Consider the following 57,636-nt stretch of genomic DNA (forward strand, 5'->3'; position numbering starts at 1 on the left):
TCCAAAGTCGTTTTGAGGTACTTCAAAGTCGTTTTGAGGTACTCCAAAGTCGTTTCGAGGTACTTCAAAGTCGTTTCGAGGTACTTCAAAGTCGTTTTGAGGTATTAGATGATGAGTTTTCTTGCCTTAACCCGATTTACGGCGAAGGCGATCGCGCACAAAAGTATCATAAATATAATTCAACTATTTAATCCAGTCAGAACTCAAATTCCAACTTATGATCCTAAGTTGGGAAAATACTCAAGGTTAGTGACGCTGCTCACAACCACGAGAAAATAATACTTTTTGCCCCCCATTACACGTAATGGCTCAAAGGTGTAGTCAATCCCCTTAACCCGGCAATAAGCGTGAATGCTACTCATACCCCAGGTACGATTACAGCCAGTGATAGTTGGCTATGGTATCTTATCTAACAATGCCCCAAGTATGGTGAGAGAATATACCTGAGTCAATGTTCACTATAGGATAACAGTTTGTGGAGATGTAGAAGTGCAAAAAAAGAATCTTGCTCTCCTGATCGAAAGGGTTAACTTACGGACTGCTTTAGTCTCCCTCATTCTCTTTTTTAGCGGTTTCCTGTTAATGCTTTGGGCTGCAAATGATGCTCTTTGGGTTGGGAAAGCAACCTGGAAGAATCTTACTGAGTCTATGGGATCATTATTATTTGGTACTGGTCTTGTTACAGTAGCATGGGATCTATTTGGTAAACGAGCGTTTGCGGAGGAACTGTTATCAAAAGCATCAATTTCTCATGAACTTATAAAAGCTGGTATAGTTCAAGTCACGCCATCATTTCAAAGTCGAGATATTGACTGGGATGAACTATTCAAAAAGGCAGTCAAGGTAGATTTACTATTTGCTGGTTCATCTACATGGCGTAATCAACACTTTAGCCATCTAGAAAATTTTCTTGACAAAAAAGATGCTAGGCTTCGTGTCTTATTGCCCGATCCTCAAAATCCTTATGTAATTACTGAGATCGCTCACCGAACAGATAAGAAAAAGGATGTAGCAGAAGCAGGAATCAACAAAGCTATTGATTTCTTCTGCAATCTATCAAGCAGACATCCGAATGCACAAATTCAAATCTGGTTGATGAAACAAGCTCCTTTGTTCTCTGTCTTTCGATTTGATAATAGAGCGGTAGTAGCCCTATATACTCATCGTCGAAGGCTAATTGGAGTCCCTACAGTTGTATGTGTTGAGGAAGGCGAATTATTTCAATACGTTATAGATGAAATTGAGGAATTGGTAGCACAAGGTAATCTGTCACGAGAGCTCAATATTTGAGGAGGCAACGAAATAACCTGAAAAGCTTTATATGGGGTGTAACATTTCATGATAAAAAAGATATATCTCGTCTTCTGAACTACTCAACATACCTTCTGTTTGGACATGAACTGCCTGCCACTTAGTGTTCTATGTTATGAACACACCATGGGAGATTCGCTCTTACCATACTTGGAACTGAAAATACATCCTATTCTGAAACTACCCTACGTCCACGAGGTGAAAGTAATTGGCAAATATGATCGCTCTCAAGGTATATCACCTCAAGAGAAATCTGGAAAATTATTCAATTTTAAGCGACCAACAGTGGTTTTAAACGATGAAATTGCAGAGGTAAGATGCTTTCCTGGATGGGATTACGTATTCCATTTTTCAAATGTCATCGCATGCTATTTCAAGAATATTGGTCGAGACGTTCATGTAGTGTATAGTCTGCCAACAGTACAAGAGTGCTGGAATGTGTTGAGAAATTCTTCCCTCCAAGAATTGCCATGTACGGAAGTTGTTATTTTAGGTTACGTGGAGGGTTTGGATTTTTTATCAGAGGATAAAAAATGGCAAGGAGATGGTGATTTCCTTTGGAAGATATGTAAGTTTGGTTCCTGCCAAACTTTATTACTAGGATGTAAGCATACTTACTGGGGAGAAATTGCTGGACGTATTGTTATGCTCCTAGCAGAGCGTGGTGTTAAAACTGTTATTTACTCAGGAAAGTTAGGCTCTCTTGATATGAAGCATACTCCAAATAGCTACCTGGCAACAGGTGGAAGCAGCTATATGCCTGGAGGAGAACTTATCAGTTGGGAGAATGCATTTGATTGCCTAGATGACCCAATTGTACAAAAAGGGTTACACACGACAATTGCTTCAGTTTTACAGGAAACAGTTATATGGCATGAACAACAACCTGTTGAAACTAAATTTGTTGATCCTGAAATTGGGCACATGGCTTTTGCTGCCTCTGTAATGAATATCAAATTTTCATACTTACATATAATCTCAGATAACTTATCAGCTAAATACAGTTTTGATCTTTCAAACGAAAGGAATGAAAAAGTTCTAGAGGATCGGCGAAATCTTTATAGGATAATTGGAGCAGCATTATCCGTTATCTTGGCTCAATGCCAATAATGGGTTATGAAGACATAAATAATCTTGAAACGTTACGTCATAATGTGATGTTTACGCTTGCAGTCAGAAAATATAATACAAACTTACTGTACAATATTTCAGATTTTTAGGTGTATTTATAAATTACGAATATTCAAGGAGTAAAGAAGGTCATGCTAGTTCTACGAAAGGACTATAAGGAAATACGGTTCAGTTAAGGGTTATTGGTGTAGGTACTTGGTCTTTGAAGACGCGATAAATCACGTCTCTACATGAGGGTTTTGGGCTTATCTGAACCGTATTGGCCAATGACAATCAAAAAAAGCAATGAAAAGGATCTGACCTTCATATTTGCTAGGCTGACTGCAACAAACAAATAAATACAAGCCGTCAATTCTCCTTGAGACTGATAGCGATCGCACAAACGCACTAAAATTTAAGAAACCATCATGATGGGTACTGACATGGTATCGATTCCAATTACTTTGGAACAACTCATTACGGCGGTACAACAGTTACAGCCAGACGAACGAGCAAAAGTTGCTAGAGCCTTGATTCAAATAGATTTACGTTCAGATTTGACGGCTTTAATTCAAGAACTTTATACCGAACACCCCGTGAATGAGATTACAGACGACGAAATCAGGGCTGAAATTAAAAGACCGGAGGGGATCTAAGTCTTTCCCCTCCACCCCTTTTGCCCTATGCTCAATTAATTCAACGGTTCCATAATGGCTCTTAAACCTTTATTAGAGAGTGTTTTGAGCATTTCTTTAGCGTTATATTCACTGCTAAATACTCCTGCTTGCATAACTCTTTGACCATCCCAAACTGTGAGAAACGCACCAGGAGCAAGCGATCGCACTAAATCTCGATCCCGATCGGTTGCAAGTGGCACTACTACGCGATAACGTACACCAAATTGTGTTGCAGAGTTACCACCATAGGGAATACTTGCAGAACTTGTTTGCAGATTGCGAGTATTAACAATGGGGATATTGGGATTGGGAAGTGGTAAAAGTTCTGAAGCACCAGGAGCAGCAGTTTCTAGTATTGGTAATGGCTGTTGTGTTTGATTCCTCATACTTGAAACTGGTGGCTGTGCAACTGAATTGGATGGGGACTCAGGGGCAGTAAACTCAATGGTATTAGGATCGATCCGCACGTAATTTAACTGTGGTGTATCAGGTGGCTGGGCGTTAATTGGTATTTGTCTACCTGACAAGCTGCTAGGAGTAGGAAATCCGGCGACGCTAGAAGTCGGTGGTTGTTTGGATATAGGCAAGGAAGGCGGTACATTATTGGCTGGCATTAATGGCAGCAGTTGACTGTTTAATTGCCCAGAAACAGGATTATTTGCTGAAATACTGTTGCTGGTTTGCCCATTAGTAGTTTCAGGGATTTCGGGAGCTGAGAAGGTAATTTCCCCACTTGGTGGTATTTCTCGTAACACATTGTTGGGAGCGGGTTGAGAATTTTGGGTTGCTAGTGCTGTTGTACCGTTAATATCTACCTTACCAGTGATGCGATCGCTTACAAGGTTGTTACCAGCAGCAGAAATCATTTGTTTAGCAGCGCTGGCGTTAATGTCGTGGCGGGCATTATTTTGAAATGTATTACCCCCAGGTTCGGATGCACTACCCAAATCTGGCATTGCTTGAGCGATCGCAACTAAACCATCTTCTTTATTATCTTGAATAGAATTATTCCGCAAAATCGGGCGGGCATTTGCTTGTACGATAATTCCCGATCTATTGTTTTGAATTTGATTACCTATGACTATAGGAGCAGCATTTTGAGCAATATTAATCCCAAAACCTGTTTGGTGAAAGATATTTTCCTTCACTTGCGGACTAGAGTTACCAGCAATTGTGATGCCATTGGCTCCATTGCGATCGAAGTAATTCTTACTAATGGTAGGTGCGGCATTACCACTGACGGAAATTCCATCTTGAGTATTGCCAGTAAATGTATTTTCTGCGACTACCGGATTGCTAGATTCAATCCATAAACCGTAACCACGAGGATTAGAGTTCGTCACTGTTACCCCTGTGAGCAAGGCTTGGTTTGCCCCGACAATTGTGACATTTTGACCGCCAAAGCTCCGACTTAGGTAATCACCGCCTCCCTGAATGATAATCTCCTTACCTTGATTGCTGGGGTTGCCTTGAATTGAAATACCCGGTTTCAATATTAAGGGAAATTCCTCTCCTGTCTCGGCGCTATAAGTGCCAGTAGAGAGCATAATTACAGTATTGGCGTTAGCTAATCGCAATGCATAGGTAATAGTTTTTACAGGAGCGGATTCGCTGCCATTGCTTGCCTTGTCATCTCCAACACCAGGATTGACAAATAGCACATTAGCTTGAGAAGGTGTTTTCTGATTCAGAGGTGCTGAATTTGGTGTCGATGGAATCTGAGCGATACCTTCTCTACGAGAGGCTTTGCCAACGGCGAGCTGCGCTAACGCACTATCCTGGCTGATACCCAGAAACGCTATACTTGCCGCCCCCATCCCTAGAATAAAAGATAATACTGAAAAGCTAAAAAATAAAAGCCTTGCTGATTTCAGAAACTTTAGTTTTGCAAACAAAACATCTACTCTACGGTACTCAGTAAACATACGAGGAAGAATCATATTTAACACCACTCCTTATAAGTAATCATAAATTCTTATACTCCCTAGAGAGTATTATGTCGATAATATTACTCATATATTGACCGAGTGGCGATATTTAATACATAGTAATAAATGATATTAGACATCTCCAGAAATTAATTGTGCGTTGCCCAAAATAATTTGTGGGCAAAATTCATAAATTGTGCCTATATCATTTATCTAATAGATATAAAAGTGAAATTAAATATGTGTTATCCAAAATCCTTGTAAAGACGTAACATCATGTTACCCACCCCACAAGAATTAATTGGATATTTTTTTATTTGGAAGTCCTTAAGAAGCTACGGTGTACATACATCTCTAAAAATCTTACCCACCCAATATTTCTGTTCAAGTGAAAGTCCCAGACTGAGCAAATATCCCGCCCGGAACTTTAGTTCCGGGCTGATAGCTAAAGTCCTCTAAAAGAGGACTAAACTAAATGTCTTGTTTAGTCCTCTTTTAGAGGACTTTGGTTATGAGACTCGGAATTGATTCCGAGGCGGGATAGATACACCGTTATGAGACTCGGAATTGATTCCGAGGCGGGATAGATACACCGTTATAAGACTCGGAATTTATTCCGAGGCGGGATAGAGACACCGTTATAAGACTCGGAATTTATTCCGAGGCGGGATAGATACACTACACCAACACTTGTGTGTACACCGTAGCCTTAAAAAGAGGGGAAAAGAAACTCTAAAAGCCCCCCTCCTTTTTAGGGGGAGTTGGGGGATCTCCAAGACTCAGGTGTCTTTAAGAAAGGTTTGAAAACACGCCCTAGTCTCTACATAGTTTCCACTAATATAAAACTCTTATTTTATTTTTGACCAAAACTCAGTACACCTTTATTCCTTATTCCCAGTCCCCAGTCCCTTACTTCTACGAGTGATTCAGGAATCAAATCGGATTGCTATATATCTATATGTAGATTTTCTGGTGTATTCCCTTTTGCCAGTCTTTTGTAAGCTCGTTGTCTATCGTAAAACACTTGACTAAGCTCAGTGCGAAACTGTAGCCTCAAACTACCCTTATCACTGTCTATAGGAACATGGGATAATTTACCGTAACCCTCACTACTACGTTATTTTGCGTAGATTCCGCAAAAATTAGTAAAAAAAAGCAATCTTATTTAACTTATGGTTACTAGGACTTATGATAATTCACACTTCGATGAAAGCACTAATGGGGTTGTTGTAATGGTCGAGCCATACAGCCAAAAAGAGCAAACACAGCAAGTTGTTTACCGCATTTTAGATGCCAATTTAGACCGCGCTCGTGAGGGTTTGCGAATTATCGAAGAATGGTGTCGATTTGGTTTGAATAATGCCCAGTTGGCTCTTGAATGCAAACGGCTGCGACAAGAGGTAGCCAAGTGGCATACCCCAGAATTACGGGCGGCGCGAGATACACCAGGCGATCTTGGGACTGAGTTAACCCATCCTCAAGAAGAACAACGAGCTAGTATAAAATCGGTTTTGCAAGCTAACTTTTGCCGGATAGAAGAAGCATTACGGGTGTTGGAAGAATACAGCAAGCTTTACCAACCAACTATGGCTAAAGCTTGTAAGCAGATGCGCTATCAGGTTTATACCCTAGAAAGTAGTTTAATGGGTCATCAGCGCCATCAATTGTTGTGGCGATCGCGTTTGTATCTTGTGACTTCCCCTAGTGAAAATTTGTTGAACACTGTCGAAGCTGCACTCAAAGGCGGATTAACGCTATTACAATACCGCGATAAAACCGCCGATGATTCTTTGCGTCTAGAACAAGCGAGAAAATTACGGCGGTTATGCCACATCTACGGTGCTTTGTTTATTGTTAACGATCGCGTGGATGTAGCTTTAGCCGTCGATGCCGATGGGGTGCATCTGGGACAACAAGATATGCCTATTTCCATTGCTCGGCAATTACTGGGTTCGCAACGTCTAATCGGTCTGTCTACCACAAATAAAGAAGAAATGCAAGCAGCAATTGCTGAAAGTGTAGATTATATTGGCGTCGGGCCAGTTTATGAAACTCCCACGAAAGTAGGTAAAGCAGCAACAGGGCTAGAATATGTCAGCTATGCAGCCAAAAATTGCTCAATTCCCTGGTTTGCGATTGGGGGAATAGATGCCAATAATATCAATGATGCGATCGATGCTGGAGCCGAACGTGTAGCGGTAGTGCGATCGCTCATGCAAGCCGAACAGCCTACCCTAGTAACGCAATATTTGCTCTCTCAACTCAATCGCATTAAACCAGAAATTTAAAGAGTCATTTGTCATTTGTCATTTGTCACTTGTACTGAGCGAAGTCGAAGTATTTGTCATTTGTCCAAAGTAAGTAACCAATACCAAATACCCCATTCCCCATTCCCCATTCCCCATTCCCTACATTTATGTCTAATGAGATTACGATTCAGGTAAATGGGGAAACCCATAGCTGCTCATTTCCAACTTCTTTACCCGACTTACTCCAACAGTTGGGTTTTAACCCCCGCTTGGTGGCTGTGGAGTATAACGGCGAAATTTTACACCGACAATTTTGGCCGCAAACAAAAGTGCAACCAGGCGATCGCTTAGAAGTGGTAACTATTGTTGGTGGTGGTTAGTTGATTTGAGCCAGCAAGCCCAAATCCTTAAGGCTACGTTGTGTAATCTCGATGCGGGCGGGTGCATCTTCCGATTTTTGCATATCAAGGGTTGTGGCGAAAAAGTAGACGTTTTTGTTTTGCTCTAAATAACCCACAAACCAACCAACATTTGGTTTAGTACTCGTTAACCATCCCGTCTTTCCTCGCAGTGTGTAATCTGGAGTCTGTTCGCGTACCATAATGTCTTTGACAAGATTTGTTGTCCGTTGTGAGAAAGGCAAATCGCCTTGATATAACCGTTGCAAAAACTTAATTTGCTCTTTGGGTGTAATTTGTAATAACTGCGGTTGTAACCAAAAACGATCGATGTCTGCAACAGTGCCAATCTGACGGTTCCCGTAGCCTACTTTGTTAATAAATTGCTGCATCCGTTCATATCCAGCCCTACGCGCTAATACTTGATAAAACCAAACAGTTGAATCCTTAAAGGCTTGACGCAAATTTGTATCATGATTCCAGGCATCAATTTCTCGGTGAATTCCATCCCAAGTGAGAACTGCCACATCATCAGGAACTACACCTGTTTCTAATGCCACCAGCGCGTTAAAAATTTTGAATGTTGAAGCTGGAGCGATCGCGGTTGCATTACGTTGAGGATTGTGTTCGTAGGTGCGGTTGTTTTTTGAGTCGTAAATCAAGATTGAGCCTTCACGCCCAAATTCTTGAAAATGTCGCCCGAAATTTGGCGCTTTCACAGCGGGACGTTCAGATGAAGTTGAAGCAGGTTGAGCCACAACATACATTGCCCCAAAGGTAATCACGCTCAATACAGCAAGACATCCAATGACTGTAAACACGAAAGATTGCATTCGATGCTTTGCGTAATCTCGAAAGAATTGTTCTATGTTAAACCAGATATTTCTCATTGCACATTTATCACATCACAAGCGAGATTTTACACTGTAATCTTACTCTTTTGTGAGGCAATTAGTTAAAGGTTATGCAGAAATATGACTTTTAGTAAATTGCCCTTTTTGGTATTTTTTGAATTTTATAATTCAACCCGGTTTAGTTAATAAAATCATTTTACAAAATTGCGTTTTTCCCATCTTATTTATAAAGCGATCGATGGAGAGTTCTCCGCTTGGCTAATTCTTTACCTTTACGACCAAGCTGCTCGCGTAGTTGCTGGTCTTTGCACAACCGATTGAAAGCTTGAAAAACTTCATAACCAGAATTGGGATTAACCAGTATCCCATTTTCTTCATGCTGAACTGTATCTAGAACGCCACCTAAACGGGGAGCAATTATCGGCTTACCGAAGTAACTTGCTTCTAAATAAGCCATACCAAAACCTTCCATATTATTAGGTTTAGTATCCGATAAAGTCAGCATGGCAAATATGTCGCAAGCTGCATAATAACCTGCTAATTCTTGCTCTGGCACATATCCAGCAAAGTGGACGCGCTTATCTACTCGCAAACGATGCGCCAGAGATTTCAGTTCCGACTCACTTGGCCCTTGTCCGCAGAGTATATAGTGGACATCAACCCCAAAAGTTAGCAGTATTGGGATATTATCAATTACTCGGTCGAAACCTTTATGTTTTACTAGCCTGCCGATGGAGAGAATCACTATTGCTGTTTCGGGAATGTTGTACGCCTGACGCACGCGAACCCGTAAATCATCAAGGCTACTGGGACTGGCTATATTATTACCAAATTTTTCTGGTCTGATTACGGGGTTAATGACATGGGTAAGAGTATCTAATCGGAAAGCAGTTCTGAGGTAGTCTCTTGTATAAGAACTGTTACAAACAATGCCTTCGGCTCTATGAAGTGTTAATTTAAATAGCGATCGCAGCACGGGATTGTGTAAAGTGCAAAGAAGATCGTTGCCGTGCAGATAGATAAAAAAGCGAATAGGTAACAAATAGCTCAATAGCAACAGTGAAGGAAAATCATAGCCGTGGCCCCACTCTATATAACGATAGTGATAGCGAAAATAGAGTTTAATTGCCAGGACAAATGAGCAGACGATATTGACCAAAGGTTTTAAGATGTTTCCCACATAGCCACTACGCCAATATTTAGGATAATACCAGCGATACACAGGAAACTGTTGACTCTTATCAAATACTCGGTCTCCTGAGCAACTAGCTGCCAGTACAATTATTCGTTCTGGATCTTGCAGACAACGATTGTAGATATATTCCCCAATTACAGCTTCTTTCGGCAGAAAGATCCGGGATATGACTAGGATATCTGGGTATGCAGCTTTGTCTCTGATTTCGGCTGTTAGTTGAGAAATATGTTCCATAATCAAGTTGATGAATATATTTCAAATAGTTTTTAATATTTACAATTAGAATTACTTTCAAAGCCATCATTATTATTTTATTTCTTTTAAAACGAATTTGGTAGACAAATTTGCAGCCTATTTGAGAAGATTAGCCAGAAAGATTGTTTTTTTATTGTGTTAATTTTATTTTTGTTGCAAATTTCTCATTTTTTGAGAGTTTCTGTGCATAATGAACAAAAAATAAAAGCTAACACTTGTAGCGAAAATGCTCAGTAAACATCGGCTGCGAAAATTCCGAAATTTAGCTACGTTCAATAAAATATCCTAAATACTTAAACTCCTGTGCCAAAATGCCAAAATTTTTATAGTTACTTAGTCGCAACATTATGTCTAATATGAAAAATTATAAGGATTACAGACATTTCCTAGCTTTCTACGTACACGTAAATTATCAGCCTCCGAATGTATTAATGAGTGCTGTTGGTGGTAGTTAGGCGTTTTGCCCGTGCTAAATATTGAATAATAAAATTGAAAATAAACATGTCTTCAGGTACGGTTCCCCAGTCGAGAAATCCCCCCTGCGATCGCTACTTACCCAAGATAAGACGCGGTAAATTGAATATGTAGCCTCTAAAAGGTAATACTACTTGAATGCTACAAACTTGCTTGTTACGGGCTAGCGTTAGCAACATCCTGCAACACTGCTCCCACCATCGGGAGAAATCATAAATAATAATTTCGTTTTTCAAGCGATTGTCTTATGCGTAAAAAACTACAACAAACCATCAAGCCGTTGTTAAAAACCTTCTTAGCCCTAAGCTTGGTGTTAGCTTTGGTTCTAAGTCACGCTGACGGCGCATTAGCAGCCCGCAGTGGAGGTCGCATCGGTGGTGGCTCCTTTAGAGCGCCTTCTAGCCGCACCTATACACCGCGCACTTATGCACCTCCTGGCGGAGGCGGATACTATCCCGGTGGTTATGGTGGTGGCTTTGGTGGTGGCTTTGGCTTTCCCTTCCTACTTCCCTTCTGGGGTATTGGCGGAGGATTTGGTGGTCTATTTAGCATCTTAATCTTCTTTGCGATCGCTAATTTCTTACTGCAAACTTTCCGCCGCGTCTCTAGGGGTGAAACAGCAGAAGCAGATTACAGCAGTAACTCTCCTGTTTCTGTAACTCGTTTGCAAGTAGGTTTGTTAGCTCAAGCCCGTGAATTGCAAAATGAACTCAACCAGATTGCTGAAACTGCTGATACTAACACCCCCGAAGGTAGAGCAGAAATTCTCCAAGAAGCCAGTCTAGCTTTACTCCGCCATCCGGAATACTTTGTATATGCAGGTGGTGGCACTCAACAAGCCAGTTTAAATTCAGCTGAAGGTCAGTTTAATCGGCTGTCACTGGCAGAACGCAGCAAGTTTAGTGAAGAAACTCTTTCTAACGTCAACAACCAGCTAAGAGCAGCCCTTGCCAAAGATGCTTTACCTCCGGCTGGCGAACTTGACAACCCCACCCGCCTATTTACTGAAGGCCCTGGCGAATACATTGTTGTCACCTTGCTGGCGGCGACACTAGGCAAGTTTGAAATCCCCACAGCTATTAATAGTGCTGATGATTTGCGTCAAGCTTTACGGCAAATTGGTAGTATTCCTAGCGACAAGCTTCTAGCAATTGAAGTTCTTTGGACTCCTCAAGCTGAAAATGATACCCTCACATCTGATGATGTCTTAGCGAATTATCCTGATTTGAGACTTGTTTAATCTCTGAAAAATTTTGCATCTTAGTGCAACAAATAAGTTCCCCTTAAGAACAATAACTAGAAAACCGCTTGTCAATGACAAGCGGTTTTTTGTAGAGTTTATATCATTTCCAGATAATTAGTTATGATTCCCACACCCATTTCACCCCCAATACATACTTTTCGCATAAACCCAACAATCTCTCTTTTGGTCTGGGGAAAGGTAAATTCAAACCCTTAACCTTTCCCCCAAAACCCGAAAAATATTGATTTCACCCCACCTTGCCCTAAGAGTTTGCAAAGAGCGGATTAAGAAGAGCCAGTGCGGTCTTCTGCCAAGTGGAGCATCTGGCGTGTGGGGTTCTGAGAGGTGAATAAGTAATTAAGCGGACATCATAGATATATTTAAGTATGATTTTACAAACATTTTGGTAGTATTATCAAAATGAATTATACGCAAAGTGTTATCTTATGCCTAGTGTTGAAGCCGACGAAAACCGAGAGCATCGCATTAAAACGGAGATCGTTGTAGATGCCGAAGACAAAGAAGACCGAGCTATGGGTTGGTACTACTACCTTGAAGAGACTCTGAATTTTCCCTTTTTGGCTACATGGTCGAAGAAGGGACGCAAATCAGGTGCTGTTGAGGAGAAACAAGTGGAAGTATTGGGAATGGCTCCAGATGACGAGTGTTTAAAAGATATGTATGTAGAAGTGGCTTATATTAATGGTAAGGATGAAGATGTATATTCTGCAAAATTATCTGAAATAGCAGCCATTGATGCTGACAGTGAAACTCAAGAAGCGATCGCAGACTGGCTCTATTGGATTGCTAGAGGTTATAAATTTTAAACTCTAGGATAAATACCGAATGACGCGGCAAGGATTGCCAGCAGCGACAACATTCTCAGGTATATCTTTGACAACTACACTACCAGCACCAATGGTTGTGTTATCACCAATAGTTACGCCTGGACAAATAATTGCATTGCCACCAATCCAGACATTATTACCTATGTTAATTGGGGCAGCTAATTCTCTACCAGAAAGACGAATTTCTGGCTCTGTCGGATGATAAGCAGTATAAATTTGCACATAAGGAGCGCACAAAACATTTTCACCAATGTGAACTGTATTACAGTCTAAAATTACACAGCCATAGTTCATATAGAATTTGTCACCAGCAAAAATATTACTGCCATAGTCACAGTGAAAGGGTGGGACTATTAATGCTTTGTCACCGATTTTTCCAAATAATTCTTGTAAAATTTCCTGCCGTTGCTCTTGCTGTTCTTCGGTTGTAGAATTGTACCTTCGCAATAAACGACTAGCTCGCTTCATATCGGCAGCCAATTCTGGATCTTCGGCCAGGTATAATTCGCCTGCGAGCATTTTCTGTTTTTCGGTTTTTTCCATGACAGAATTATCAGGCTTCTCGGTTGTGTATGATAACCTTAGTAGCCGCTAGAGTATCATATTCCATGCTTAACTAAATATGGCATAAGTAGCTTTTCCCTGCCGTTTAGCTTGGTACATCGCAATATCAGCATCCCGCAGTAGAGTTGCAGGTTCCTCATAATTACTAAAATTCCAAGTAATACCAATGCTAGCTGTAGCAGATAATTGATATCCATTCAGGTTAACTGGCAATCTTAAGGAGTCTTGAATGCGTTTGGCAACATTGGTAGCATCGGTAATGTCTTTAATATCCTCCAAAAGAACAGTAAACTCATCACCACCAAATCGTGCTACAGTATCGCCACTACGTAAGCATGACTCTAAACGTCTAGCGATCGCTACTAAAAAATCATCACCTATTCCATGCCCAAAGCGATCGTTAATCTCTTTGAAGCCATCTAAATCTAAAAATAAAACTGCAAAATAATAGTCGCTTCTGCGTTTGCTACGTTCAATAGTTTGTTTGAGCCGATCTAAAAATAAAACACGATTCGGTAATTCTGTTAGCCCATCATAAAATGCATTGCGGATCAGTTGCGCCTCTGTCTGCTTACGTTTAGTAATGTCTTGAAAAACTAAAACTGCGCCAGTAATATTGCCATCTCGATCGCGAATAGGTGCAACATTATCACCAATCGCTATTTCTTTACCATCTTTGGTAATCAATGTACAGTTTTCTGGTAAATTGAAAACTTTACCTGCTTCGATTGCATAAGTGGCCAAATTTTCAATTTTTTCTCCTACATCTTTATTAACTAAGTTAACGACTTCTATTAAATCTTTCCCCAACGCTTCACTTTGCTTCCAACCAGTGATTAGTTCTGCTATGGGATTCATCATTTCAATACAACCATTTGCATAGGTAACAATCACAGCACAACCCATACTATTAATAATTGTCATCAACCTCTGTTTTTCTTGGTCTAATATTTTTTTGGTCTGATGTTTGTACAGTGTCATTTCAATCACAAAATGTAAATCACTTTCAAGAAATGGTTTGGCTATGTAACTAAAAGGCTCACTTAGTTTATTTTTATGTAATGTTTGATATTCCAAACACTCTGTTAGATATATTACAGGCACATGAAAGTTATTCTGGATAATATCCGCTACGTGGAGATGATTTATTTCTCCAGCTAGACAGATATCAATTAATACTAAATGTGGATGAGTTTCTACTACCTTTTTTATTACCTCTTCACCATATTCAGTTATTTCTGATACTAAATAACCTAACTTTTGTAAACTTTTTCTAATATTTGAGGCGAGATTTTTTTCATCCTCAACAAGTAGGATTTTGCGGGCGAACATGTTACAATCACCTGTTTGCTAAGGTTCAGATTCTTGTTGTCAGTGTCAACTCAAGTCAAAAGTGCTTATCTTATCATAAACAATCTCTAACTATCCTGTATTTTTACTTGATATTAATACTAACTAATGAGTAAATAGTATGATATTATTAATTTCCAGAAATTTATCTGATTATCAAAGTTAACTTTGATTAATTTATGTAGCTAATATGGTGCTACTAACATCCAATTCAAATGAGAATGTAATTATCAAGCATTCAAAAACTGATTTTAAAATGTATACAATAATTTTATATTGAGAAAGTATAAACACTAAGTATAATCTCTATATAGAAATTAATCAAGAAAAAATTTTCATAAAATCACAGTAGATTATTTTAATAGAATTAAAAAAATTTAGAGTGTCTTGGATGTAATATATTAATCTACATTCGCTTAATTATTAATAATTAATCTTAACCTATACTTAAAAAGTTTAATGCTGTTTTAACTGCAAATATATTTTATATCAGATGAAGTCTAAATTACGGTCTAAAGCTATGTGAAATATTTAATGAACAGTAAACTTGCATTAATTAGAAATATTCATTCAACAACCATAATTAAAAAACATCAGGATTGTTATAATAGCATGGTAAGCCTAAATATGTGCAATATAAAATTAGTTATGTTTCTCAAATATCAATAGCTAAGATATTTTTAATGCACTATTTTAGCCTTGCCACACCACTAAGCGTATTTTAAAAATAAAATACTAGCCCTATAGCTTCTGGTTAATACTTAATCACAATTCCTCTCCTCTGAAAATTTATAAGTTAAATGTTCATCAGCCGCTCGCGGTATTTTTTAGTTTTTTGGTAATCAATAGGTACTGATGCCAATGGCAGGAAAGATTCTCATTGTGAGACACTTCCAAGCTCCACGTAAACCTCCTGTTCTTTGCTATCTGATAGATACTGAAAAAAAACATTTTGTGAATTAAAGGTTGGACTTGATTTTAGTCACTTCAATGCTAATTTTGCCACCAAAGTCTGGAATAGGTGCGGCAGGTTTGCTGAGAGTGACTTGGACTTTTGTTACACGATCGCACTCTTGGAGGATAGAATCTGCGATCGTTGTTACCAATTTCTCCACCAAAACAAATTTAGACGTTTTGATCAGATGTTGTGTCAAGCTAATGACGCTGCGATAATCTAAAGTGTCTTCGATCGCGTCAGTCTTGGCCGCTGTGGAGATATCCAACCATAACCTCACATCCACCTCAAACCATTGTCCTAGCACCTGTTCTTCTGGTAGATACCCAGTGTAGCCATAGCCGCGAATTCCCGTTAAATGAATGCAGTCCATAAAAGTTTGAGAGCAAATTGTGCATTTTGTAGAAAGTTCAGCAAGTTTGCTTGGAGATTTTCTTTCCCAGAAACTCGCGTGGCGGTGATGGAAGTCAACACCGCATTGATGGATTTTAAATTGAATTTCCCTAGACAAAATCTAAAATTTAAGATTGTTTTATAGCTATGTTTGATTTAATGCCGATCGCTTATAGGAATGTTAATCAACTTTGGGCTTATATTTTAACAGAGACTTTAAAGCGGTTGGGATTGACTTGTGCCATCATTTGTCCTGGATCGCGCTCTACACCCTTAGCGATCGCCTTTGCTCAACAAGCACCTGAGATTGAAGCAATTTCCATTCTTGATGAACGTTCCGCCGCCTTTTTTGCTTTGGGACAAGCTAAAGCAACCGGACGCCCGGTGGTACTAGTTTGCACCTCTGGTACAGCAGGAGCAAATTTTTATTCAGCAGTCATTGAAGCCTCATATAGTCGCGTACCACTATTGATATTAACTACCGATAGGCCTCCAGAATTGCGAGATTGTCACTCTGGGCAAACTGTAGATCAATTGAGATTATATGGAAACTACCCAAATTGGCAAACAGAGTTAGCCTTACCCTGTGCCGATCTGGGAATGCTAGCTTATCTGCGACAAACGGTAATTCATACCTGGGAAAGGGCGCAAAATCCGACAAAGGGGCCAGTACATTTAAATATTCCCTTTCGCGATCCCTTAGCGCCTGTTCCTGATGGAACTGACTTGAGTTATTTGCGATCGCACTTGGAATCAGAAGACTTTTTCGCAGGAATAGCAAACCCATGCCCCATACCCTATGCCCCATGCCTAATGCCCAAAGAATGGAAAAAATGCGATCGCGGCATTATTATCGCAGGTGTTGCCCAACCCCAGCAACCAGAGGAATATTCTAGAGCGATCGCGCAACTTTCCCAAACTCTCAAATGGCCCGTGCTAGCTGAGGGACTTTCCCCAGTCAGAAATTATGCCGAACTCAACCCTTATTTAATTTCCACTTATGACCTGATTTTGCGAAATCAGCAGCTAGCAAAGCAGTTAGCACCCGAAATGGTGATTCAGGTGGGTGAAATGCCTACGAGTAAAGAACTACGTACCTGGATAAATGCAACCCAACCGCGACGCTGGGTAATCGATCCTAGTGACCAAAACCTCGACCCTTTGCACGGGAGAACGACGCATTTACGGATATCTGTAGAACACATAAAAGTAGAGGAAATAAATTTATCTTTATCCTCAGACTATGGAAAGCAATGGTGTGATGCGGAAGCTAAAGTTAGGTTAGTTGTTGACCAGACGATGGGAAAAATAGATGAAATAATTGAGAGTAAAGCAGCTTGGTTAATTTCTCAGATTTTACCGCCAGAAACGCCTCTGTTTATTGCCAATAGTATGCCTGTGCGGGATGTGGAATATTTCTGGAAACCAAATAATTTAGGAGTGCGATCGTATTTTAATCGGGGTGCAAATGGCATAGATGGCACACTATCCACCGCTTTAGGAATTGCCCATCGCCAGCAAAGTAGTGTGATGTTAACAGGAGATTTAGCTTTATTGCATGACACCAATGGTTTTTTAATCCGCAATAAGTTTGTCGGACATCTCACGATTGTGTTAATTAACAACAATGGCGGTGGAATTTTTGAAATGTTACCCATTGCCAAATTCGACCCACCATTTGAAGAGTTTTTTGGCACTCCCCAGGATATTGATTTTGCTCAGTTGTGCGCTACTTATAATGTGCAGCATGAATTGATAACTTCTTGGGAGCATTTGCAGCAAAGATTAAACCCGCTTCCAATTAAGGGAATTCGGGTTTTGGAGGTGCAGACAAGTCGCAAACATGATGCTCAGTGGCGACAGGATAATTTAAGAAAGTTTGCTGGAGATATTGCAATTTAACTATATTGTAAGTAAAGATAATAACTTAATGTTAGTAAATTACAATAAAAAATTATGATAAATGAAAGAATTTTAATTGGAAAGACAGTTGAAGAAGCTACTGAATATGTAAAAGGCAAGGGTTACGAATTCTTTATAGTGCAAGACAAGTGGATGGTACAAAATCCACTTACTAGAGGAGTATATGTAGTTGTAGTAGATAACAAAATAACTAAAGTTAAAGATATTCGTCATTAAGGTTGAGGCAAAATAGCTCATACACCACTATGAATGGCAGAAGTTTGCCTACCTTTAACAAGGGGCTTAAGCTCTTTATCTGCTTAATTGAGATGTTAGCTGGATTTACACCATCCTGTACTAAACATTCTGAAGTTAAAGCTGATCTCGGCAATCGAACCTCAACAGAGCAATCAGTATAGACAATCACACATTTTGCAAATATTAAAAAAGAATTAAGCAAAACCACCATCCAGTCTTGCTCTGAGGGCGCAAATATAAAGAATAGCTGGAATAACTCTCTTATAACTAGGGCCTGCCAACTGCCATACTGTGAATAATCCTGCACCTATCCAACCAACTGGTCCGATAATCACAGCTATTGCACTTGACATTGTTGTATAAGCAATAAAGGGTAAAGTAACCCCTATTACTCCGGTAAGTGTACCCAATGTTGTTGAAGCCAGTAAGTAAATACCAAAACCAGACAATTGAGCGCCTGTCAAAGCAAGAAAAATACTAGCACTTCCTAATAATTCACCTCCTTTCTCAAATTGTGATGCTGTTTTTCGTAACTGCTGTTCCATCTCTCGCTTTTGTTCTGGTGTCATTTTCTCCAGCATTGTTTCCATAACCTTCTGTGCAATTTTTACCTCCATTCCACTAGCAGATTCATATTTACTACATTTTATTTTTAACTTTTTAGCAGCCCGCCTAACTATTTTCTGGTAACTTGGATGATCATCAAATATTTCATTAAATACATAGCTGGCAGGATCTTGGCTCTTCTTGCATAGACGATCAACGATAGAATCGACTGTTGGTTGTTTTGCCTTAAGAATCTGTGCCAATGCTTTCCTCTCCTCAGATGAGGCACGATTTAGTAAGTTTTTAAGGTCATCCATATATTTAAATCCTTTTACTGGGAAAAGAAATTCTAATAATAGTATTCCCAGTAATATTATTTTTATATCGATGAACTGAAAGAAAAAGGATAATGAAATTATGGCAACAAAACTGAGTGATGTAATGGAAAAAATTCCACCATCACGTCGAGCAAAAATTGAAGCTCGCGCTCAAGAGCTTATTACTGAAAAAATGAATCTTCAAGATATGAGAAAAGCGAGAAAGTTAACTTAGGAATGTACTGACTGACTTTGTAACCACCCTTCCAAGTCCGCGATCGCAATCTCAATTCCAAGAACGCCAAAGCTAACGCTTCCAACGTTCCTCAGCAATTTCACCAAATAGTCGTTTTTACATCGCAGTACGAGCGATCGCACTCTTCCTTCCACGATTTCTTGATATACCTGCGTGTCTTCCAGTCTCAGATTTGTAGCTTTGAGAATTTTAACGGGTGCGATCGCTCTTCTCCTCTGCACCTCTGGGTAAAACTTACCCCCTTACTTCACCTTGTAACCATCCTTCCAAATCAGCAAGAGTAGAGAAATCCAACAAAGCATCACCTAAAGCTTCCAACTGTTCCACCGATAACCCTTGAATCTGGCGCTGAAGCGACTCAGGAAACTCACCCACCCGTCGGTTTAATAGTCTTAAGATGAGCGATCGCGCTTCTTCCTCTCGTCCTTCTTCTTTCGCTTCCCGAATCGCCCGTGGTTCTTCCAAATTCAGTCCCAACATCGTTGCAATCTCCTCTCGACTAAGCTTAGAAAACTTGTAGACAATAATCGTCGTCACTAAATCAATTATCGCTTGCTCCGATTGTTGCCGTGCTTGCTCCAGCAAAAACCGCGCCCCTTCAACTGCTTCTGTTTCAGAAGTAACATTTGTTAGCAACATCAAACCCAATCCCAAAGGTTGTTGTCGCAAATCCCCCAACTCATCCAGATAAACCCGCCTGACTTGACCACTTTCCAACAAAGCGCGGTGAATCATTGAGTTGGAAGGTTCCAGACTGCGAGAAGGAAAAATTATTACTCCAAACCAGTCATCGTAACGAATCGAGTGTCGGTAGAGAAACAAAAATAATTCGCTAAAGAAGCGGTGATATAAGTCTTCGTCCTTCTGAAACTGGACTTCAGCAAAAAATACGGTTTTGGAAACTGCATCAGCCGGAGGTAAAAATACTCCATCAATCCGAAACGCGGTTTCTTTCACTTCAACCGATTCAAATTGGTAATTTTCCGCTTCAGAGGGTGGTTCATCTACTAATTCAAACAGCAAACCGGGAAATTGCTTAAATAATTTGTAAAAGATGGTGTCACGTCGCATTTTTATTCCTCAACACCCAGACAATTACCAGATTGTAAAGGCTTGAGACAACAATTTTAGCGTAGGCGTAGTCCATCGCAGGTATCGCATATCCCTACGTCCGCGATAAAATTCTTGAAGCAACAGCGCACCCCATACCAATGCAAATTAACTGGCAAACTGCCAAAACCTACGAAGATATTCTGTATCAAAAAATTGATGGCATTGCGAAAATCACCATCAACCGTCCCCATAAACGCAATGCCTTCCGTCCTGAAACCGTCTTTGAACTGTATGACGCTTTCTGTAATGCTCGTGAAGACACTAGTATTGGTGTTGTCCTATTTACTGGATATGGTCCACACACTGATGGTAAATATGCCTTCTGTTCTGGTGGAGATCAAAGCGTGCGCGGACATGCAGGTTATGTGGACGATACTGGCATCCCTCGCTTAAATGTGCTGGACTTACAACGGCTGATTCGTTCGATGCCGAAAGTGGTGATTGCTTTAGTTGCTGGATATGCGATCGGTGGTGGACACGTCTTACACTTAATTTGCGACCTTACCATCGCTGCCGATAATGCCATTTTCGGACAGACGGGCCCGAAAGTCGGCAGTTTTGACGGTGGTTTTGGAGCCAGCTATCTTGCCCGCATCGTCGGACAAAAAAAAGCTAGAGAAATTTGGTTTCTCTGCCGCCAATATGATGCACAACAAGCTTTAGAAATGGGTTTAATTAATTGTGTCGTCCCAGTAGAACAACTAGAAACGGAAGGTATTCAATGGGCGCAAGAGATTTTAGAAAAAAGTCCGATCGCAATTCGATGTCTCAAAGCCGCCTTTAACGCTGATTGTGACGGACAAGCTGGTTTACAAGAACTTGCTGGCAACGCCACCCTACTTTATTACATGACAGAAGAAGGATCTGAGGGAAAACAAGCCTTTCTCGAAAAGCGTCCACCAGATTTTCGCTCTTTTCCTTGGCTACCTTAGAATCGCAAAAATCGCACCTCATTTAAGGGGGGCGATTTTTGTAGATATCAACTTTTACAGCACTAAAAATCTTAAAAACAAATCTTATTTTAAGCAGACTACAAACTCAGTCCAGTAATAATGGATGACTAAATAACCACTGCTTTAGTTTTTACCTGTTCAGATATGGAGGCAGCTATTTCCTCTAGAGGGGCAAGAGCAGCATTATCGAAATCTGAAGCTAAAGATTGACAAGATGTTAAAACTGGAGCTGCATCTGGTAAACCCCAAGCATCTTCTAAGGTTTCCCAAGAAGGTGCAAAAGGTGGAAGCGCCAAAGAGCAAGCCTTCCAAGTCGCTTGAACTGGTGCGCCCAACTGCTGGCACGTTCCACCACGGCGACCTTCTGGCTGGTAATGACGGCAATATCTACAGGCAGATGCTAAAACTTTAATGGGTTTCATTCGGATTCATCTTTAGTGTTGTTTCTGGCTGAATTTCATCTTTATATTCTGCTTCTATATATAAAGACGGAGAAAAGCCAAAAAGTCATTATTTTCTATAGGTTTCAGCGATCCCAAGTAAAAAATAAACTTCAGGATATTTTTATAATCTTGTTATATATTTAAATAATTCATAGAGCAGTTACATATAGGTATCGTCTAAAACTTATTAGGGATCAAGACTAAAACTAAAGCTTTTGATTTATTCAGCCTTTTAAATTCCTCCTTAAGTATGGCTTAAGGCATAGAATTTCACATAAATAGTCTACTTTGCATACCACATTGGGCATATTTTAGCGGTAAATTATACTTTTTCTCAAGAATCAGAAAAATTTGATGTAATAGCAGCAAGTTATTTTAGGATAAACTCTGCTCAACAAATAATCGCTCAACTATTTTGCTTTGAAAACTGTTTAGCAGCACAGACAGAACAGACTTCCCAGCGCTGGAGTTCACCGGGAGGAGTGGGGGATTGGCACTGGGGACAAAGGGGTAAGCCATGCGATCGCGATCGCACAATCTTCGTCCAATGTCCAAAAGCCGCATTTACATCCTTGGTAGGCATAGCAGCATCAGGGCGGTTAATCTCATCACCAAGGTAACTTGGATGCTCATGAGGCGAAACCGTTTGTTGCTGTTTTCTTTCCACCAACGGATTCTGCCAGCCAGCAGTAGAGAAGCGAATATCAACCAAAGGCGTTGGCAGCTTTTTATTCAACTTTAAAAGTAGAGATGTGCGACCAAAAGTCAGGTTTTGCGCCCAAGCAGCACTAGAAGTTGCTACCGACAAAACATCACGCTGAATTGATAACGGTCGAGTATTTGCGGCAACTACTGGCTCAACAACTTCTGCCCAACACTTGAGCAGGCGTTGAAATGGTTGCTCCTGCCATTTCGACTGCTTTTCCAGAATCCTTAAAACATCATTAATTGATTTCAACGACATTATTCAAAGTGGGGAGTAGAGAGTGAAGAAGGGAATAGGGTACAGATTACAGGGTGCAGATTATCCCCTATCACCTGTCACCTGTCACCTCTCCCCCAATCCCCAATCTATTTAAATAATTTCCGCTATTATTATCACAAAATATATCTATCTAAAAGTTGATTCCAGTAATCTAAGTTTGAGGCAAAAAGGCAATGACTCAAAACTCCCAGAACAACTCCAGTACTCATCAACAATCGTCTAAAACACCTGGGTTGAAACCAGTACTAGCAGCAGCACTAGCAAGTTTAGAGGTGCCGCTAGATCAAGAGTTAGCTCGATACCGACGCACGCGAACTGGTTTGGTTTCATCTAAGCAGTCCCGTGTTGCAAGTTACATCAGCGGACAACCCCAACCGTTAACTACCATTTCGACAATATTGGGCGCAACTCAGTCATCAGCAACGGAAATTAAAACCAACGTATCGCCTGCATCTGTACCCGTGAATCCTGAGATGAATCCAGCGCCAGCTACGGCAAAAATTGATGTCTCACCCGCATCTGTAGCTGTGAATACTGAGATGAACCCAGCACCAACTACGGCAAAAATTGAGGAACTGAATAATCTGAATCTGCCCTCTACCTCCAATGCAGCCAAAACACAAACTCAACTTCCACCACCCCCACCCAACTTTAATAGCAGTATCGTGCCAGCGATCGTTAAAAATACTAAAAGCGAAAATCACTTGCAGACGGATGATAGCCCCAAGCACCCAGATGACTATTTAGAATCTAGTGAAGCACTGCTGCGAAGTCTGACAGAAGAACAACCAGAAACCAAGAAACCAAGTAATTCTACCGACAGTCTGCTATCACCTTTGGGTATTGGCTCTATGTTGCTGCTATTGGTGGCTAGTCTGATCTTGGGTTATGCAGTCTTCAATCCCAAAAGCTTGCCACAATGGAATTTAGGCAACTTATTTAACGGCAACTCCTCTCCCACACCAGAAAATACTGAGGAAGTTGGGAGTAATGTCCAACCTCAAATTCAACCACCAAGCACATCTATACCCAAATATCCCAATCTAGCTACTGAAGAGTTTCCTGAAGTAAGAGATCCCAATGATGTAGTTGGTTTAAAACCCAAAGTCCAACCAACCCCCGCTGTAGTGCCTAATCCAATTGTTACCCAAAACCCTGCAAATCCTCAAGGGGCATTGTCTAACCCCAATACAGCCCAACAGACTAACCCGATCGCTTTAGCACCAGTACCGAGACTACAATCCTTGCCTCCTCTTTCTTTACCTCCCACTTCACCGACAAAAACCTCGCCCAAGCCAATCGCAACGTCACTAAAGCCAGATACAGAAATCAAACTAGGAACAGATGGGTTTTATCATGTAGTGATAGATAATAAAGGAGCAGCTTTTGCCTCAGCACGGCAAATAATTCCTGATGCTTATTTATCGCCTAACAAAGAATTGATTTATCTGGGTGCTTTTAAAACTAAAGAGCAAGTAAAACAACAGATGAAACTGTTAGAAGCGAAGGGAATCAAGGCGCGAGTTCAGCAGCCATGAATTGCAAAATCTACGATACCATGAGATAACAGTCCTGAGTCAACAAGTGCTGAGTGGTAGAGACAGAATATTGTTTGTTTACAACATGAGTAATGAGTAATCCGTGCTGAGTGGTAGAGACAAAATATTGTTTGTTTGCGACCCCACAACAAAAAATATTATACTCAAAACTTTTATTCGGCACTCAGCACTCCATAACTACACGTATGACAAAAAATATTACTATACTTAGGACTTTAACTAGGCACTTAGCACTCTATAACTAAATTCATTACTCAGCACGGTCTAAACGCCCTGCTAACAGCACTCAGAACTGGATTTCGTTGGAGAGCCGATATGGAATTAATCAAGCGTATTCTGCGGGTGATTCGCGCTAATCTCAATAGTTTGATCGGTGGTGCAGAAGATCCAGAAAAGATTTTGGAGCAAGCTGTCCTGGAAATGCAGGAAAATCTGGTGCAGTTGCGGCAGGGTGTAGCACAAGCGATCGCTACCCAGAAACGCACTGAACGACAAGCAGCTGCGGCTCAGTCGCAAACGGAAGAATGGTATCGCCGCGCCCAATTGGCTCTGCAACAAGGTAATGAACCTCTAGCACGTGAAGCTTTGACTAAGCGCCAAGCCTATAAAGAAACTACTACAGCCCTCTTTTCGCAGATAGAGCAGCAAAACGAGATAGTTGCTAGGCTAAAAAAGGATATGCGATCGCTAGAGTTAAAAATTTCCGAGGCGAAAACTAAAAAAGATATGTATATTGCCCGCGCCCGTTCTGCTGAAGCGTCTTATCGCCTCCAAGAAATGCTCGGCGGAGCTTCTGCTAATAACAGTCTGAGTGCCTTTGAGCGCATGGAAGAAAAAGTTTCACAGATAGAAGCTCAATCAGAAGCCATAGCTCAACTTAGTAGCGACGACTTGGAAACACAATTTACTTCTTTGGAATCTAATGATGTAGATACCGAATTGGCAGCGATGAAGGTACAGGTTTTCAAGCAGTCAGAAAACACACAGCATAAAATCCTAACTGAGGAGAGCCAAAAGACACAGCAGCCTCCCCAACAACAGTTACCCAAAACTCAGGATTCTTAAAGTTCCACTAATTAACCCAGTTTGGCGATATCTTAACAATAAAGAGTTGTTAGGAGGTACTGATTCAAACTGGAAAGATTACATTGAAATAGGTAGCTATAAAAAAGTAAAAAAGCTAACTGTCCAACAAAAAGCGTAAATCACACAAGGAAAAACAAAGTTATGGGATTATTCGATCGCATTAAGCGAGTAGTTAGTTCTAACCTTAACGACCTGGTTAACAAAGCCGAAGACCCCGAAAAAATGCTAGAGCAAGCCATCCTGGAAATGCAGGAAGACTTGGTGCAGCTGCGTCAGGGAGTAGCCCAAGCGATCGCCGCCCAAAAACGCAGTGAAAAACAGTATAATGATGCCCAAAATGAAATCAATAAGTGGCAACGCAATGCCCAACTAGCGCTACAAAAAGGTGATGAAAACCTAGCACGACAAGCTCTAGAACGGAAGAAGACTTATACTGACACCAGCACAGCTCTCAAAGCTAGTTTAGATACCCAAAGTACCCAAGTTGATACCCTCAAGCGTAACTTGATCCAGCTGGAAAGCAAAATTTCTGAGGCTAAAACCAAGAAAGAAATGCTCAGAGCGAGAATCACCACTGCCAAAGCCCAAGAGCAGCTCCAGGGTATGGTACGTGGGATGAATACTAGCAGTGCAATGTCTGCCTTCGAGCGGATGGAAGAAAAAGTCTTGATGCAAGAGGCCAGGGCCCAGGCACAAGGAGAGTTAGCGGGTGCTGATTTAGAAAGCCAATTTGCTCGATTGGAAGGTAGTAGCGATGTTGATGATGAATTGGCAGCTTTGAAAGCGCAGATGTTACCACCCGCAGCTCCTCAAAATCAAGCCCAACTGCCACCACAACAACAAACCACTGCTCCTAAATCTAATGAGGTGGTTGATGCTGAGTTAGATTCCTTACGCAAGCAATTGGATCAACTGTAAAATTGACAGAAAACTTATTTGAGCTAGTCCCACAGCCAACAGGTGTGGGATTTTACGTCATTAGTCAATAGTTAACAATCTTAATAACTATAAATTATTAACTATGGACTATTGACAACTTTGGGATAAAGTATTGTGTGTGCCAACTTCGATCGCCACCTGATGGAGACTGCAATGAGTAAGGCTGTAATCACCATAACCGATGCTGAGTTTGAAACCGAAGTGTTAAAAGCCGAGCAGCCTGTATTAGTTTATTTTTGGGCTTCCTGGTGTGGGCCTTGTCAATTGATGTCGCCCCTGATTAACTCAGCTGCTAGCAAATATAGCGATCGCCTCAAAGTCGTTAAAATGGAAATTGACCCCAACCCACTGACTGTTAAGCAGTATCAAGTGGAAGGCGTACCTGCCCTTAGACTATTTCAAGACCAGGAAGTTTTGATATCCACCGAGGGAGTCATCGGCAAAGAAAAATTACTTGCTCTCCTAGATACCCACTTAAATAGTAATTAGTCATTGGTCATTGGTCATTAGTCATTGGTCACTTGTACTGAGCGACTCGCGCCGAGCAAAGCCGAGGTAAGTCGAAGTATTGGTCATGGGTCACTTGTACTGAGCGTTCCCCTTGGTACAGCCTCTGGTAGAGAAGTATTGGTCATTTGACAAATGACAAAGGACAAATGACAAAGGACAAATGACAAAGGACAAATGACTAACATACAGTTTGCAAAACGTTTACAACCCCTAAAATCTAATGTATTTGCTGATATGGACAGAGCCAAGGCTGTCGCTTTGGCCGCTGGCCGAGAGCTAATTGATTTATCCTTGGGGTCTTCCGATTTACCAGCCGAAGCCCACGTTCTTGAGGCGATCGCCCAGTCTCTTGGCGATCGCACTACCCACGGTTATCTGTTGTTTAACGGTACTTTTGGATTTCGGGAAGCCGCAGCCAACTGGTACGAACAAAAATTTGGGATCAAAGTCGATCCTCAAACTGAGGTACTACCTTTAATTGGTTCTCAAGAAGGCACAGCCCATTTACCTCTAGCAATACTTAATCCAGGAGATTTTGCCCTGTTGCTCGATCCAGGTTATCCATCCCATGCGGGGGGAGTCTACCTAGCTAGCGGTCAAATCTACCCGATGCCACTACTGGCAGAAAATGGTTTTTTACCAGTTTTTGCTGATATTCCCGCCCCAGTCTTGGCCCAGTCGCGGATGATGGTATTAAGTTATCCTCATAATCCCACCGCCGCGATCGCACCTTTATCTTTTTTCCAAGAAGCTGTCGCCTTCTGCCAACAACACAATCTCGTGCTGGTTCACGATTTCCCCTACGTAGATTTGGTATTTCAGGAAACTAGGGAATGGGCAGATTCTTCTGTTAATTCAAAATCCTTAGTCCCTTCAATTCTGCAAGCCGATCCAGAAAAAAGCGTCTCGATTGAATTTTTCACCCTTTCCAAGTCCTACAATATGGGTGGCTTCCGCATTGGCTATGCCATCGGTAATGCCCAGTTAATTAACGCCTTACGCCAGATAAAAGCCGCCGTTGATTTTAATCAGTATCGGGGAATTTTGAATGGTGCGATCGCTGCCCTAACAGGCCCTCAAGCTGGCGTAAAATCTGCTGTTATCACCTTCCAGAGGCGGCGTGATGCTTTCATCAATGCTTTACACCGTATTGGCTGGAATGTTCCTACTCCCGAAGCCACAATGTACATCTGGGCAAAATTGCCCTCACCTTGGAGTGAAAACTCCGTAGAATTTTGTACCCAGCTAGTCAAACAAACTGGTGTAGCAGTTTCTCCAGGTGCTGGCTTTGGCAAATCTGGAGAAGGGTATGTCCGTTTTGCCTTGGTGCATGAGCCACCTTTGTTAGAAATTGCTGTAGAAAGAATGGCTGAGTTTCTTCATTAAATTTCTTCTCAAGCTGAACGCCAAGGATTTTTGGCGGCAAAGTCTATCAATAAAACATACGGTAGGGGCGCACATTTATGTGTCCCTACCGTATTGTACTGAACTTTAAAATATTTTGTAGTAACTTTTATCGCTATCAAAAATGTTTAAAATACGTAATTAAACGTATAAAACTATCAAAACATTCTTCATCTTTTTATTGAGAATCAGCGTTAACTTTACCCAATCAGGTCTCCTCGTTTCTTAAACTGGGTTTGTACGCTCAGATACCAAAGACGGCTAACAATGCAGGTAAGCATCTGTATAGCCAAAAAATCTGTGGTCAAGAAAGCCTAAGCCTAAAAACGACAGTAGTTTAAAACTTAACTTCCAAACTGACAGAGACTTGAAAACAATGAAAACGACTTTTCAGACACTTATAATTGGTGCCTCAATGGCTATTGGTGTGAGCGCTCTTGCCACCGCCCCAGCACACGCTACATCTTTTAGTTTCGATAATAATGGAGAAATTAACACTTACACTGGTGGCTCAAATGGTACCTTTATTAAAGGGAATGCCCAAGGTGGTACTAAAGCTGCGATCAAAGCTTTGACAGATAACGACTCCAGTTCTAACGTTGAGCTTTGGTATAGTAGCGAAACCCCAGATTCTAACGTTGGCTTCACCGCCACACAAGGAAACTACAGTGCCACTGTTAGTAGTGTCACTGCTAATGACTGGAATAGCTTTGGTTCCCAATGGCTAGGCGATTTATTGAGTAGCTACACACCATTTCAATCAGTTTGGAACGGGTTTTCAGCCGACAGCAAATCACTAATAACTAGTTATTTTCCTTCTTTGGGAATGGGAGATCCGAACATTGGTGGTTTCCAATTCGGTCAGAATGGCGGTGTGGAACTGAAATTAGTTGGTCACTTGGATGTAAAGACTAAACTTGCAACAACTATTTCTACTAAGGTTGATGAAAAGTGGAATGCAATTAAATCACAGTTTCCTCAACAAACAACTCAACCAACCCTTTCACAACTTGAAAGTTCAATTCCACAACTACAAACACAACTCAACGCAATTCCAGGACAAATTACCACACTACAAACACAACTCAACGCAATTCCAGGACAAATTACCACACTACAAACACAACTCAACGCAATTCCAGGACAGATTACCACACTGCAAACACAACTCAACGCAATTCCTAATATTCCAGCCAATCAAACAAAAAGACAACAACTGACAAGTCAAATCTCTCAACTGAATACTCTCAAAAATCAAACACTACCAGGTCAAATTTCTCAACTGAATACTCTTAAAAATCAGCTACCAGGTCAAATCTCTCAACTGAATACTCTCAAAAATCAGCTACCAGGTCAAATCTCTCAACTCACATCATTTAAAGATGTACTGACTCTGCAAGCTGCATTAAATGCATATCAAGGTGAAATTGCGGCTAGTGAAATTGCTAAGGTAGTTACTGGTGGTCAAACTTACTATGCCTATAGCTTTAACCCCACTGCATCCGGTATTACTGCTTCTGATGATGGTGTATCTTACAGTGCAATTTATACTTGGTCAACACCTAACTATGTCCCTCATTCAGTACCAGAACCCTCAGTAGTATTTGGTATTTTAGGTGTTGCTGGTATCTTTGTTACACAACGCAAGTTAAAAAAAGTATCTGGTTGAAACTCCGGTTTCCATGCCAAAAAATAAGTAAGGGAGCTATTAGCTCCCTTTTTTGATGAATAATTCCTTGCAGCTATAATAAACTTAATCTTCTAAGTTATACTATTTCTAAAAATACTTGCAACAAATGAATCGGTTGCAAAATTCTACATCTGTATGTCCCTAGCAAGTTAATTTGTTTATAATATGGATTGTGCACAATAGTATTGCTTACTCTCACGGCTTCAGGAAAAGCTATTACCATAATATTAGTAACAGTATTACTTAAGTAGTTTTACTCATAAAATTTAGGCAACTAAATTTGTAAAAACAGAAGTTAACTTAATACTCTAGATTATAAAAAAATTAGTAAAAAAAAGATTAATTTTTGATTTAACTACATTTAATAATACTATCATTTTAGTATTGTAGTGCAGCTAAATTTAATTGATTGATATTTTTGATTTAGATTACATAAGTACAATTTATATTTGTTTCACTCTTTAAATGCCCTACTGTTTTAGTTTATGGTAATAATGACTAGCTTTTAATTAAGATAATCAGATAATAGGTTAGCAATGACAGTACAATTACTCAATATAAATCAGCCATTGCAGTCACACAAAGTTAAACGAATTTTACTAGTTGAAGACCATTACCTCAATCGGATGTTACTTAGTGACTATCTAAGTTACTGTGGTTATGAAGTCCAAAGTTTATCAGAAGGTTCTGCTTTTTTCTCAACCATAGAGAAATTCGAGCCAGATTTAATGTTATTGGACTTGAAATTGCCAGATGTTGACGGTTATTCACTCTTAAAACAAGTCCAGCAAAAACCTGATTTGTCAAAAATACCTATCATTGTGGTTTCAGCCTTTGCTTTTAAAGCAGATCGAGAACTAGCTCTAAGTTTGGGCGCACGTAACTATTTTGTCAAACCTTTAAAACTCAAGGATCTCATTCTTGCAATTGAAGAACAGTTTACTTGCCACAACAGATAATTTTTTATTATGTGTGTCTTTATTCTGCTTTTTGACCAGCAATAAATTCTTCAACGCACTCACTAAGAGTTTGTACAGAACTGCCAATTGTTGAAATTTTCTGTTGTACTTGCGCTAATAACAAAACTGCTGTTTGCAATTCATTGAGAGTCTCAGCCATAGCCTCACGATACTGGACTTCAAAATCTTGTAAATTCATAGTTTAGCTCTTGTCCAAAATTATTATAATAACTATATTATCAATCATAATCATAAATTTAATTGACTAAATCCGTTAATTCGCTTAAGGTTATAAATTCAATAAATAAACATAAATAGTATCAATAAATAAAATTTTAATTTAATATTTATTAAACCAATATATAAACATATTTTTTATGAAGTAAAACACCAATCAATCCAATAATATTATCATCTAATCTAGAATATAAAGTTTCAGATAATAAAGTATTATTAATTTAAAAATGTTAATTATAAATTTAAAAAGCAAAGTTTGTATTCTGACAGTAGCAGCCAATGACTAAGATTGCAATCACTCTTCTAGCAAGGCTCTAGCTTAGAAGCCGACGACGCTGCAAGAAAGCAAAGAACTAGCTACAGCAGACTTATCTTAGTGCAGACTAAAAGCCTACCTGACTGAAGAGTGCTGTTAATGCATAGCTAGGGTTTAGCTTGTGCTGAGTTAAGAGTTATTATTCTCTCTTAGTCCCTCATGACTGCTACTTTGTATTTACTTGATAAATAATTTACTAAATCGGCACAAAAAAATAATTTTTCTTAAAATAGAGAAAGATTACCTAATTTTGGTTGTGACAATATCTACTCAAATATTACCACTGGTTAAAGAGCCAGAACGACTAGAAAACCGTCTAGCCGAAATTCCACCGGAACCGGGGGTTTATTTCATGCGGGACAGGAGCGATCGCATCATATATATAGGTAAATCACGTAAGTTGCGATCGCGTGTCCGTTCCTATTTCCGGGATGGCTACAACAAGACTGAACGGATCGCCACGATGGTCAAGTTGGTGACAGAAATTGAATTCATCGTCACTGATACTGAAGCCGAAGCTTTAGCGCTAGAAGCCAATTTGATCAAGCAGCACCAGCCATACTTTAACGTGTTGCTCAAAGATGATAAAAAATATCCCTATCTCTGCATTACCTGGTCAGAAGATTATCCGCGAATTTTTATTACCCGTAAACGCCAATTCGGTAAAGAAAAGGATAAATTTTACGGGCCTTATACTGATGCTGGTTTATTGCGAGAAATTGTCCGCATCTGCAAGCGTATTTTTCCACAACGACAACGACCTCAACCACTTTTTAAAGACCGCCCTTGCTTGAATTTTGATTTAGGGCGTTGTCCTGGTGTGTGTCAACAGATGATTTCACCAGAAGAATATCGCAAAATTGTCCAAAAGATAGCGATGGTTTTTCAAGGTCGAACCCAAGAACTGATTGATATTTTGACCCAACAGATGAACGCAGCTGCTGAGAACTTGAATTTTGAGTCAGCGGCGCGGATTCGCGATCAAATTTCTGGGTTAAAGTCGCTGACAGCTGACCAGAAAGTTTCCTTACCAGATGATACTGTTTCGCGGGATGCGATCGCACTAGCAGCTGACGAACAACACGCCTGCATTCAACTATTCCAGATTCGCGCTGGGCAATTGGTTGGACGTTTAGCCTTTGTGGCGGATACTCACGCGGAACCAGGAGCGATTTTACAACGAGCTTTAGAGGAACATTACCAAACTGCTGATTCTGTAGAAATCCCTTTAGAGATTTTGGTACAGCATGATTTACCAGATACGGAAATATTGGCAGATGTGTTAACTCAACGTAAAGGCAAAAAAGTCACAATATTGACTCCTTTGCGCCAAACTAAAGCAGAATTAATTGAGATGGTAGAGCGAAATGCTCAGTATGAATTGCAAAGAATGCAGAAATTTGGCGATCGCAATCACCAAGCAATGCAAGATTTAGCCGCCATTCTCGATTTACCAGATGTGCCTCACCGCATCGAAGGTTATGACATTTCTCATATTCAAGGGTCAAATGCTGTAGCTTCGCAAGTCGTGTTTATCGATGGATTACCCGCAAAACAGCACTATCGTCACTACAAAATTAAAAACCCCACGGTGACAGCAGGACACTCAGATGATTTTGCTAGTCTTGCTGAAGTCATCCAGCGGCGGTTCCGTAAATATGCGGAAGATCAGCAATTAACACGTTTGGGTAATCCTGACTGGCCTGATTTAATCATGATCGATGGTGGTAAAGGTCAGTTATCATCAGTTGTCGCTGTCTTGCAAGAGATGAATTTATTAGAAGACTTGCGAGTGGTAAGTTTAGCAAAGCAGCGAGAAGAGATTTTTTTACCAGGAGAATCTAAACCCTTGACAACTGATGCAGAACAACCAGGGGTACAGTTGTTGCGGCGGCTGCGGGATGAAGCGCATCGGTTTGCAGTGAGTTTCCATCGTCAACAGCGCAGTGATAAATTGAAGCGATCGCGTTTAGATGAAATTCCTGGCTTAGGACATCATCGACAAAAGCAGCTACTAGGGCATTTTCGCTCAGTTGATTATATTCGCCAAGCGACAACCCCACAACTTGCCGAGGTTCCAGGAATCGGGCCGCGTTTGGCTCAAGAAATTTACGATTATTTTCATCCTGCTTGAGGAGATTAGTAGTCTGTAAAATTTCAATTTATGTATGAATAAACAAGTTTGTAGTAAGGGCTAAAGTCCTTACTACACACCCTTAAAACTAGCTTGAAAAAGTATTAGTTCCACTCTCGCAGAGGATTCTGTTAAGTTTTTCTGCGAGAATTTAAGATGTGTATATACCGTAAATTTACGGTATTTCGTAACTATATCTGGTAACTATGGTAATTTTGATTAAATTTTCACACCAGAATTCCACCTCATAAATCTCGCCAGCAAAAATTAACTAATCCTTAAGATAACTATTTTGTTACTAAATATACAGTATTTTCTGTAATTTAACTTTTGAATACAATAACGGCTCTTTTTTGTATCTGTCCAAGATGACTATAAATAAGCCTCTCTCAAAGCATTCGTCATAGGGATCAGTAAATATCTAAGCGTCATTTAATTAAAAAAGAATTTATGTACCTAAAGTAAGAGGGTAAAATAACTTAAATTATAGGATAGTATAGAGAGAAATCGAAGTTTTTTCAAATCTGAAATTTTGTTTAAAATAATTAGCCAATATTAAAGTCGTTTGTTAAGTTGGGTCAAACCAAAATATTTTCTACTTTAACTGGCAGTTTTCTCAAATAAAAAATAAATTACAACCAGGGGTTTTAAAATGCAGACAGTACAAAAGATTTACTGCCCAAATTGCGGTAGCCAAGCAGAACGTTATTATATTTTTGATAGTCAATTAACTCGAACACAATGCTCTAGTTGTGACTACTTGATGATTAGTTGCACTCGCACTGGCAAAGTAATTGAGGCTTATGCACCAGGAATTTATGCACAGCGCTAAATAATAAAAATCAAAAAAAATTAGAGAAAATATTCTCTAATTTCTAATAATAAATTTACTTGTCATAAATTTTAAAGACTTTACAGATTATTCTGTTGTCTGAGTTGTTGCTGTCGGATCTGTTCTTGTAACCTAAATTGTTGCCGTTGTCTAATTTGTTGATCTTGTCTAAGTTGTTGCTGTTGCATTCTCAGTTGTTGTTGTTGTGAAAAGTCTTGCTGTTGTAATCTTGTTTCTTCCTGTTGTAGTCTCAATTGTTGCTGACGCAACATTTCTTGCCGTTGTCGTGTAAAATCTTGTTGTTGTATTATCTGTTGTTGTTGTAGTAATTGTGGTTGTTGAAAATTTTGCCGTAGCCATGTTTCGTTCATTCGTTCTTGTGTTTGCTGATTTTGCTGTTCTAGTTGTTGTCTGATTCTTTCTTGAAGCGAATCTTGTGTCTGGGGATTCGTCCGAATTATTTGTTGGGGATTCGTCTGAATTATTTGTGCAGATGCAGGAAAATTAATCGATAAAGCTTTGGCAAGCACAATCAATGGTAGCCATACTTTAACCAACGATAAGCGATTCAACATACAATTATTTCCTCAATTGTTATAGGTTCGGTTGAGCAATCGCTAAACCCTTGAAATGTCAACATAATTTCCCTATATATCAATACAGGGGCTTGCAATAGTTAACTGAAGCTAATGTCTTATTTACCGTTATGGGCTTAAGCGCTACTTACGGCTGACTACGCCAACATTCTTCAGTCGGCGACGTGTTCTAAATATTAGTGCGTTGAGAATAGCTTTCTAAATCAAGGTTATATCCAGTACATTCTCTTGATTTTTCATAAAACTCTTGCTTCTTAGATATTCATCTTAATTAAATTATATATTTAAATTTTTTACATAGTTTGCCGGATTCCCGTAAATCTACCTGCGGTAGGTAAGTTAACAAAGGGATCTCAAGCGGTTTTACGCCAGAGATAAACAGAGATGTATCTGAAGACATATCTCTGTTTATCTGCGGTTTGATATTCATTCATAGAATTGATTGCAACAAGTTTAATTTTTACTTGCTCTCAATTGTCCGCAAGCAGCATCAGCTTCTAAACCACGGGAATAACGCACACTCACAGCAGTATTTTGTTGCTTAAGAACGTTGACAAATGCTTGAATGCGATCGTGATTAGGGCGTTTGTAGTCTACTTCTTGGATAGGATTATAAGGAATCAAATTCACATGACTTTGGAATCCTCGCAAGCATTTTGAAAGTTCCAATGCGTGTTCTGGTAAATCGTTAACACCAGCGAGAAGAATGTACTCAAAGGTAACTCGACGCCCAGTGATTTCTACATATTCTCGACACTCAGCCAGTAAATCTTCTAGAGGATAGGCGCGGGCGCTAGGGATGAGTTTTTCTCGTAGTGCTTGGTTGGGTGCGTGGAGACTTACAGCCAAAGTGATTTGCAAATTATTTTGCGCGAACTGACGGATGCGATCGCGAATACCCACTGTCGAAACTGTAAGCGATCGCTGCCCAATACCGACATCTTGATTTAGGGATTTTAGGGCTGCTAAGACATTCTCAGTATTCAATAACGGTTCGCCTAGCCCCATAAACACCACATTGCTAACCCGTTGTTGAAAATCTTCTTGCACAGTCAACACCTGATCGATAATTTCGTGCCGTGCTAGGTTGCGTTTGTAGCCTCCCTTACCAGTAGCGCAGAAATCACACGCCATTGGGCAACCCACCTGAGTAGAAACGCAAACTGTCAAACGGGCTTTTGGGCCTTCTCCCCTTTCTGCGAATGTGGGGATACCGACAGTTTCAATAATTTGCCCGTCTGTTAATTGTAAAAGATATTTGACTGTGCCATCAGGAGCCTCAGAGCGGTAATGTAAAATTGAGCGCCCAATGGGAACTTCTGCTACTTCTTTGCGCCATTGCTTGGAGAAGACAGAAATATCAGCTAGCGATCGCACCCCCTTATCATAGATCCATTCATGCAGTTGCTTTCCTCTGTAAGCAGGTTGTCCTTGTTGCTGCACCCAAGCAGTTAACTCCGCCAGAGAAGCGCCTAAAAGGGGAGGGATTGATTCTGATTTTTCTGAGTTGAAGTCAACCTGAGATACAAGAGGCGTAGCAGACATAAAAAAATCACGAGTTGATGTAGGATCTCTATCCTACACCTGCTAGATAAAGTTAGCCTTGACCAAAGAAGACAGGAAATTAGCCAAAAGTTGTGCCGTTCCAGCCCCACATTGCCCCCTTAGCGTCTGCAAACTCGATGTAAATGCGATTTTTAGGTACACCTAGAGTTTGGCTAATCTGCTGGCAAAAGTCCTGACTCATTGCTGCGGTTTGATCTGGCTTCATTGTGCCAACGCTCTTAATTTCTATATAGCAAACTGGGTCTGTATTCCCTGCAAAAGTCATGGGGATTCCTGGTTCAAAAGTAGTCATTACATAAGATTCTGGTTTTCCCAAATGTTTCGCTAACTTGGCTGATAGGTTTAAAAGCATTGATTCAATTTCAGCTTTTTGAGGACTAGATGCAGAAGTTTGCACTTTAATTAAAGGCATAGTACTGAATTGGGATTTTGGATTTTCTTGACATTGTTAAGTTTATCGAAATCCAAAGGTACAGAGTACAAAGATTAGAAAGGTGGAGAGTAGTGAGATGAGGAGAATAACCAATATTTAGTTATGAGATGAGCGAAATAGGTGATTATGTTCGGGATGATATAAACGCGATCGCCCTGTTGTTGTCGAGAGTGCTGGACTGACTATATAAAGTGTAGTGCGAATTAGTTTTTCTTGATGAGTACAGTCTGCCATTTGATTCAGGGGGACAACCCTGATTTTTTCATCGGGCCAGCCGATACGAAAGCAAATCGCAATCAGGGTTTCGGCTGGATAGTGTTCGAGTAGTTTAGCTTGGGCATTTTCGACGTGACGCGCACTTAGATATAAGCAAAGGCTAGCCTGATGTGCTGCAAGAGTGGCTAATTCTTCGGCGGCGGGGACTTCTGTACGTCCGCTGATGCGTGTCAAGATAATGGTTTGTACTAAACCGGGTACAGTCAGTTCTACTTTGAGTTTGGCAGCAGCAGCTTGAAAGGCGCTGATCCCAGGTATGACTTCAAAAGGAATATTTGCCTCTCTTAGGAGGTGCATTTGCTCGTGGATAGCGCTGTAGAGACTAGGATCGCCAGAATGGAGACGGACTAGAGATTTGTGCTGCGATCGCACTCTATCGATCGTAATCGCCAAAATTTCTTCTAAAGTCTGATTCGCAGTCCTAATTATCTCAGCATCTTTTCGGCAAAGTTCTAAAATTTGTTCGGGTACTAAAGAATCAGCAAATAAAATTACATCAGCAACAGCCAGTAATTTCTGCGCCTTCACCGTTAATAAATCAGGATCTCCAGGGCCAGCTCCGACAATATACACAGATGGTTCTATCCCATATAGTGTTTTTTTATAACTTCCATTTTCTGTATATTCACTTTTAAAAGAACACACGGCAATCCCTCAAAAAATCTTTTTGGCAAATTCTTCAGTATCTTTCCGGATTCACCCTCTTTCCCTAGTAGAGAGTAATGGTAGATGCACCCTGGTTAAGCCCTAGAGAATACTCTGGGGCATTTTTTATTTTTTAGTCATTGGGAATTGAGCATAGGGCATAGTTATTCTCCTTGTCCCCTTGTCCCCTTGTCCCCTTGTCCCCCATTTCCCTTAGCAGTAGGAACTACATCGGGTAAAGGGCGTTTGAGTAAGTAAAGCCAAGCTAATCCAAATAATCCCAATAGAATTCCTAGACTACTGACTACTTGCGCCATCCGTAATGGCCCCAGCATCAAGCTATCAGTGCGAAAGCCTTCAATCCATAAGCGTCCTAAGCTGTAGGCTGGCCAGTAAATGAGAAACAGTGTGCCTACCTTCAGGCGTGGCTTACCGGATAAAGATCGGAAAAACAACGTTATCAATAGCGTAAACACCATTAAATCCCACAGAGATTCGTAGAGGAAGGTGGGATGAAAGTAATCGAAACTAGCATATTCTAAAGGACGATGGTCTGGTGGAATATAGAGCTTCCAGGGTAAATCAGTCGGATCGCCAAAAGCTTCAGAATTAAAGAAATTGCCCCAACGTCCGATCGCTTGCCCTAAAATCAGCGAAGGTGCTACTAAATCTGCCAATTGCCAGAAAGAAACCTGCTTGATTTTGGCAAAGATTAACGCAGCCACAACGCCACCAAGAATCGCTCCATGAATGGCAATACCGCCTTCCCAGATCGCAAAAATTTTTCCTGGAGTTGGAGCATATTTTGACCACTCAAAAAAAACGTAATATAGCCGTGCGCCAGGAATTGCCCCAATCAACAACCAAAAGAACAAATCGCCTAGCAACTCAGGATTAACATTGCGGCGCTTTGCTAAATTCTGGGAAAGGATGACGCCAATTAAAACTGCTGTGGCAATCAACAAGCCGTACCAACGAATACTTAGTGGCCCTATTTTCACCAGAATCGGTCCTGGAGAAGTAAATTGAAACGCCAAGGGCAAAGTGGGAAAGTCCAGTGCCATGAAAAATTACCTAGAAAAGTTCGTTAACTACCCGCGCACTTTGCTCAGTACGGAGTTTCTTGTGTCTTGAATACTGTAACTACACTTGAATCTTCCACATCATTATTGTGGAGACGTAGGTAAAAATCCAGTATTCATATTTAGGAGTCTAGTTCCTAACGCTTAGTTGAGCATAACTTGTGCCACTAAAACAATTGAGTTTACCATCCTTACCGAGAGCGCAAGATGGTAGATTTGAATAAGTTACACAAAATAGTTTCGATATAATCACCTAAACAACTTTGATATATTTAAAATTGTGATTGCTATTTATCCTGGTAGCTTCGACCCCATTACCTTGGGACACCTCGATCTCATCGGGCGTGGTAGTCGGCTGTTTGAGCGGGTGATTGTCGCCGTACTACGGAACCCTAATAAAATGCCACTTTTTAGTGTGGAGCAACGGCTAAATCAAATCCGTCTTTCTACAGAACATCTACCGAATGTAGAAGTAGACAGCTTTGATGGTCTTACCGTCAATTATGCTCAAATGCAACAAGCACAAGTTTTGATCCGGGGTTTACGGGCTGTGTCAGATTTTGAAGTGGAACTGCAAATGGCTCACACCAATAAAACTCTTTCTACCCAAATAGAAACAGTTTTTCTCGCAACCTCAAATGAGTATAGTTTTTTAAGTAGTAGTGTGGTAAAAGAGATTGCAAGGTTTGGTGGTTCTATCGATCATCTCGTTTCCCCACACATTGCCCTAGATATATACCAATGCTACAATCAGAAATCTCCAATGTTGAACCCAATCTCAACGGCAGCAATCCCCCCTCTCAAGAATATCTCGGTGGAGAAGGAAGCATAGATATTCAGCAGGAACTCAACCGCCTAGAGGAAATGGTTCTCTCTAGTCTCAGAATTCCGCTGACAGGACGCACACTCATAGATGAAGAAAAGCTGCTAGATCAGCTTGATTACATCCGCCTTGCTTTACCATCCCTTTTTCAAGAAGCAGCAGCAGTTCTCGACCAAAAGGACGAAATTCTGCTGGAAGCGGAAGAGTATGGACAGCAGGTTGTAGAAGCTGCACAAGCAAAAAGAGCGCAAATTTTAGCTGAAAGCGATATTATTCACCAGGCGGAACAAGAAGCTGAACGACTGCGGCGACAAGTGCAACAAGAGTGTGAGGGAATAATGCAAGAAACCCTCGCTGAGATTGACCGCAAGCGGTATGCTTGTCAGCAAGAATTAGAGCTGATGCGACAAAATGCGATCGCTCATGCTCAAGAAATTGAAGATGGTGCTGATGCTTATGCCGATGGAATTTTGGGAAATATCGAGCAGGATCTTAAACAGATGTTGCAAGTTATCACTAACGGTCGGCAACAATTGCAAATTGATAACCTTACTCAGCGCAATTCACCTCCTGGTAAAAAAAGATAGAGGTTCTAACGAGAGATGAGGAAAAATTATCGGTTGGGTTTCGCTATTGCTTAACCCAACAATTTTCATGAATGAATAATTTAAGGTAATCTACCTACTAATAAATTTTAAATTTTAGCTTGTAATTAAGCAGGATTTTTAATAAATGATTACTTTCGCTCAAGTTAATTTTGGATTAAATTTAGCTGGTTTAATTGGAATTATTTATTTTTTTTTGGCAGTTATTTACTTTATTTTAACAGTAGTTTGGCTTGCCCAACGTGGAACTAGGCTTACAGGTTGGGCTTTAGCCCTTTACATTATTCAAGTGATATTTACACCAATTATAATGTTAATATGCGGAGTAATCTTGTTTTTTCAAGGTTGGCGTTTAGATCCAATTCTTCAGTTTGAGCAATTTTTATCGTTGCTTTTAATTATTTATTTCGCTATTAAAGATATTGTAATTAATGCAGTTTACAGAAATAGGTGATTTTATAATTTTTTGTAGAGACGTGAACTTAAACTGGGCTTCGTTAACGCGTCTCTAACAAAAATAGAGTATTTTTACACAATATAACTACAAAGTGTATGTAAAATCTTCTACCAGCATACCGGGAACTAAACTACCTCCAAGTTGGCGACTTTCATAAGTTCCTACTTCGGGAATGAATTCTTGAAAAGTAGTCAAATCTATTAGATTTTCTCCCCAAAAGCGATAGAGACTTTCATCAAAACGCAGGTTTTCAATGGGGGCGATAATTTCTCCATTTTCTATCCAAAAACAAGCATAGCGGGTCATACCTGTGATTCTACCAGTGTGGCGATCGCTCCAATTCAAGTAATGCAAATTTGATACATATAATCCTGTATCTAAACTCGGAAGAATCTGCTCAAATACTAAATTTCCCGGACTCACTTCTGGCGCTCGTAAAGTCTCTGAACCATTAGCACCATTGGCAATTTTTTGATATTCCTTAGCAGTTCGAGAATTCACCAGAGTATTTACCAAACTTCCTTTTTCTATTACAGGTAACTCCGGTGCTGCCATTTCTCCCAATTCGTTAAATCGCGGCACTAATCCCTGCTGAAAATTTTCTTTTAAACTAAATCTTAGAGAAAGTTGTTTTTCTTGACGCGATAAAGCAGCTAAAGCACTGTTCCCTTGTTGGATATCAGCTTCGCTTACCGCTCCCCAAGAAAGCATCAATAATAAATCTGCAACAGCAGCAGGTGCAAAATAAGTTTTATACTGTCCCCGTGGCAGTTCTTTAGTTGGGTGAACAAGTAATTCTAGTTGTTTTTTAGCTTCGCTAATTTTGGCTATATATTTAGATTCATCCCAATTACTCCCGGCAAACGTGCCCTTAACTGCTTGTCCAGATGGGGAAAATAGAGAATAATCTAAGGTAAAAGAATCAGTAGCAAACCAGTGTTTTTGACCGCTAGAATCACCATAAGCTTTAATTATCACTCCCCCGGCATATATCCCTGTAAAATCCAATTCAGCAACTAGTTCTAGTACAGTTGGTACTACTGCCTCAGCTGCTAATAAATTTCCAGAATGTATTTCTCTACTGATATTATTTCCTGATGGCAAAACTAGATATGGATCGACGGGTAGTAGAATAAGTTCGTCACGTAATTCTTGCAAAGAAGTATATGCTAACTGCCAATCTACCTCCCAATTTCCAGTAAAGGGAAACTGCCGAACACTGTTGCGCTGATTTTGCATCAAAGTCAGTTCTATCCAACCATCAGTAACACAACCAGTTTGTCGCACTTTCGCATGATTAAAACGAGTAAATTGACTTATTTCACTACTAAGTCTCACAGTGAATTGTTCATTTTCTGCTTTTTTAATCAGCAAACTTTCAATCAGTCGATTAAAGCTGACTTCTAACGCAGATAATTCCTCAATTTTCATGGATATTAAATATTAATAGGGAATAAAGAGAGGGAAAAAGTTAGGAGTTAGAAATTAGGAGTTAAAAGAATTTTTATAAGTAGCTAGGCGTAAATAAATTAAAGTTTGTAGTAAGGACTTTATTCCTGATAATCCTTTTTGAGCGATGAATCGCTCATGACAAGTTAGGATTTTATTTTATGTTTAATTATGCCTACCTACTTAATTCAAAACTCCTAACTATCAACTCCTAACTCCTAACTATTGTATTTTTCAAGTTCCTCCACCAAAAACTTCGACATTAGCAAACACGCAGACAGGTGAACCGTGTCCTACCCAAATAGCCTGATTTGGTTCTCCTTTGCCACAATAAGGAGTACCATACATTTGCCAATTTGTGGCATCTCCGACTTTAATTAAACTATGCCAAAACTCTGGTGTTGTGGCGCGGTAATTTGGATTACGAAGGGTTTTGGTGAGTTTGCCATTTTCAATTAATTTAGCGTACTCACAACCAAATTGGAATTTGTAGCGGCGATCGTCAATTGACCAAGAACGGTTAGATTCCATGTAAACCCCGTGTTCTATCCCGCCAATAATGTCTTCAAAAGTGCCGTTTAAAGGCTCTAAATTCAAGTTACCCATGCGATCGATCGCTGGTCGATTCCATGAGCAAGCACGGGCACAAGCAACTCCTGGTACACCTGCTCTGGCTTGACTTTCCAGACTGCCTAAACCGCGTTGAAGTACTCCTTCTTTAACCAAATATTCCTTTGTTGCTACAGCACCAGTATCATCAAAGCCATAGCTGGCAAATTCACCAGGGACAGTGGGATCAAAGGTAATGTTCATCAACGGCGAACCATATACGAGGTTGCCAAAATCACTTTTATTAACGAAACTGCCCCCAGCATAGTTACGCTCATCTCCCAAAATTCGGTCAATTTCTAGGGGATGCCCGACACTTTCATGGATTTGCAGCATCATTTGATCTGGGGCTAAAACTAAATTGGTACGGGTAGTTGGGCATTCTTCTGCTGTCAATAGTTCTACTGCTTGTTCGCCTATTTGCCGCACCCGATGCCATAAGTTTTCTTGTTTTAATAGTTCGAGTCCGCCTTGGTAACAGTTTGCTTGGGAGCCGTTGTAGCTGCGCTGCTGTACAACTGCTCCATCTTGGGCAGTAGCTCCGTAATTCGTGCCTATAGATAGAATTTTTTGATAGACTTCTGAGCCATTGCTGCTAACAAACCAAGATTCTCTCTCGATTGTGCTAGCACTGGCTATGGTTTGCACAATTTTGTCGTCAACTTTGAGCGTTTGGCAAATACGAACCAGCAACTCGTTGATTTCCCCTGGACTTAGAGCATCCAATGGCTCAAGAAATGGAGATTTATATTCACCAACAACTTTAGGACGCTCACTTTCACGGAAGGGATGTATCCACCATTCACTGGCTGCTATTGCTTGGTTATAGGCTGTTTGAGCAGCAGTTTGCAGGGAAGCCAATTCCAGAGAGTTAGTAGCTGCATAACCCAGACAGCCATTCACCAAAACTTCCAGCATGGCTCCCACGGTGAAGGATTTGCCGTTTAGTTGGGGTAAGGCGTCACGGACTGAACGGGTAGTAGAAGTCTCCTTTACGGCTCTAATACCAATCCAATCAGCAGGAATATCGAAACTAGCGATCGCTTTTTTGAGTTCAGACCACATAATTCAATTCAAAATTCAAAATTCAAAATTCAAAATTAATGAAGTTATTGTTGACGATTTTGTTTGGTTTTGACGACTATTGCGGCAATTATTTTGATTAACTCGTTAATTTCACCCAAAATTGGCAGTAGACGGTCTTCGGGGATCAACTCAGTTGCAATTAGAAGTCTTAGTCAATATTTGGTTTCCCTGCCTCCTTTGAGAGCAATTTCTAGCTTGTGAATGAAATCAGCTGTACTCTGTGCCGATTGCGATTCTTCAACGTTTGCTCCAATCGACGTACCAGACTTAAGTAACTGTTGTAAGAGTGTTCGCCCCACTCTAGGACTTTCATTGAGTACCTTACAAAGGTTAATTATGCGAACAGAAAATTCAAATGTTCTATCTGTGATTTGTTTGTGGTTGTTCATCATTTTGAATTTAATTATTCCGGTGCCAGCGTGTGCCATCACGGCTATCAATTAGCGTAATACCTTCTGCTTGTAGTTCGTCACGAAAGCGATCGCTTTCGGCAAAATTTTTGGCTTTACGTGCTTCTTGCCTTTGCTGAATTTTCGCTTCAATTTCTGCATCGCTTAAACCATTAATCTTGTCAGTTTCCGCTTCTATCCCGGCTTCTAAACCCAAAACTCCAGCCAATGTGACAAGAGTTTGCCATTGATGTTTTAACTCATCAGGGGAAGTTTCAGTTTTACCTTCATGCACAATAATATTTCCCTCACGGCGCAGTTCTTTGGCTAATTCAAACAGCACTGTTAATCCACCAGGAAAATTAAAGTCGTTATTCACAGTTTCTTGAAAGCGTTCAACAGTTTCAGGAAGTAGTGAGGCAGTTTCTACTCCCCAGTCTAGTTGTTTACCGTACTGATAGCCGAAGAGTAACCCTTCTTTAATGGTGTGCCAGCCGTTGGTTGCTGCGGCGATCGCTTCGTCGGTAAAATCAATTGGTGTGCGATATTGAGCGGTCAACACGAACAACCGCACTGCCATCGGGTCAACTCCTCGATCCAGTAAGTCTCTAATAGTGGTAAAGTTGCCCAAAGATTTGGACATTTTTTCACCATCTACTTTCACCATGCCGTTATGCAACCAATAACGCGCTAAAGGTTTTCCGGTGACAGCCTCAGATTGGGCAATTTCGTTTTCGTGATGAGGAAAAATTAAGTCAGCACCACCAGCATGAATATCTATGGTATCACCCAAGCGATCGCGCACCATTGCCGAGCATTCTATATGCCACCCCGGACGACCTGCGCCCCAAGGTGATTCCCAAGCAGGTTCTCCTGGTCTTGCTGCTTTCCACAAAGCAAAATCAAAGGGGTCTTTCTTTTTCTGGTATTCTGGATCTTCTACGTTGACGCGCTCGCTCGCTCCGGCTTGCATATCCTCTAACTTGCGTCCCGAAAGTTTGCCATATTCAGAAAACTGCCGCACTGGATAATACACATCACCATCAGCAGGGTAAGCAAAACCTTTATTTTCCAACTCATGAATTAACCGCAAAATGCCATTCATTGTGTGAGTAGCACGGGGATATTCATCGGCTTCTTTAATCCCCAGCCGCGCCATATCCTCAAAATATGCTTTGATAAAGCGATCGGCTACAGCTTCCATTGAGGAATGTTCAGCACAGGCTCGATTGAGAATCTTGTCATCAATATCAGTAAAATTTTGGATATATCGCACTTCATAACCGATAAACTGGAGGTATCGGCGTACTACGTCCCAAACGATGCAAGCTCTAGCATGACCCAAATGGCAGTAGTCGTACACCGTCACACCGCAGTAATACATCTTAACCTTGCCTGTTTCGACTGTTTCAAACGGTTCTTGACGACGGGTGAGGGTATTGTAAAGGGTTAGGGTCATATATCAATTCAAAATTCAAAATTCAAAATTCAAAATGGAAAACCACCTATTGGCGGGCATTCTGGCTGCTGACTGTGTGGAAGTCAAAGGTGAAACAGCTTAACAGATGTAACCCTGAATAGAGAGATAAGCAATAATAGGGTAAAGCAGCTGGGATGACAGTCCAGCATCCCTATGCTAGTACGTCATGGCGGAAATCAACATACTATGGGACAAAATCTCGAAAGCTCATAAATCAAGAGTTTTTGAATTTTGAATTTTGAATTTTGAATTCCGCGTAGCGGCGCTAGTGTTTTCTGGACTATCTGCGCTACATTACTATTTTTTGACTATTTGATAACAGCGCTATGCAATCAGCAGTTACACCCGAATCTTCGGCAATGGATACGCCCAAACAAGGAATGCCAGTAACAATTATTACGGGTTTCCTCGGTAGTGGCAAGACGACTTTACTTAATCATATCCTCAACAACCAACAGGGTTTGAAAACCGCTGTTCTCGTGAATGAATTTGGCGAAATTGGCATCGACAACGAGCTAATTGTTTCCACTGGTGAGAACATGGTGGAGCTAAATAATGGTTGTATCTGCTGCACTATTAATAATGATTTGGTAGATGCAGTTTACAAAGTTTTAGAACGCCAAGAAAATCTAGATTATCTAGTAGTCGAAACAACTGGATTGGCAGATCCGCTACCAGTAGCTTTAACATTTCTGGGTACAGAATTGCGGGATTTAACCCGCTTAGATTCGATTATTACTGTGGTAGACGCGGCTAATTACAGCCTAGATTTATTTAACTCTGAGGCAGCATACAGCCAAATTGCTTATGGTGATGTAATTGTGCTGAACAAGGCAGATTTGGTTGATGAAGCCACTTTGAACCAGTTAGAAAGAAAAATTAACGAAGTCAAGGAAGGAGCAAGAATTATCCGCGCGACGCGATCGCAAGTGCCACTTCCTTTAATTTTGAGTGTTGGTCTGTTTGAGTCAGATAAATATTTTGACACAGTGGTGGATAAACACGACCATCACGATCATCACGACCATGACCATGACCATTCAACATGCGGTCACGATCATCACGACCACGACCATGACCATCACGATCATCACGATCATCACCATCATTCTCACCATTTAGAAAATGATGGTTTTACTTCCATCTCTTTCCAAAGTGACAAGCCTTTTTCTATTCGGAAGTTTCAGTATTTCTTAGATAATCAGCTACCCTCAAATATCTTCCGAGCCAAGGGGATTATGTGGTTTGATGAAAGCCCGAAGCGTCATATTTTCCACCTTTGTGGTAAACGCTTCACCTTGGATGATGATGAATGGAAAGGCCAACTGAAAAACCAGTTAGTACTGATTGGTCAAAATTTGGATCGTGAGACTTTAATTAGTCAACTCGAAAACTGCATTTGTCTACCTTCAACCTCTCGCGGTAAAGGGTTTGGCAAATAAAACTTAGGAGAGACGCGATTAATCGCGTCTGTACAGGAATTACTACTCGTTCCCAGGTGGAACCTGGGAACTGTATTCTCAATGGCTTTGCCATCAATTTTAAGCAAAATGAGAAAATAGCGATCGCTTTTTGAATACAGAAAGTTTCAGCAAGAAACTCACAAGTTTTATCGAACATTAAGAATTTTTATCGGGTGATAGACACTCGTTGTTTTTACAGCAGATTTCAAGTAAATGAGGTACAAAATTTCATAAAAAAGTCATATACCAAGAGACTTTAAACCTTATTCCCTATTCCCTGCTGTATGTATTGCTCTAAAATCAAAACGTTGATAAATGTTCTGATTAAAATGCGCGTTGTTATCCAGCGAGTCAAATCATCTCAAGTTACAGTGAATGATGAAATTGTCGGTAAAATTGGGCGGGGGCTAAATTTGCTCGTAGGTATAGCCAATACCGATACTGATGCTGAAATCGACTGGATGGTTCGTAAATGCTTAGAATTGCGGCTTTTTCCTGACGAAGGAGGAGACGAACGATGGCAAAAATCTATACAAGAAATTGGTGGCGATTTGTTAGTAGTCAGTCAGTTTACCCTTTATGGTGACTGTCGCAAAGGTCGCCGTCCTTCTTTTGACCGTTCAGCCGCTCCCCAATCGGCAGAAGATTTATATAATCGTTTTATTACTAAGTTAAGAGCTAGCGGGTTGCAGGTAGAAACTGGTAAATTTGGTGCAATGATGCAAGTTATCATTGAAAACGATGGGCCCGTAACTTTGTTACTTGAAAAAGAAGCAATTTAAGTATATACACCAAAAACTGAATCACAGTAGCTTCTAGACCGTGGTGTTCTAATTGATGAGAGAATATTAAATTAACCATCACCAAAGTTTAAATTCATTCATCATGGCGAAAATCCAGTTTTCTAGAGGTCTTGACGAAGAGGTAATTCCAGATGTGCGCTTAACGCGATCGCGTACTGGGGATAGTGGTACAGCGACCTTTATTTTTACAAATCCGAAAATTTTAGATCAAGGTACTACCGAAGATATTACCGGAATGTACTTGATTGACGAAGAAGGCGAAATAATTACCCGTGAAGTTAAAGCTAAATTTATTAACGGGAAACCGGAAGAATTAGAGGCACTTTACGTAATGAAATCTGCCCAAGAATGGGATCGCTTTATGCGCTTCATGGAGCGGTATGCTGAAGAAAACGATCTGGGACTGAGTAAAAATGAGTCATAGGGCTTAGGGCATAGGGCATAGGGCATCGGTAATTGTCATGTTCAATGAATGCGCCATTTACCATGCCCAATTATCCATTATTAAAAGTTCATGAGTGACATACAATGCCACAACCCCATCCAGACTTGCCTGGAGTTTTAGTAACTTGTGCTGTGGTTACTGTCAGCGATACACGCACTTTGGAAACAGACAAAAGTGGCCAGCTAATTCAGCAGTTACTCCTTGGTGCAAACCATGCTGTAGGAGCCTACACGATTATCAAAGATGAACCAACACAAATTCAAGGGCAGATAGAAAATCTAGGCAAAAGCTCAAATTTGGATGCTGTAATTTTTAATGGTGGTACAGGTATTGCACCAAGAGATACCACCTACGATGCTATTGAGAAGTTACTAGAGAAAACTTTGCCGGGATTTGGTGAGTTATTTCGTTTTTTAAGTTATCAAGAAATTGGTTCGCGGGCGATCGCTTCTCGCGCTGTTGCTGGTGTTTATCAAGATAAATTAATTTTCTCGCTTCCTGGTTCCAGTAATGCTGTGCGACTGGCGATGGAAAAACTGATTTTACCCGAACTCACTCACTTGGTAAGTCAGGTTTGTAAGGGTTGAAATGAGCAACTTTTCAGAAAGCTATTATAAAATTCAGTTATGAAACACTGAAATCATCCTTTATCCACTTACACCTTGAGACTACCCAGAATTATAGTGAAACGGATGAAATATTAATATCAGATCGGTAATGGAACCTATTTACTGGAATTGCATAATTGCTCATAGCATTACTGCATTTTCATACTTTGGTATCCCCATAGTAATAGGGGTTTTCTTTGCCAAAACGAAGGCAACTATCCCTCCTAAGTTTTGGCTAGCCTTTTTCTTATCAGGTGGATTCGTACTATTTTGCGGATTTCATCACTTTCTGGCGATCTTTGAGTCACATATAGCAGTGTCCCTGCTGCACTTAGGCGTGCTTGATGTAATGGCATTTATTTCTTTATCTGCTTTACTCTACCTAATGCCAACCGCTTATCAAATTGTAGAGGCGATCGCCAGATATCAAGAAGATACGCGCGAACTGCAACGTAGCCAGCAGATGCAACGGCTATTCCTAGATCAGGGGCCATTTGCAGCATATATCAAAGATGAGCAATCTAGAGTGCTTTACTACAACCAGGAAATACAGTCTAGATTTTCAGTAGATTCACAAGAATGGTTGGGAAAAACTGATAGGGAATTCTTGCCAGATCCAGAAGAGGGGCAGAGAGTTATGGAGAACGATCGAGTTGTTTTGAAGACTCTACGTCCTTTGAAGCTAATTGAAGAGGTAAAAGTACCTAGTAACAATCAGCCGTGCTACTGGCTATCGTTTAAGTTTCCGTTCAGCGATTACGCAACGGGTGCTTACCGTATTGGGGGAATCAGTATTGATATTACAGAATCTATAGAAGCACAGCGATCGCTAACTGACTTAAATCGGCAGCTAGAAGAAAAAACACTGAAATTGGAAGCAAAAAAACGAGAACTTATATATCTCTCAGATATGGCGGAGATGCTTTATTCCTGCGAGTCTGAAGATGAGGTGTATCAAGTAGTCGGTTTAACGTGTTCCAAGCTATTTCCGAATATGAGTGGTTCTATTTATATAATTGCTAATTCTAAAAATTATGTTCAGATGAATAGTTTTTGGGGAGGTGAAAGAAAGAGTAAAGAAATATTTTCAATATCTGATTGTTGGGCTTTGCGGAGAGGAAAATTAAATCTTTTATCGCCTCGTAATTCAGGACTAATGTGCAGTCACTTAATACAGCCTGTTAGCGGCACACATTTGTGCATTCCATTGTTTGCACAAGGCGAAGTAGTTGGGAGTTTACACCTCGACGCGCTTGAAGAAATCAGTCCAGAAAATCGACAAACTTCTGAGATTATTGCTAGAACATTAGGCATTGCACTAAATAATCTATCGATCAAACAACGTCTAACCCATGAAAACTTGCGGGATGGGATGACCCAACTATTCAATCAAAGCTATATGGAAAGCATAACAGAACAAAGGCTAGCTGAAGCGGAACGATCGGGACAACCTCTTAGTATGATTTTTCTTGATATCGATAACTTCAAGTCTTACAACTCGCGTTATGGACATGTGACTGCCAACATTGTTCTCCAGGGATTAGCAAAGTTACTGTTAAAATCTATTCGCTCCTTTGACATTGCTTGCAGATGGGGTGGTGAAGAGTTTGTGATTGTCATGCCTAATATGACACTGGAAACGCTCAGAAAGCGAGTAGAACAATTAAGGGTAGATATTGAACAAATGCAATTGAAGGATGGCGATCGCCTCCTCGAAAGCATCACCGCTTCTTTTGGAATAGCTGTATCAGAACCAGGGATGACGGTTAAAGATTTTCTAAATAGGGCGAATCAAGCGATGCTTGAGGCAAAGCGAACAGGGAAGAATCGAGTTAGGGAATATATAAATACCTATAATTGAAGAATAAGGAATTCAGAATACCACAAGCGGTCAAACAATTTTAGATTTTAGATTTTAGATTGACTCTATGACTATTTTTTGCGCTTCAGTTGGCATAGAAATCAGAAACTTATAAATTTACTCTATAAAAAAAACAACTCCCTGAAGATATGGGAGTTGTTTTTTATATTCAAGCAGTTTTTAAAACATTTAGAATGGAGCGATCGCTAAACAAATAGTAGCCAAAATAGCAGCGATTATATAAAACACTCCAACCACTTGTAATTCTGACCAGCCAGTAAGTTCTAAATGATGGTGTAAAGGTGCCATTTTCAAGAGACGTTTACCTTTGCCATCAGGGCCCTTCGTGGCTTTGTAATAACTTACCTGTGCCATCACCGAAAGGGTTTCTACAAAAAAGATACCACTGAGAATAAACAGACCTACTAAAGTATTTGTTAATAGTGCTACAGCAGCTAAAGCTCCTCCCAAAGCCAGGGAACCAGTATCTCCCATGAAAACACGGGCTGGGTTGCGATTATGGGCTAAGAAACCTAAACACCCGCCACTTAAAGCCGCACAAAAAACCATCAATCCTGGTGCTGTTGGGGCGACTAAAGCACCTAATGCCAAAAGTGCGATCGCTACTGTTCCTGCTGCCAAGCCATCAATACCATCTGTTAAATTAGTCGCATTGCTTTCTGCAACTAGTACGAAACCTGCTAAAGGCCAAAATAGAAATCCTAATGGGAGTGTGAAGCTCACCCAAGGTAAAGCAATATTTGTAATATTAGAAGGTTGATTAAACATCAGCCATAGACAAAACATAGCCGCAAAACTCACCTGCAAAGCCAGTTTTGTTTGTGGAGATATACCTTTATTTGATTTCCGGCGCAGAATTTGCCAATCGTCGAGCCAGCCAATCAATCCATAGCTGATGGTCAAAGCCGAAACTGCAAGCACCTCTTTAGAAAAGTTAGACAATATACAGGCAAGCAGCACAGATACAGGTATAAAAAATATACCGCCCATTGTGGGAGTGCCTGCCTTTTTGAGATGAGCTTGAGGGCCATCTTCACGAATTATTTGTCCAGTTTTAAGTGCTTGAAGTAAAGGTATTACCCAATAGCCCACCACACCTGAACCCAACGCACACAACAGTAATGGCAGGGTTAACGACATACTTTGCCAAGGTAGCCGATTGGCCATCGAATCCAAGAAAAAGGCTGTTGTACCTAACCCTACGGCTAATAAAGAGGCTAGAGCGATTCCAGAAATGTTTAATCCTTGCTCAGGAGATAATTTAGCGTCCACAGAAGTTTCCCTTCACTCCACACTTATAAAATTGAATACCATTAACTAGGGATACTACCAAGTCCCTAGCCTGAAAAGGCTAATTCTCAGCGATTCCTATATCATCATCTTCATCATCATCGAGGTCGTAGCCAATTCCGTCTTCTACACCCATTAAGGAGTCTATTCCTTCTTCGTCAGTTTGAAAATCCGGTTCGTGAACGTCACGCGCGATGATGCGACCGTTGTTTTGTAACCAGTCCAACAAAGAGGATTCTGGCTTTAGGGGGATGACATCGGCTCTTTGGTTACGAGCTGCTTCACGTAATGGAGAGTTCAACATATCGAGTGAGGACAAGAAAAGGTTTACGTAAGTTGACATTTAGAGTCTATCACTTGACACGGATTAATTTAGTTATCTTTTCAACCCTTTAGTTGATAAATCCGCATTCAGATAGAAATTTTTTTATTTAATAAGCATAAGGCTTAAGTCAAGCGATTCTTAGTAATTTTTATGGCTGTACATATATGTCATTAATATCTTGTTTATGCTGATGGAAAGTGAGTGATTTTTGAGGTGACAGGCGATGATGCCAAAAGCGGCTCTTATGGATGCGATCGCACTTACTAATCGCGGTCTACTGGCGACTGAAGAACAGAAACAGGCTATCTTAATCGCGATCGCCAATTTAGAAGACTTTAATCCTACACCCCGTCCGGTGGAAGCTAGTAATTTGCTAGATGGCAATTGGCGATTACTATACACCAATAGCAAGGCTCTTTTAAACTTAGATCGTCTACCCTTATGTAAACTGGGTCAAATATATCAGTATATCCGGGTAGAGACTACCAGTGTTTACAACATAGCTGAGATTTATGGCTTACCTTATTTAGAAGGATTAGTCAGCGTTGCTGCTAAATTTGAGCCAGTTTCAGGTCGGCGTGTCCAAGTGAAATTTGAGCGTTCTATTATCGGCTTACAACGTTTAATAGAATACAATTCTCCGGTAACTTTTATCCAACAAATTGAAGAAGGTAGAAAATTTCCCGGAATTGATGTTGCCATAAACAGTGACAAACAGCAAGGCTGGTTAGATATCACTTATATAGATAACGACCTACGGATCGGCAGAGGTAATGAGGGAAGTGTGTTTGTCTTAACTAAAACATAAGCTTTTACAAAATAACTGTTTGCGAACGAAGGTACGCTATAACGTGTGCATTGTCAAGTACGATCTAATACATTTTTAAATTTGGGTTAGGGAGATAAGGAACTAAAGAATAACTAGTATTCAATGCTCACCCCATTTCCCCTGTCCCTAGTCCCCAGTCCCCAGTCGCCAATTCAGACAAATAACTTAACAAAGACTCTTGCTGCGACCTTGAGGTTGTAGAGTGAAATCAATTAGCCCTCTAGATTGGCGATTGATAACTAAAAGGGAAAATAATCATGGTTCAACGTGGTTCTAAAGTACGTATTCTCCGCCCTGAATCCTACTGGTTTCAGGATCTAGGAACTGTGGCTTCCATCGACCAAAGCGGCATCAAATACCCTGTAATTGTCCGCTTTGAAAAGGTCAATTACTCTGGTATCAATACCAACAACTTTGCCCAGGATGAATTAGTCGAGGTTGAAGCACCAAAGGCTAAAGCACCGAAAAAATAGCTGCAAAGCTACAAGGAAGTTGTTTGATGCGATGATGAAGGGTAGTCTTAAGTCTGAAGTATGAAGTCTAAAATTTCAGATCATTCATTACTTTGTCCTAGCCTACCCTAATCTACGAGAGCCGCCCTGCGGGTATTTACGGTTTCTTTTGGGTAGTAATACGAGCCATCTACGGCTATGTAAGTTACTACCCCATCTCTTCTTCCTCAATCCCTCAAATAAATCACAATTGCCTGCTTAACTCAGCTTGAATGCCCGAATTGCCTGAAGTTGAAACAGTCCGAAAGGGTCTAAATCAATTGACCCTCAACCAAGAAATCACGGGTGGAGATGTGTTGCTCGATCGCACCATCGCCTACCCGTTTTCTGTTGGTGAGTTTGTTAATGGAATTAAAAATAATGCGATCGCTACTTGGCATCGTCGTGGTAAATATCTCCTCGCCGAATTCTCCTCGTCTTCCGGCTGGCTAGGAGTTCATCTGCGAATGACTGGTCAACTATTATGGCTGGATAGAGATGAACCATTACACAAGCACACGCGGGTTAGATTATTCTTTGGGAATCGGCAAGAATTACGCTTTGTTGACCAGCGAACCTTCGGTAAAATATGGTGGGTTCCGCCTGGTGTTGCTGTAGAAAGTATTATCACTGGTTTGGCAAAACTGGCAGCAGATCCATTTTCATCAGAATTTACTGCTGAATATCTAGCAAACAAACTCCAAAACCGCCGCCGTCCGATTAAGACTGCGCTACTAGATCAATCCGTAGTGGCGGGATTAGGTAACATCTATGCTGATGAAGCATTATTTAAGAGTGGAATTTTACCTGAAACCTTGTGTATAGATTTGCAGCTAAAGCAAATTGAACGTTTGCGAACCGCCATCATTCAGGTGTTAGAAACTAGCATTGAGGCTGGTGGTACGACATTTAGTAATTTCTTAAATGTTAAAGGTACTAATGGCAATTATGGTGGTGTAGCCTGGGTTTATAACCGCGCTGGAGAACCCTGTCGAGTTTGTGGTACACCAATTCAACGGATCAGGTTAGCTGGGCGATCTAGTCATTTTTGCTTTGAGTGTCAAACGCTAGGGGGAGTTAGGAGACGCGATTAATCGCGTCTGTACAAGAGACGCGATTAATCGCTTCTGTACAAGAGTTAGGAGTTCTAACTCGAAATTCTTTTAAAATGCAGGTGAAAGACGTTAAAAATTTGAGAGAGGAACTCATGGCAGTTAAAAAAGGAGATATGGTTCGCGCTGTGCGCGAGAAACTAGAAAACAGTCTGGAGGCTAAAGCCAGTGATGCTCGCTTTCCTTCTTATTTGTTTGAAAGCAAGGGCGAAATTGTCGATATTAAAGGTGATTACGCCCTGATTAAGTTTGGGAAAGTGCCAACACCTAATATTTGGTTACGTGTGGATCAACTCGAAGAGTTTAAATAAGTAAAAAGAATTCAGGAGTCAGAAGTCAGAATTCGGCATTTATTCTGACTCCTGAATTTTTGCTGAGAAAAATCGCATCTTAATTTATGTGTCTCGTTATGCTACTGTGAATGTGGCATTTACATTACTGGATTGCTGGATGCAGCCACAATTGAACGCTTGGTAGAAAGAACTCGCAACGGTGGTGCAGAAATTGTGGAATTGATGCAGACAGGTGGTGCTTTTTTTGCTCCGGCATCGGCTACTAGTGTGATGGTAGAATCGATTTTATTAAATCAGTCGCGGTTGTTGCCTGTGGCGGCGTATCTGCAAGGTGAATACGGTTTAGAAGATGTTGTAATTGGTGTTCCCTGTCGGTTGGGATGCGGTGGAATTGAGAGTATTTTGGAATTGACGCTGACTGATGAAGAAAGAAAGGGTTTGCATACTTCGGCTCGATCTGTGCGTCAAAATATTGAGCGATCGCAAGAAATCATTCGTAATTTGTAATTTGTATAAATAGTAGCCAAAATAAAAGACAGTAGGTTCTAATCCCACTGCCTTATTTGTTATTTTAAAATTCATCACCTTATGAAAACCAATATCACCAGATTGGTTTTGCGTTAACGACGGTAATCCTGATCTGCGGGGTCGCCGTAGGGGTCTTCGCTGGCTGGGCGGACATCACCAAACTCCCCTGTGTCTCCTGTGTCTGCGGGGTCACCGTAAGGGTCTTCGCTAGCTGGGCGAACATTGCCATAAGACGAGATATCTGCGGGGTCGCCGTAGGGGTCTTCACTAGCTGGGCGAACATTGCCGTAAGATGCTGGGTCTGCGGGGTCGCCGTAGGGATCTTCGCTAGCTGGACGTACATTGCGATCGCGGAATTCGGTATCTTGATCGGCTTGATCGCTGTTCGATCCCAAAAGTAAGTCTTTCGCCTTTCGGAAAAATTCATTTACCATAATCTGTCTCCTGATTTAAGTTCGTGTTTCCGACGGGCGCGATCGGCGTTATCCTCCAGGAAACCCGCTTTATACACACGCTTCACCGATCTAGAGTGCTGGAGCTGCGGATGAAGTTATACCAGTTAGATCGCGACCTGTAGCACTCCGGTTATAACCTTGGAATTCCCGATACTTTTGTGCTTCAGATTCTGGTACTCGAATTCCTTCTGCTGGTGGCGTTACCCAGTGAGCGCGATGTTCAGCATCACGGTAATATACACGTCCGTTCTTGGAAAGATAGTACTTACCTTGCGCTCCATCTTGGGGAGCATTTTTATGTTGGTTGTAGAGGTAATAAAGTCCCGCAGCACCCGCCAAAATAGCAACTTTCTGTCCTGTAGACAAACCTTTCTTCGCTTCGGTTTGGCGATCGCTCACTGTTCTACCGACGGTATCATCAACAGGTGGTGGTGCTGAAGCTTTTTGGGAACCGCCTCCGCAGCTACTCAGCAAGGGCACCATTAGCAATGCCGAAAGCAGCACTGCAAATAGACGCGAAACTATTTTACGTTCTTTATATATTGTGTTCATTGGATTTCTTCATCACCTGTATTTGCTAAAAGCCTTGCTGTTGCAAAAACCAAGTTAGAAATCCTGTTATTTCACCTGGGATTGAAAAAACATATTTCACTTAATTTGTAACTGCACCAGCTACAGCGTTTCACTTTCATGATCATCGGTTTCTTCAAGTCTTCCATCCTGCCTTTGAGAGAAACTGCATTCATCCCAAAGAAATATATTGTTGATTTTTTATAAATCTATTTAGCTAAAACGCCCCAATTTTCAGCAATTTCTCGGTTATTTTTTTGTGCTAAATTACTTACAAAGATACAGCTACTACAATAACGATTGTCAAAAAAATACACTCAATTATGACATCAAAAAATACAGCCCTAGCTAGAACTCGTCTCCTTTTGGCTTTGTGGGATTTGGGAGGAACGGAGCAGGAAGTTAAAAAGGGTCAACTGACTAAACGAATTGTATCCAAAAGCCAGAAGGTAGCATATTATCAGGGCATATTCGAGGAATTACAGAAGCAGGGTGCGATCGCAATTTCCAAAAAGGGATACTCTCTGACATCTCCTAAAGGTTTAGAGCTATTGGGTGAGGGTTTGAAGAGTGGCAAGTTTAAGTTTGAAGGGACGATTGTCGGAACTTGGGCGGCAAATGCGTTGGTGAAATGGATTAGTCAGATAGATGTTGCGGTAGTTGGTGCAAATGTACCAGTTAATGGAAAGGGTGCGTTAGCGAAGCTTTCCGAAGGAATCGCATCTTATGACGAGTTTAAATCTGTGGCGTTAGGGCGTGTCATCAATTGAGCCAAATGACAGAAGCAGCCAGATAAATTGCAC

Annotated in this window: 58 protein-coding genes and 2 pseudogenes; 35 read left to right on the forward strand and 25 right to left on the reverse strand. The window is 40.7% G+C overall.

The features are described 5' to 3' along the window. From RM368_RS23430 to RM368_RS23445, 4 genes are all read left to right on the forward strand, one after another. On the forward strand, positions 1–191 hold a 191-nt coding region (locus tag RM368_RS23430), incomplete at its 5' end, for a hypothetical protein (protein ID WP_322696264.1). A gap of 298 nt (positions 192–489) precedes the next feature. Continuing rightward, positions 490–1,290 (forward strand): hypothetical protein, encoded by an 801-nt coding sequence (locus tag RM368_RS23435; RefSeq protein ID WP_322696265.1) that lies wholly within the window; start codon positions 490–492, stop codon positions 1,288–1,290. Between the two features lie 147 nt (positions 1,291–1,437). Beyond that, positions 1,438–2,421 (forward strand): hypothetical protein, encoded by a 984-nt coding sequence (locus tag RM368_RS23440; protein WP_322696266.1) that lies wholly within the window; start codon positions 1,438–1,440, stop codon positions 2,419–2,421. Between the two features lie 443 nt (positions 2,422–2,864). Further along, positions 2,865–3,077, forward strand: coding sequence for a hypothetical protein (locus tag RM368_RS23445; protein WP_322696267.1), 213 nt, complete (start codon positions 2,865–2,867; stop codon positions 3,075–3,077). A 35-nt stretch (positions 3,078–3,112) separates the two neighbouring features. Here RM368_RS23445 and RM368_RS23450 read toward each other — a convergent pair whose 3' ends face one another. Beyond that, positions 3,113–5,038 (reverse strand): DUF1565 domain-containing protein, encoded by a 1,926-nt coding sequence (locus RM368_RS23450; protein WP_322696268.1) that lies wholly within the window; start codon positions 5,036–5,038, stop codon positions 3,113–3,115. A 1,220-nt stretch (positions 5,039–6,258) separates the two neighbouring features. Here RM368_RS23450 and RM368_RS23455 point away from each other — a divergent pair. Then, positions 6,259–7,314 carry a thiamine phosphate synthase gene (locus RM368_RS23455; protein WP_322696269.1) on the forward strand — a complete coding sequence of 352 codons (1,056 nt, stop codon included), beginning with the start codon at positions 6,259–6,261 and terminating at the stop codon, positions 7,312–7,314. A gap of 128 nt (positions 7,315–7,442) precedes the next feature. Further along, positions 7,443–7,655, forward strand: a complete 213-nt coding sequence (thiS, locus tag RM368_RS23460) for a sulfur carrier protein ThiS (protein ID WP_322696270.1) — start codon at positions 7,443–7,445, stop codon at positions 7,653–7,655. On the opposite strand, the gene blaOXA is transcribed toward thiS, so the two are convergent. After that, on the reverse strand, positions 7,652–8,506 hold the full coding sequence (gene blaOXA, locus RM368_RS23465) for a class D beta-lactamase (protein ID WP_322696271.1): 855 nt from the start codon (positions 8,504–8,506) through the stop codon (positions 7,652–7,654). The two genes, thiS and blaOXA, sit on opposite strands and share 4 nt — an antisense overlap. Before the next feature lie 241 nt (positions 8,507–8,747). Further along, positions 8,748–9,956 (reverse strand): glycosyltransferase family 4 protein, encoded by a 1,209-nt coding sequence (locus RM368_RS23470; protein WP_322696272.1) that lies wholly within the window; start codon positions 9,954–9,956, stop codon positions 8,748–8,750. Between the two features lie 742 nt (positions 9,957–10,698). Between RM368_RS23470 and RM368_RS23475 the strand changes: the two genes are divergently transcribed. Together RM368_RS23475 and RM368_RS23480 are read left to right on the forward strand one after the other, a co-directional pair. Beyond that, complete coding sequence (locus tag RM368_RS23475) at positions 10,699–11,691, forward strand: DUF1517 domain-containing protein (protein ID WP_322696273.1); 993 nt, start codon at positions 10,699–10,701, stop codon at positions 11,689–11,691. 449 nt (positions 11,692–12,140) lie between these two features. Next, positions 12,141–12,521 (forward strand): calcium-binding protein, encoded by a 381-nt coding sequence (locus RM368_RS23480; RefSeq protein ID WP_322696274.1) that lies wholly within the window; start codon positions 12,141–12,143, stop codon positions 12,519–12,521. Positions 12,522–12,524: 3 nt separating this feature from the next. Here RM368_RS23480 and RM368_RS23485 read toward each other — a convergent pair whose 3' ends face one another. From RM368_RS23485 to folB, 3 genes are all read right to left on the reverse strand, one after another. Further along, the gene (locus RM368_RS23485; protein ID WP_322696275.1) at positions 12,525–13,085 is read right to left on the reverse strand and encodes a sugar O-acetyltransferase; all 561 of its coding nucleotides are present in this window, start codon (positions 13,083–13,085) and stop codon (positions 12,525–12,527) included. 69 nt (positions 13,086–13,154) lie between these two features. Then, complete coding sequence (locus tag RM368_RS23490; protein ID WP_322696276.1) at positions 13,155–14,438, reverse strand: diguanylate cyclase domain-containing protein; 1,284 nt, start codon at positions 14,436–14,438, stop codon at positions 13,155–13,157. Between the two features lie 977 nt (positions 14,439–15,415). Next, positions 15,416–15,784 (reverse strand): dihydroneopterin aldolase, encoded by a 369-nt coding sequence (folB, locus tag RM368_RS23495; RefSeq protein ID WP_322696277.1) that lies wholly within the window; start codon positions 15,782–15,784, stop codon positions 15,416–15,418. A 167-nt stretch (positions 15,785–15,951) separates the two neighbouring features. Here folB and menD point away from each other — a divergent pair, with 167 nt between their 5' ends. Together menD and RM368_RS23505 are read left to right on the forward strand one after the other, a co-directional pair. After that, positions 15,952–17,706: a 2-succinyl-5-enolpyruvyl-6-hydroxy-3-cyclohexene-1-carboxylic-acid synthase gene (gene menD, locus RM368_RS23500; protein WP_322696278.1), complete on the forward strand. Its 1,755-nt coding sequence runs from the start codon at positions 15,952–15,954 to the stop codon at positions 17,704–17,706. 54 nt (positions 17,707–17,760) lie between these two features. Next, the gene (locus RM368_RS23505) at positions 17,761–17,943 is read left to right on the forward strand and encodes a hypothetical protein (protein ID WP_322696279.1); all 183 of its coding nucleotides are present in this window, start codon (positions 17,761–17,763) and stop codon (positions 17,941–17,943) included. Positions 17,944–18,158: 215 nt separating this feature from the next. Here the strand turns inward: RM368_RS23505 and RM368_RS23510 are convergent, their stop codons facing one another. Next, on the reverse strand, positions 18,159–18,827 hold the full coding sequence (locus RM368_RS23510) for a hypothetical protein (protein WP_322696280.1): 669 nt from the start codon (positions 18,825–18,827) through the stop codon (positions 18,159–18,161). A 100-nt stretch (positions 18,828–18,927) separates the two neighbouring features. On the opposite strand from RM368_RS23510, the gene RM368_RS23515 reads away from it, so the two are divergent. After that, positions 18,928–19,062: a hypothetical protein gene (locus tag RM368_RS23515; RefSeq protein WP_322696281.1), complete on the forward strand. Its 135-nt coding sequence runs from the start codon at positions 18,928–18,930 to the stop codon at positions 19,060–19,062. On the opposite strand, the gene RM368_RS23520 is transcribed toward RM368_RS23515, so the two are convergent. Both RM368_RS23520 and RM368_RS23525 read right to left on the reverse strand, forming a co-directional pair. Further along, positions 19,059–19,304: a hypothetical protein gene (locus tag RM368_RS23520; RefSeq protein ID WP_322696282.1), complete on the reverse strand. Its 246-nt coding sequence runs from the start codon at positions 19,302–19,304 to the stop codon at positions 19,059–19,061. The two genes, RM368_RS23515 and RM368_RS23520, sit on opposite strands and share 4 nt — an antisense overlap. Positions 19,305–19,317: 13 nt before the next feature. Further along, positions 19,318–20,154, reverse strand: coding sequence for an Rpn family recombination-promoting nuclease/putative transposase (locus RM368_RS23525; protein ID WP_322696283.1), 837 nt, complete (start codon positions 20,152–20,154; stop codon positions 19,318–19,320). A 140-nt stretch (positions 20,155–20,294) separates the two neighbouring features. On the opposite strand from RM368_RS23525, the gene menB reads away from it, so the two are divergent. Continuing rightward, positions 20,295–21,128: a 1,4-dihydroxy-2-naphthoyl-CoA synthase gene (gene menB / locus RM368_RS23530; RefSeq protein WP_322696284.1), complete on the forward strand. Its 834-nt coding sequence runs from the start codon at positions 20,295–20,297 to the stop codon at positions 21,126–21,128. Between the two features lie 128 nt (positions 21,129–21,256). On the opposite strand, the gene RM368_RS23535 is transcribed toward menB, so the two are convergent. Together RM368_RS23535 and RM368_RS23540 are read right to left on the reverse strand one after the other, a co-directional pair. Continuing rightward, a complete protein-coding gene (locus RM368_RS23535) occupies positions 21,257–21,571 on the reverse strand; it encodes a hypothetical protein (RefSeq protein ID WP_094349568.1) in 315 nt (104 codons plus the stop codon). Positions 21,572–21,998: 427 nt separating this feature from the next. Then, the gene (locus RM368_RS23540) at positions 21,999–22,556 is read right to left on the reverse strand and encodes a DUF721 domain-containing protein (RefSeq protein ID WP_322696285.1); all 558 of its coding nucleotides are present in this window, start codon (positions 22,554–22,556) and stop codon (positions 21,999–22,001) included. Positions 22,557–22,750: 194 nt separating this feature from the next. Here RM368_RS23540 and RM368_RS23545 point away from each other — a divergent pair, with 194 nt between their 5' ends. The 7 genes from RM368_RS23545 to RM368_RS23575 all read left to right on the forward strand — a co-directional run bounded on the left by RM368_RS23545 (position 22,751) and on the right by RM368_RS23575 (position 30,724). Beyond that, the gene (locus RM368_RS23545; RefSeq protein ID WP_322696286.1) at positions 22,751–24,115 is read left to right on the forward strand and encodes a hypothetical protein; all 1,365 of its coding nucleotides are present in this window, start codon (positions 22,751–22,753) and stop codon (positions 24,113–24,115) included. Between the two features lie 336 nt (positions 24,116–24,451). Continuing rightward, a complete protein-coding gene (locus RM368_RS23550; RefSeq protein WP_322696287.1) occupies positions 24,452–25,201 on the forward strand; it encodes a PspA/IM30 family protein in 750 nt (249 codons plus the stop codon). Positions 25,202–25,363: 162 nt separating this feature from the next. Beyond that, positions 25,364–26,140 carry a PspA/IM30 family protein gene (locus tag RM368_RS23555; RefSeq protein WP_322696288.1) on the forward strand — a complete coding sequence of 259 codons (777 nt, stop codon included), beginning with the start codon at positions 25,364–25,366 and terminating at the stop codon, positions 26,138–26,140. A gap of 174 nt (positions 26,141–26,314) precedes the next feature. Further along, positions 26,315–26,650, forward strand: a complete 336-nt coding sequence (locus RM368_RS23560; protein WP_322696316.1) for a thioredoxin family protein — start codon at positions 26,315–26,317, stop codon at positions 26,648–26,650. 195 nt (positions 26,651–26,845) lie between these two features. Continuing rightward, positions 26,846–28,057, forward strand: a complete 1,212-nt coding sequence (locus RM368_RS23565) for an LL-diaminopimelate aminotransferase (protein ID WP_322696289.1) — start codon at positions 26,846–26,848, stop codon at positions 28,055–28,057. Between the two features lie 394 nt (positions 28,058–28,451). Further along, positions 28,452–29,744 carry an NF038130 family PEP-CTERM protein gene (locus RM368_RS23570; RefSeq protein WP_322696290.1) on the forward strand — a complete coding sequence of 431 codons (1,293 nt, stop codon included), beginning with the start codon at positions 28,452–28,454 and terminating at the stop codon, positions 29,742–29,744. Between the two features lie 557 nt (positions 29,745–30,301). After that, complete coding sequence (locus RM368_RS23575; RefSeq protein WP_322696291.1) at positions 30,302–30,724, forward strand: response regulator; 423 nt, start codon at positions 30,302–30,304, stop codon at positions 30,722–30,724. 19 nt (positions 30,725–30,743) lie between these two features. On the opposite strand, the gene RM368_RS23580 is transcribed toward RM368_RS23575, so the two are convergent. Next, entirely contained in the window at positions 30,744–30,923 is a 180-nt protein-coding gene (locus RM368_RS23580; RefSeq protein ID WP_322674919.1) for a hypothetical protein, read from the reverse strand. A 610-nt stretch (positions 30,924–31,533) separates the two neighbouring features. On the opposite strand from RM368_RS23580, the gene uvrC reads away from it, so the two are divergent. Both uvrC and RM368_RS23590 read left to right on the forward strand, forming a co-directional pair. Then, a complete protein-coding gene (gene uvrC, locus RM368_RS23585) occupies positions 31,534–33,411 on the forward strand; it encodes an excinuclease ABC subunit UvrC (protein WP_322696292.1) in 1,878 nt (625 codons plus the stop codon). Positions 33,412–34,063: 652 nt separating this feature from the next. Further along, on the forward strand, positions 34,064–34,243 hold the full coding sequence (locus tag RM368_RS23590; protein ID WP_322696293.1) for a replication restart DNA helicase PriA: 180 nt from the start codon (positions 34,064–34,066) through the stop codon (positions 34,241–34,243). Between the two features lie 80 nt (positions 34,244–34,323). Here the strand turns inward: RM368_RS23590 and RM368_RS23595 are convergent, their stop codons facing one another. The 5 genes from RM368_RS23595 to lgt form a co-directional block, all read right to left on the reverse strand. Continuing rightward, positions 34,324–34,818, reverse strand: a complete 495-nt coding sequence (locus tag RM368_RS23595) for a hypothetical protein (protein ID WP_322696294.1) — start codon at positions 34,816–34,818, stop codon at positions 34,324–34,326. Positions 34,819–35,292: 474 nt separating this feature from the next. Beyond that, entirely contained in the window at positions 35,293–36,384 is a 1,092-nt protein-coding gene (gene rlmN, locus RM368_RS23600) for a 23S rRNA (adenine(2503)-C(2))-methyltransferase RlmN (RefSeq protein ID WP_322696295.1), read from the reverse strand. Between the two features lie 79 nt (positions 36,385–36,463). Then, positions 36,464–36,817, reverse strand: a complete 354-nt coding sequence (locus RM368_RS23605; RefSeq protein WP_322696296.1) for a phenylpyruvate tautomerase MIF-related protein — start codon at positions 36,815–36,817, stop codon at positions 36,464–36,466. 117 nt (positions 36,818–36,934) lie between these two features. Beyond that, positions 36,935–37,759: a precorrin-4 C(11)-methyltransferase gene (cobM, locus tag RM368_RS23610; protein WP_322696297.1), complete on the reverse strand. Its 825-nt coding sequence runs from the start codon at positions 37,757–37,759 to the stop codon at positions 36,935–36,937. Between the two features lie 164 nt (positions 37,760–37,923). Then, positions 37,924–38,823 carry a prolipoprotein diacylglyceryl transferase gene (gene lgt / locus RM368_RS23615; protein ID WP_322696298.1) on the reverse strand — a complete coding sequence of 300 codons (900 nt, stop codon included), beginning with the start codon at positions 38,821–38,823 and terminating at the stop codon, positions 37,924–37,926. Positions 38,824–39,121: 298 nt separating this feature from the next. On the opposite strand from lgt, the gene coaD reads away from it, so the two are divergent. From coaD to RM368_RS23630, 3 genes are all read left to right on the forward strand, one after another. Continuing rightward, complete coding sequence (gene coaD, locus RM368_RS23620; RefSeq protein ID WP_322696299.1) at positions 39,122–39,673, forward strand: pantetheine-phosphate adenylyltransferase; 552 nt, start codon at positions 39,122–39,124, stop codon at positions 39,671–39,673. Continuing rightward, a complete protein-coding gene (locus RM368_RS23625; protein WP_322696300.1) occupies positions 39,583–40,251 on the forward strand; it encodes a DivIVA domain-containing protein in 669 nt (222 codons plus the stop codon). Before coaD ends, RM368_RS23625 begins: the two co-directional genes overlap by 91 nt. Positions 40,252–40,396: 145 nt before the next feature. Continuing rightward, positions 40,397–40,723 (forward strand): Ycf66 family protein, encoded by a 327-nt coding sequence (locus tag RM368_RS23630; RefSeq protein ID WP_322696301.1) that lies wholly within the window; start codon positions 40,397–40,399, stop codon positions 40,721–40,723. A gap of 87 nt (positions 40,724–40,810) precedes the next feature. On the opposite strand, the gene RM368_RS23635 is transcribed toward RM368_RS23630, so the two are convergent. The 4 genes from RM368_RS23635 to cysS all read right to left on the reverse strand — a co-directional run bounded on the left by RM368_RS23635 (position 40,811) and on the right by cysS (position 45,718). Then, positions 40,811–42,157, reverse strand: coding sequence for a TldD/PmbA family protein (locus RM368_RS23635; protein WP_322696302.1), 1,347 nt, complete (start codon positions 42,155–42,157; stop codon positions 40,811–40,813). A gap of 252 nt (positions 42,158–42,409) precedes the next feature. Next, the gene (locus RM368_RS23640) at positions 42,410–43,849 is read right to left on the reverse strand and encodes a TldD/PmbA family protein (RefSeq protein ID WP_322696303.1); all 1,440 of its coding nucleotides are present in this window, start codon (positions 43,847–43,849) and stop codon (positions 42,410–42,412) included. A 173-nt stretch (positions 43,850–44,022) separates the two neighbouring features. Beyond that, entirely contained in the window at positions 44,023–44,262 is a 240-nt protein-coding gene (locus RM368_RS23645; RefSeq protein WP_322696304.1) for a four helix bundle protein, read from the reverse strand. Between the two features lie 7 nt (positions 44,263–44,269). Then, the gene (gene cysS, locus RM368_RS23650; RefSeq protein ID WP_322696305.1) at positions 44,270–45,718 is read right to left on the reverse strand and encodes a cysteine--tRNA ligase; all 1,449 of its coding nucleotides are present in this window, start codon (positions 45,716–45,718) and stop codon (positions 44,270–44,272) included. A 347-nt stretch (positions 45,719–46,065) separates the two neighbouring features. Here cysS and RM368_RS23655 point away from each other — a divergent pair, with 347 nt between their 5' ends. The 5 genes from RM368_RS23655 (at position 46,066) to RM368_RS23675 (ending at position 50,919) form a co-directional block, all read left to right on the forward strand. Beyond that, on the forward strand, positions 46,066–47,181 hold the full coding sequence (locus RM368_RS23655) for a GTP-binding protein (protein WP_322696306.1): 1,116 nt from the start codon (positions 46,066–46,068) through the stop codon (positions 47,179–47,181). Between the two features lie 350 nt (positions 47,182–47,531). Further along, positions 47,532–47,984, forward strand: a complete 453-nt coding sequence (gene dtd, locus RM368_RS23660; protein ID WP_322696307.1) for a D-aminoacyl-tRNA deacylase — start codon at positions 47,532–47,534, stop codon at positions 47,982–47,984. Between the two features lie 103 nt (positions 47,985–48,087). Continuing rightward, positions 48,088–48,429, forward strand: a complete 342-nt coding sequence (gene psb28 / locus RM368_RS23665) for a photosystem II reaction center protein Psb28 (RefSeq protein WP_322696308.1) — start codon at positions 48,088–48,090, stop codon at positions 48,427–48,429. 104 nt (positions 48,430–48,533) lie between these two features. Then, on the forward strand, positions 48,534–49,037 hold the full coding sequence (locus tag RM368_RS23670) for a MogA/MoaB family molybdenum cofactor biosynthesis protein (protein WP_322696309.1): 504 nt from the start codon (positions 48,534–48,536) through the stop codon (positions 49,035–49,037). Positions 49,038–49,167: 130 nt separating this feature from the next. Beyond that, complete coding sequence (locus tag RM368_RS23675) at positions 49,168–50,919, forward strand: diguanylate cyclase (protein ID WP_322696310.1); 1,752 nt, start codon at positions 49,168–49,170, stop codon at positions 50,917–50,919. Between the two features lie 189 nt (positions 50,920–51,108). Here RM368_RS23675 and mraY read toward each other — a convergent pair whose 3' ends face one another. Together mraY and RM368_RS23685 are read right to left on the reverse strand one after the other, a co-directional pair. Then, positions 51,109–52,212: a phospho-N-acetylmuramoyl-pentapeptide-transferase gene (gene mraY / locus RM368_RS23680; protein ID WP_322696311.1), complete on the reverse strand. Its 1,104-nt coding sequence runs from the start codon at positions 52,210–52,212 to the stop codon at positions 51,109–51,111. A gap of 79 nt (positions 52,213–52,291) precedes the next feature. Next, positions 52,292–52,534, reverse strand: a complete 243-nt coding sequence (locus RM368_RS23685) for a DUF3134 domain-containing protein (protein ID WP_322696317.1) — start codon at positions 52,532–52,534, stop codon at positions 52,292–52,294. 244 nt (positions 52,535–52,778) lie between these two features. On the opposite strand from RM368_RS23685, the gene RM368_RS23690 reads away from it, so the two are divergent. The 5 genes and pseudogenes from RM368_RS23690 to RM368_RS23710 form a co-directional block, all read left to right on the forward strand. Beyond that, positions 52,779–53,363, forward strand: coding sequence for a PAP/fibrillin family protein (locus tag RM368_RS23690; protein WP_322696312.1), 585 nt, complete (start codon positions 52,779–52,781; stop codon positions 53,361–53,363). 278 nt (positions 53,364–53,641) lie between these two features. Further along, positions 53,642–53,857 (forward strand): photosystem I reaction center subunit IV, encoded by a 216-nt coding sequence (locus RM368_RS23695; protein WP_094349537.1) that lies wholly within the window; start codon positions 53,642–53,644, stop codon positions 53,855–53,857. A 251-nt stretch (positions 53,858–54,108) separates the two neighbouring features. After that, a complete protein-coding gene (locus RM368_RS23700) occupies positions 54,109–54,969 on the forward strand; it encodes a DNA-formamidopyrimidine glycosylase (RefSeq protein WP_322696313.1) in 861 nt (286 codons plus the stop codon). A 113-nt stretch (positions 54,970–55,082) separates the two neighbouring features. Continuing rightward, on the forward strand, positions 55,083–55,298 hold the full coding sequence (locus RM368_RS23705; RefSeq protein WP_322663474.1) for an NAD(P)H-quinone oxidoreductase subunit O: 216 nt from the start codon (positions 55,083–55,085) through the stop codon (positions 55,296–55,298). Positions 55,299–55,389: 91 nt separating this feature from the next. Beyond that, positions 55,390–55,787 (forward strand): annotated as a pseudogene (locus tag RM368_RS23710) (malate dehydrogenase); the annotation flags it as partial. A gap of 113 nt (positions 55,788–55,900) precedes the next feature. Here the strand turns inward: RM368_RS23710 and RM368_RS23715 are convergent. Both RM368_RS23715 and RM368_RS23720 read right to left on the reverse strand, forming a co-directional pair. Then, positions 55,901–56,242 carry a translation initiation factor gene (locus RM368_RS23715; RefSeq protein ID WP_322696314.1) on the reverse strand — a complete coding sequence of 114 codons (342 nt, stop codon included), beginning with the start codon at positions 56,240–56,242 and terminating at the stop codon, positions 55,901–55,903. Positions 56,243–56,332: 90 nt separating this feature from the next. Beyond that, on the reverse strand, positions 56,333–56,815 hold the full coding sequence (locus RM368_RS23720) for a hypothetical protein (protein WP_322696315.1): 483 nt from the start codon (positions 56,813–56,815) through the stop codon (positions 56,333–56,335). 341 nt (positions 56,816–57,156) lie between these two features. Here RM368_RS23720 and RM368_RS23725 point away from each other — a divergent pair. Further along, positions 57,157–57,585, forward strand: a pseudogene (locus RM368_RS23725) (hypothetical protein); the annotation flags it as partial. Between the last annotated feature and the right edge of the window lie 51 nt (positions 57,586–57,636).

Origin of the sequence: Nostoc sp. DedSLP03 (assembly GCF_034530815.1) — a bacterium.
Lineage (GTDB): Bacteria > Cyanobacteriota > Cyanobacteriia > Cyanobacteriales > Nostocaceae > Nostoc.

Excerpts from the sequence above, each read along its gene's own strand:
- blaOXA (WP_322696271.1), bottom strand. The coding sequence starts at position 8,506 with ATGCAATCTTTCGTGTTTACAGTCATTGGATGTCTTGCTGTATTGAGC.
- RM368_RS23580 (WP_322674919.1), bottom strand. The coding sequence starts at position 30,923 with ATGAATTTACAAGATTTTGAAGTCCAGTATCGTGAGGCTATGGCTGAG.
- RM368_RS23690 (WP_322696312.1), top strand. The coding sequence starts at position 52,779 with ATGATGCCAAAAGCGGCTCTTATGGATGCGATCGCACTTACTAATCGC.
- RM368_RS23595 (WP_322696294.1), bottom strand. The coding sequence starts at position 34,818 with ATGTTGAATCGCTTATCGTTGGTTAAAGTATGGCTACCATTGATTGTG.
- RM368_RS23575 (WP_322696291.1), top strand. The coding sequence starts at position 30,302 with ATGACAGTACAATTACTCAATATAAATCAGCCATTGCAGTCACACAAA.
- RM368_RS23645 (WP_322696304.1), bottom strand. The coding sequence starts at position 44,262 with ATGATGAACAACCACAAACAAATCACAGATAGAACATTTGAATTTTCT.
- RM368_RS23515 (WP_322696281.1), top strand. The coding sequence starts at position 18,928 with ATGGCAACAAAACTGAGTGATGTAATGGAAAAAATTCCACCATCACGT.
- RM368_RS23505 (WP_322696279.1), top strand. The coding sequence starts at position 17,761 with ATGATAAATGAAAGAATTTTAATTGGAAAGACAGTTGAAGAAGCTACT.
- RM368_RS23540 (WP_322696285.1), bottom strand. The coding sequence starts at position 22,556 with ATGTCGTTGAAATCAATTAATGATGTTTTAAGGATTCTGGAAAAGCAG.
- RM368_RS23695 (WP_094349537.1), top strand. The coding sequence starts at position 53,642 with ATGGTTCAACGTGGTTCTAAAGTACGTATTCTCCGCCCTGAATCCTAC.
- RM368_RS23715 (WP_322696314.1), bottom strand. The coding sequence starts at position 56,242 with ATGGTAAATGAATTTTTCCGAAAGGCGAAAGACTTACTTTTGGGATCG.
- lgt (WP_322696298.1), bottom strand. The coding sequence starts at position 38,823 with ATGGCACTGGACTTTCCCACTTTGCCCTTGGCGTTTCAATTTACTTCT.
- RM368_RS23635 (WP_322696302.1), bottom strand. The coding sequence starts at position 42,157 with ATGAAAATTGAGGAATTATCTGCGTTAGAAGTCAGCTTTAATCGACTG.
- dtd (WP_322696307.1), top strand. The coding sequence starts at position 47,532 with ATGCGCGTTGTTATCCAGCGAGTCAAATCATCTCAAGTTACAGTGAAT.
- RM368_RS23440 (WP_322696266.1), top strand. The coding sequence starts at position 1,438 with ATGGGAGATTCGCTCTTACCATACTTGGAACTGAAAATACATCCTATT.
- RM368_RS23480 (WP_322696274.1), top strand. The coding sequence starts at position 12,141 with ATGCCTAGTGTTGAAGCCGACGAAAACCGAGAGCATCGCATTAAAACG.
- RM368_RS23565 (WP_322696289.1), top strand. The coding sequence starts at position 26,846 with ATGACTAACATACAGTTTGCAAAACGTTTACAACCCCTAAAATCTAAT.
- RM368_RS23675 (WP_322696310.1), top strand. The coding sequence starts at position 49,168 with ATGGAACCTATTTACTGGAATTGCATAATTGCTCATAGCATTACTGCA.
- rlmN (WP_322696295.1), bottom strand. The coding sequence starts at position 36,384 with ATGTCTGCTACGCCTCTTGTATCTCAGGTTGACTTCAACTCAGAAAAA.
- cysS (WP_322696305.1), bottom strand. The coding sequence starts at position 45,718 with ATGACCCTAACCCTTTACAATACCCTCACCCGTCGTCAAGAACCGTTT.
- RM368_RS23485 (WP_322696275.1), bottom strand. The coding sequence starts at position 13,085 with ATGGAAAAAACCGAAAAACAGAAAATGCTCGCAGGCGAATTATACCTG.
- RM368_RS23490 (WP_322696276.1), bottom strand. The coding sequence starts at position 14,438 with ATGTTCGCCCGCAAAATCCTACTTGTTGAGGATGAAAAAAATCTCGCC.
- RM368_RS23550 (WP_322696287.1), top strand. The coding sequence starts at position 24,452 with ATGGAATTAATCAAGCGTATTCTGCGGGTGATTCGCGCTAATCTCAAT.
- RM368_RS23510 (WP_322696280.1), bottom strand. The coding sequence starts at position 18,827 with ATGGATGACCTTAAAAACTTACTAAATCGTGCCTCATCTGAGGAGAGG.
- RM368_RS23640 (WP_322696303.1), bottom strand. The coding sequence starts at position 43,849 with ATGTGGTCTGAACTCAAAAAAGCGATCGCTAGTTTCGATATTCCTGCT.
- RM368_RS23450 (WP_322696268.1), bottom strand. The coding sequence starts at position 5,038 with ATGATTCTTCCTCGTATGTTTACTGAGTACCGTAGAGTAGATGTTTTG.
- RM368_RS23685 (WP_322696317.1), bottom strand. The coding sequence starts at position 52,534 with ATGTTGAACTCTCCATTACGTGAAGCAGCTCGTAACCAAAGAGCCGAT.
- RM368_RS23670 (WP_322696309.1), top strand. The coding sequence starts at position 48,534 with ATGCCACAACCCCATCCAGACTTGCCTGGAGTTTTAGTAACTTGTGCT.
- RM368_RS23475 (WP_322696273.1), top strand. The coding sequence starts at position 10,699 with ATGCGTAAAAAACTACAACAAACCATCAAGCCGTTGTTAAAAACCTTC.
- psb28 (WP_322696308.1), top strand. The coding sequence starts at position 48,088 with ATGGCGAAAATCCAGTTTTCTAGAGGTCTTGACGAAGAGGTAATTCCA.
- menB (WP_322696284.1), top strand. The coding sequence starts at position 20,295 with ATGCAAATTAACTGGCAAACTGCCAAAACCTACGAAGATATTCTGTAT.
- RM368_RS23555 (WP_322696288.1), top strand. The coding sequence starts at position 25,364 with ATGGGATTATTCGATCGCATTAAGCGAGTAGTTAGTTCTAACCTTAAC.
- RM368_RS23570 (WP_322696290.1), top strand. The coding sequence starts at position 28,452 with ATGAAAACGACTTTTCAGACACTTATAATTGGTGCCTCAATGGCTATT.
- RM368_RS23605 (WP_322696296.1), bottom strand. The coding sequence starts at position 36,817 with ATGCCTTTAATTAAAGTGCAAACTTCTGCATCTAGTCCTCAAAAAGCT.
- RM368_RS23445 (WP_322696267.1), top strand. The coding sequence starts at position 2,865 with ATGGTATCGATTCCAATTACTTTGGAACAACTCATTACGGCGGTACAA.
- thiS (WP_322696270.1), top strand. The coding sequence starts at position 7,443 with ATGTCTAATGAGATTACGATTCAGGTAAATGGGGAAACCCATAGCTGC.
- RM368_RS23535 (WP_094349568.1), bottom strand. The coding sequence starts at position 21,571 with ATGAAACCCATTAAAGTTTTAGCATCTGCCTGTAGATATTGCCGTCAT.
- RM368_RS23545 (WP_322696286.1), top strand. The coding sequence starts at position 22,751 with ATGACTCAAAACTCCCAGAACAACTCCAGTACTCATCAACAATCGTCT.
- menD (WP_322696278.1), top strand. The coding sequence starts at position 15,952 with ATGTTTGATTTAATGCCGATCGCTTATAGGAATGTTAATCAACTTTGG.
- RM368_RS23560 (WP_322696316.1), top strand. The coding sequence starts at position 26,315 with ATGAGTAAGGCTGTAATCACCATAACCGATGCTGAGTTTGAAACCGAA.
- RM368_RS23525 (WP_322696283.1), bottom strand. The coding sequence starts at position 20,154 with ATGCGACGTGACACCATCTTTTACAAATTATTTAAGCAATTTCCCGGT.
- RM368_RS23625 (WP_322696300.1), top strand. The coding sequence starts at position 39,583 with ATGCTACAATCAGAAATCTCCAATGTTGAACCCAATCTCAACGGCAGC.
- RM368_RS23630 (WP_322696301.1), top strand. The coding sequence starts at position 40,397 with ATGATTACTTTCGCTCAAGTTAATTTTGGATTAAATTTAGCTGGTTTA.
- RM368_RS23470 (WP_322696272.1), bottom strand. The coding sequence starts at position 9,956 with ATGGAACATATTTCTCAACTAACAGCCGAAATCAGAGACAAAGCTGCA.
- RM368_RS23590 (WP_322696293.1), top strand. The coding sequence starts at position 34,064 with ATGCAGACAGTACAAAAGATTTACTGCCCAAATTGCGGTAGCCAAGCA.
- RM368_RS23455 (WP_322696269.1), top strand. The coding sequence starts at position 6,259 with ATGGTCGAGCCATACAGCCAAAAAGAGCAAACACAGCAAGTTGTTTAC.
- folB (WP_322696277.1), bottom strand. The coding sequence starts at position 15,784 with ATGGACTGCATTCATTTAACGGGAATTCGCGGCTATGGCTACACTGGG.
- RM368_RS23705 (WP_322663474.1), top strand. The coding sequence starts at position 55,083 with ATGGCAGTTAAAAAAGGAGATATGGTTCGCGCTGTGCGCGAGAAACTA.
- RM368_RS23700 (WP_322696313.1), top strand. The coding sequence starts at position 54,109 with ATGCCCGAATTGCCTGAAGTTGAAACAGTCCGAAAGGGTCTAAATCAA.
- RM368_RS23655 (WP_322696306.1), top strand. The coding sequence starts at position 46,066 with ATGCAATCAGCAGTTACACCCGAATCTTCGGCAATGGATACGCCCAAA.
- RM368_RS23720 (WP_322696315.1), bottom strand. The coding sequence starts at position 56,815 with ATGAACACAATATATAAAGAACGTAAAATAGTTTCGCGTCTATTTGCA.